Below are 57671 nucleotides of genomic sequence, written 5' to 3'. Positions count from 1 at the left end.
ACGTGATGTTCTCCCGGCTCGAATGGATCAACACGTTCCTGCCCCTGATCGTGCCCAAACTGCTGGCCACGGACGCCTTCTTCATCTTCCTCATGGTCCAGTTCTTCCGCGGGATCCCGCGTGAGCTGGACGAGGCCGCACGGATCGACGGCGCGGGGCACCTGCGCATCTACTGGCAGATCATGATGCCGCTCGCGCTTCCCGCCCTGGCGACCACCGCGATCTTCACGTTCATCTGGGCCTGGAACGACTTCTTCAGCCAGCTGATCTTCCTCACCAAGCCGGACATGTACACCGTGCCGATCGCACTACGGACGTTCGTCGACTCCACGGGCGAGAGTTCGTGGGGCGCGTTGTTCGCGATGTCGATCGTCTCCCTGATCCCGGTGTTCCTCGTGTTCCTCTTCGGCCAGAAGTACCTGGTCAAGGGGATTGCCACGACGGGCATCAAATAGGCCGCCGCACCCACGGGCGCGGCTGCCGCGAGCCTTTGTACCTACTAGCCACCGAACCTCCGAGCGACTGAAACGACGACGTCTCGTCATCGAGAAGGAGAGAAATGCGTACCTCAATCAACCAGCGTGGCCGACGCGGCGCCGCGGTGGCGGCGGGAGCCGCCGCCACCGCCCTGATCCTGTCCGCGTGCGGCGGCGGCGACTCCGGCGTCGGCGGCACCGGCGAGGTCGAGGCCCAGGACTGCCCGTGCGAGATCCGTTTCTCGTGGTGGGGGTCGGACGAGCGCCACGCCGCGACGCAGGAGATCATCGACGCGTTCGAGGCGGAGAACCCGGACATCACCGTGGTCCCGGACTTCACCGACTGGGACGGCTACTGGAACAAGCTCTCCACGACCGTGGCGGCGGGTGACACCCCCGACGTGATGACGCAGGAGGAGCGCTACGTCTCCGACTACGCCACGCGCGGCGTGCTCGCGGACCTCGGCGAGCTCGACATCGACACGTCGAAGATCGACGAGAGCATCCTCGCGGGTGGTCGGATCGACGGCACGCAGTACGCGCTGCCCACGGGGATCAACGCCTACGCGATCGTGGCGAACCCCGGAGTCTTCGAGGAGGCCGGGGTCGAGATCCCCGACGACACGTCGTGGACCTGGGAGGAGTACGTCGAGGTCGCGAACGCGGTGTCCGAGGGGGCCGGCGAAGGCGTCTGGGGCGCTCAGGACTACGGCTTCAACGAGGCCGGCCTGAACATCCTCGCCCGGCAGAAGGGCGAGAGCCTGTGGACGCCGGACGGTGAGATCGGGGTGTCGGAGGAGACCGTCGCCCAGTTCTTCCAGACGTCGCTCGACCTGATGGCCGACGGCGGCCAGCCCGACGCCTCGCGCACGATCGAGTACCAGCACGCCGGGCCCGAGGGGTCGCTCGTGGGCACCAACGTGGGCGGCATGGCGTCCTTCTGGTCCAACCAGCTCGGCGCGCTGTCGGAGGCGTCGGGCGAGGACATCCAGCTGCTGCGGTACCCGGGTGAGACCGAGTTCGAGCGCACGGGCATGTACTACAAGCCGGCCATGTTCTACTCGGTGTCCGCGACGACGGAGTACCCGGACGCCGCGGCGAAGTTCGTGGACTTCCTCCTCAACTCCGAAGAGGCCGCGAAGATCAACCTGACGGACCGCGGCCTGCCCGCGAACACGGACATGCGCGAGGTCATCGCCGACGACCTGACGGACGCCGACAAGCAGGTGGCCGACTTCATGGCCGACCTCGGCGACGAGATCGTCGACGCCTCGCCCGTGCCGCCGAACGGGTCGGCCGAGATGCAGGACATCATGGAGCGCATCAACACCGAGGTGGTCTTCGAACGCATCACGCCGGAGGAGGCCGCGACGATGTTCATGGAAGAGGTCAACGCGGCGATCGCGGACTGACCTCACCGAACCGCCTGAACCGCGGTCCGGTCCGGAAGCCACGGTCCCGGACCGGACCGCGGTCGGCGGGGGCCCGCGGGGGTCGCGGTGCGGGTGCGGTGGTGCGGCCGGGAGCGGGCGGGAAATGCTGGGACGGTCGGCCGCGAGACGCGGCACGGTGGAAGGGAGTCGTCGTGGGCGTCGATGTACTGGTGCTGAACGGTGAGGACGACGTCGGGATCGCCCTGCGGGATCTCGCGCCGGGCGAGGCCGTGAGCGGTGGCCGCGACGTCGTCACCGTCGGCCCGCGGCCCGTGCCGCGCGGACACAAGATCGCGCTGTCCGACGTCGGCCGCCGGGCCCCCGTGCGCAAGTACGGACAGGTCATCGGTGTGGCGACGGCGGACATCGTCCCCGGCGACCACGTGCACGCGCACAACCTCGCCTTCGACGACGAGGCCGCTCGTGCCCTCCGCCGCACCGGCCCGACGACATCGGACGACGGCGGGAACGGGCCGGATCGGCCGGCCGCGTCGGGCCAGGGCGGTCGACGGTCCGCCGCAGGCATCGCCACGACGAGCGTCACCGATTCCGACGACGCCGCCCGGCCGACCTTCCGCGGTTACCGCCGGGCCGACGGCCGCGTCGGGACCCGGAACTACCTCGCGATCCTGACCAGCGTCAACTGCTCGGCGACGACGGCGAGGATGATCGCCGACCAGTTCCGCGGCGCCGCCCTGGACGAGTTCCCGAACGTGGACGGGGTCATCGCGCTCACCCACACCAGCGGCTGCGGAATGGTGCCCGAGTCCGAGGGCGGACGCATGCTGCTGCGCACCCTGCGAGGGCACGCGGCCCACCCGAACGTGTCCGGGTTGCTGGTCCTCGGCCTCGGGTGCGAGATGGTCCCCGGTGCGGCCCTGTCGGCGCGGTCGGGCCGGAGCGTCGATCTCGGGATGCCCGCGATCGGCGCACCCGGCCTCACGTCGGGGCCGACCGGGGAGCCTGCCGGTGCCGACGAGACCGCCGGGCCGGCGCCGTCGTCGGACACGAGCCGGCCGCCGTCGTCGGACGCCGGGGCGGACACGAACGGGACACCGTCGTCGGGTACCGATGCGGTCGCCGGCTCCGTGACGGGTGTCGACCCCGGGCTCCTGGCCTCCATCCCGGCCGACACGGTGGTCCGGTCGCTCACCATCCAGGAGTCCGGCGGCGTCCGCGCGACGGTCCGCGCGGGCGTGGCCGCGGTACGCGAGATGCTGCCGCGGGTCAACGCGCGCCAGCGTGAGGAGTGCGACGTGTCGGAGCTGGTGCTCGGCCTGGAGTGCGGCGGCTCCGACGGCTACTCCGGCGTGACGGCGAATCCGGCGCTGGGCTGGGCGTCGGACCGGCTGGTGGCCCTGGGGGGCGCGTCCGTCCTGGCGGAGACGCCCGAGGTGTACGGGGCGGAGCACCTGCTCACCGCGCGCGCCACGGAGCCCGCCGTTGCACGGAAGCTGCTCGACCGGATCGACTGGTGGCGCGATTACGTCGCGGCGGGCGGCGGCACGCTCGACAACAACCCGTCGCCGGGCAACAAGGCCGGTGGGCTCACCACGATCCTGGAGAAGTCGCTCGGGGCCGTGGCCAAGGGTGGCACCGCTCCTCTGTCCGCGGTCTACGAGTACGCCGAACCCGTCGCGCCGAGGGCCGGTCTCACGTTCATGGACACGCCGGGCTACGACCCCGTGTCGGTGACCGGCATGGTCGCGGGCGGGGCGAACGTCGTCGTCTTCACGACAGGCCGCGGATCGGTGTTCGGCTGCCGCCCGACACCCTCGATCAAGGTGGCCACGAACACGCCGATGTACTCGGCGATGGCCGAGGACATGGACGTCAACGCGGGAGTGATCGTGGACGGCACGGCGTCGCTGGAGGACGTCGGGCGGCAGATCTTCGACCTCGTCCTCGCGGTCGCGTCAGGAGAACACACGGTGAGCGAGGACCTGGAGATCGGCGCCGAGGAGTTCATCCCCTGGCACGTCGGCGCCGTGACGTGAGGCCGGCCCGCGCTCGTGGTCGGGAGCGCCCTGCACGAGCTCCCGACCACGGCGCGAGCGTGTTCCGGGACCGCGTACTACTCCCGCGTGACGGGCTGCTGGAGCTCCGTGACCCAGTCCGACTGGTCCTCGCGCTCCGCCCGGATGTACAGCTCCCGGCAGGGGGCCGACGGCGACCAGCCACGCTCCGCCATCTCCGCGTGCAGGGCCAGCCACGTGTCCTTGACCCCCTTCATCGGTCCCAGGTGCACCGTGCAGGCGGCGTCGGGCACGGCGGGCAGCTCGACGATGTCGAAGCCGTCGAGCGCGTCGCCGTCGTAGGCGTAGCCGACGACGGCCTTGGTCCCGTCCTCGACCTCCTCGTAGATGGCGATCGGCCGCTCGAGCTTCCCCCGGCCGTGCTCCGCGGTCAGGATCTTGCCGATCTCCTCGAAGGCCGGCCCCACGACGCCGGGCAGCTCCGTCTGCTGCACGGGCACCGTGATGGTGCGCGCCGCCAGGCGGACCGCCGGCAGGTCCTTGGTGATGATCTCGATGCTGGACATGGTCTTCTCCTTCTCGATGAAGCGGAGCCGCCGTTCCACGTCGGAGAGTCGGACGGTGGCCAGCGCGTGCTCCCGGTCCAGCTCCGCCCGGCGTCGCCGGAGCAGCGTGGCGAGCCGGTCCGTCTCGATACCTTCGGCGAGGATCGCCGAGATGTCCTCGAGACCGAACCCGAGCTGGCGCAGGGCCACGATCCGGTGCAGGCGGGGGAGCTGGGACGGGTCGTACGACCGGCTTCCGTTGAACTCGTCGATGTGTGCGGGCGTGAGCAGACCGGACTGGTCCCAGTGCCGCAGCATGCGGTGGGTCACCTGACCGATCTGCGCGAACGCTCCGATGGACATCACAGATCCAGTTCTCCCGCCTGACATTGTGTGAGGGCCAAGCCATAGTGCCGCCGGTGCCGCCGGTGCGCATGGCAAGGCAGGTCAGGGCGTGCGGGAGTCAGCGGAGTACCGTCCCGCGGACCGCGGCGCGCAGCACCTGGCTCAGGCTGACGGAGCCCTCGTCGAACATCATCGACGTCACCGTCGCCATGGCCGACTGGTCCCGCCCGACCGAGCCGATGGTGAACCGCGCCCACTTCCGTGACCGCATCAGCCGCTGCCCGAGGCCGCACGTGCGGTGGTGGTGGGCGAAGCGCCGCGTGAAGGTGTGCTCGAAGCTGCGCAGCGTCCGCGCCGCCTCGGCTCCTCGCAGTACCGCGTCCCCGCCGGCGGCCCGGGCCGCGGCCAGGTGCTCGGCGAGCTGCACGCCCGCGGCCATCGCGTAGAAGATGCCCTCCCCGGAGAGGCTGTTGATCGTGGCCGCCGCGTCGCCGATCAGCACGGCGGGATACGGGCGGGCCGTCATGGCCTGCCGGGCGCCGGCATGCGGCAACTGGTGGGTCGCCACCTCGCCCACGTCCGACAGGTCGAACCCGCGTCGCCGCAGGTCCGCGAGATAGACCTCGAACAGCTCGCCCAGCTTCCGGTCGCGCGCCGCCAGCAGGTCCACGGGAATGCCGATCCCGATGTTGGCCCGGTCGTCCGGCAGCGGGAACAGCCACCCGTACGCCGGCAGCAGCTCGTCGATGAAGTCGAAGCGCAGCGTGTCGGACAGCGGGAGATCCGGGTGCTTCACCGTGGCGTAGGCGCGCATGGCGAGGATCGTGTGCTTCTTGGCCGGCCGGCCGATCCCGAGCGCGCGCCGCACCGCGGAGTACGCTCCGTCGGCACCGACCACGAGATCGAACGGTTCGGCGGTGGTCCTGCCTGCCTGCCCGAGGTGGACGACGGCGGTCGTGGCGCCGTCGGGAGCGGCCGGGCCCCGGGAGCCCGGGCCGTCGTCTCGTGCCGTGCCGCCCACGACGCCTTCCCCCACGTGACCGCCGTCGAGCAGCTCGATGCCCTTGAACGACACGCCTTCGCGGAACCGTGCCCCGGCGGCGACGGCCGCGTTCTTGAGCGCCTCGTCCAGGTCGAGGCGCGGGACGACGTAGCCGCGGAAGTCGCCGTGAGCGATCGTGGAGTCCTCGATCGACGCGGTCGCTCCGCCCGGGCCGGTGATGGTGACGCCGGTCGGCGTGTGGAACGGCGCGAAGACGTCCCGCAGCCCGAGATCCTCCAGGATGCGCCGGGCGCCCGGCCCCATGCCGTCGCCGCAGGTCTTGTCCCGCGGGAAGGTCGCCTTGTCGACGAGGGTGACCTCGGCGTCGGGCAGTTCGCGGCGCAGCGCGATCGCGGTGACGGATCCGGCGGGCCCGGCGCCGACGACCAGGATGCGCGCAGGCTGCTGCTCAACGAGTTCGCTGCTCATCGCCAGTGACACTAGTGGCTGTCGAGGACGGTCGCGAGGCTTCACACGCGTGGTGGGCGGGCTGTGAAAGCACGGCGGAGCATGGGATCATCGAGGCACTCGACGACGAGGGGCCCCGCCGTCGCCGAATCGTTCCGAGGAGTACCCGTGCACGTACCCGCCCCGCCCGAGTCCGCGATCATCGTCGGCGCCGGGATGGTCGGCCTTGCCACCGCCTGGCACCTGCAGGAACGCGGTGTGGAGGTGACCGTTCTGGATCGCACCGGGGTCGCCGGCGGGTCCTCCTGGGGCAACGCCGGCTGGCTCACCCCGGGCATGGCGATGCCGCTGGCCGACCCCTCGCTCTGGACCTACGGCCCGCGTGCCCTGCTCGACCCGGATGCCGCGTTGTCCGTCCCGTTCCGCTGGGACGCCGGCCTGTGGGCGTTCCTCGCCAGGTTCATGCGGCACGCCACGCCGGGTGCCTGGCGGCGGGCGATGGACGCGCTCACGCCGATCGACAGGCTCGCCCTCGACGCGTACGACGAGCTGGTCGCCGAGGGCGTCCACGCCGACACCCATCCGTCGCGCTGGGTGGTCGGCTTCGAGAAGGAGAGCCAGGTCGGTCCGTTCGTCCACGAGCTCGACGGCGTCGCGGCCGCGGGCCAGGAGGTTCCGTTGCGCAGGGTGCCGGACGGCGGACCGCACCTCTCCTCGGCGGTCACCTCCGTCTGGGAACTGGGCGGGCAGCGGTTCATCGAGCCGGGACCGTTCGTGCAGGCATTGGCCGGTGCCGTGATCGCCCGGGGTGCGAAGATCGTCGCGGACGCGCCGGTGACCGGCGTGCGGCCGGTACGGCCGGGCGGGCGTGGCCGGGCGGGCGTGACCGTCGCCGGCCATGACGAGCTGACCGCAGACGTCGTCGTCCTCGCCACCGGTGCATGGTTGCCGCAGCTCGCCCGGCCCTTCGGCGTGCGAACCCGGGTGCGGGCGGGACGTGGCTACTCGTTCACGGTTCCGGTCGAGGGCGCCCCCATCGACCATCCCCTCTACTTCCCGGCACGGCGTGTGGCCTGCACCCCGTACCAGGGCCGCCTGCGGGTGGCGGGCACCATGGAGTTCCGCGGCCCGGACGAGCCGCTCCGGCAGCGCCGGGTCGACGCGATCGCCAACTCGGTCCGCGGACTGCTCCAGGGTGTCGACCTGGACGACCGTGCCGACGTCTGGGTGGGCTCGCGCCCCGTCACCCCCGACGGGCTGCCTCTGGTCGGGGCGACGGCCGCCCCCGGCGTGTACGTGGCGGGCGGCCACGGGATGTGGGGCATGGTGCTGGGCCCGGCGACCGGACGCGCGCTGGCGGCCAGGATCATGACGGGCAGGACCCCGGAGGAGATCAGGGCGTTCGACCCGCTGCGTTGAGTGCGGCGCCGTGAGCGGCGCGCCGCCGGGCACGTGCTCGGGCACCCTGGTCGACGGGTCACCCGACGCCGGGACACACTGTCGGTGGCCCTCCCTACGATGGCGTCAGGCGCCCCTGGACCGCGCCGGAACCGGGACCTGATGGCGAAGTACTCCGACAGCCGGTCCGGGCCGTCCGACCAGCCTCCGAGGGGGACGTCGCGGACGCCGTGCGTCCGGCGTCGCCGGCGCGCCTAGGATCGGCGTCGTGACGACGCGCATTCTTGTCCTGGCCGGTCGCGGGCGGTACGAGGACCCCTGGCACGACCATGCCGCCACCTCGCACGAGGTCGCGCGCATCCTCGGCGAACCCGGGGCGGTGGAGCGGGACGACGTCGCCGTGCAGGTCCGCTCGACGTGGCGGGACGCGCTGGGCGACCTGGACGGCGCCGGTCTGCTGGTCCTGAACTCCGGCCGCGGCCGCACCGATCCGGAGTTCGACGGGGCCGACGGGGACTGGACGGCGTTCCACGAGCGTCTCGCCGGTTGGGCGCGCTCGGGCGGGGCGATCCTCGCGCTGCACCAGGCGGCGAACACGTTCGCCGACGCGCCGGGATTCGAGGCGATCCTCGGTGGGCGGTGGATTCCCGGCGTCTCCATGCATCCGCCGATCGGCGACGCGGTGTTCGACGTCGTTCCCGGGCATCCGGTCACCGACGGACGCGCCGACGCCCGGGACGGCGCCGGCGTGGTCGACGCGTACGACGAGCGGTACTGCCATCTCGTGGTGGCGGAGTCCTCGCGGGTCCTCCTGACGACGCGCGGTCCGGCCGAGTCCGGCTTCGGCGCCGCCGACGGCACCCGTGTGCACGGCGTGGCCTGGGCCAACGAGGCCCACGGCGGACGCACGGTCTACTCCGGCCTGGGCCACGACGTCCGCTCCTACGCGTCGCGGTCGCATCGCGCGTTCCTGCGCGCGGCGGCTGCCTGGCTCCTCGCCTGAGCGCTCCGGGTTCGCTACGCCTGCTCGGCGGGCGCGGCGTCCGTCGTCTCCTCCGGCGCCGCCCGCTTGCGGCGCGGCAGCAGATGCATGACACCGACGACGACGCCGCCCACCACCAGGCCCAGGATGGCCGAGCAGAGGGTGTTGAACAGCCACGCGAGGACCGCGCCCATGCCCGGGACGGCGCCGTGGATGGCCTCCTCGATGCCGTGCACCCAGCCGTACAGGGCGTGCCACCCGAGTTCGTCCAGGCCCACCAGCAGGATGTGACCGCCGACCCACAGCATCGCGATCGTGCCGATCACGGAGATGGCGCCGAGCAGCTTCGGCATGCCTTCGACCAGAGCGCGGCCGACCCGTCGGCTCCCCGATGACTCGCGTTGCGCCAGGAGGAGTCCGACGTCGTCCATCTTCACGATGAGCCCGACCACGCCGTAGACGACGACGGTGATGATGATCGCCACCACGATCAGGGCCCCGAGCCGGAACCAGAAGGACGAGTCCGCGACCTCGTTGAGGGCGATCACCATGATCTCGGCCGAGAGGATCAGGTCGGTGCGGATGGCACCGGAGATCACCGACTTCTCGGACTGCTCGCCCTTGACGACGGCCGGTACCTCGTGGTCCTCGTGCTTGTGGAACCAGCCGAGGATCTTGTGCGTGCCCTCGAACGCGAGATACGCGCCGCCGACCATGAGGATCGGTGTGAGCGCCCAGGGCGCCCACTCCGACAGGATCAGTGCGATCGGCAGGATGATCAGCAGCTTGTTGCGGATCGAGCCCCAGGCGATCTTCTTGACGATCGGGAGCTCGCGCTCGGCGGTGACGCCGTGCACGTACTGCGGGGTCACGGCGGTGTCGTCGATGACGACGCCCGCGGCCTTGGCGGTGGCCCTGCCGGCGGCGGCACCGACGTCGTCGATGGACGCTGCGGCGAGGCGGGCGAGCGCGGCGACGTCGTCCAGCAGTCCGAGAAGACCGGCGCTCATCGGCTCGTCTCCGAGGAGCGGGGGGCGGTGTTCGCAACGTGCATGGCGGCAGCCTACGGGAAACGCCAGGGCGGACTCCGCTCGGGCCGGTCGCAGGAGCTGACTACCCTCAGGTGACGTCTGGCGATGCGGCGAAGTCGCGCTGGCGCCAGGCCTCGTAGACGGCGATCGATGCCGCGTTCGTCAGGTTCAGGGAGCGGCGGCCCGCCAGCATCGGGATCTTGAGCCGGGCCGTGACCCGGGGGTGGGCGAGCACGTCGTCGGGCAGGCCCGTGGGTTCGGGACCGAACAGGAGGACGTCGTCGGACCGGTACTCGACGTCCGTGTAGCGGGTGGCAGCGCGCGTGGTGAAGGCGAAGACGCGGGACGACGGCAGGGCGCCGAGCGCGGCGTCGAAGGACGCGTGCACGTCCGTCACGGCGAGATCGTGGTAGTCGAGTCCCGCCCGCTTCAGCTTCGCCTCGGACAGCTCGAAGCCGAGCGGTTCCACCAGATGCAGGCGTGCGCCGGTGACCGCCGCGAGCCGGATCGCAGAACCGGTATTGCCCGGAATGCGTGGCTCGTGGTACATGACGTGGATGAGGGCGGGCTCGGGCGGCGGAGAGACATCGGCGAGGTGTGGCACGACTCCATTCTCTCCATCCGGAAGACATCGTCAGGAGAGGCCCGGCCAGCGGTTCGTACCGAGCACGCCGCGTGCTCGAAGCGGGTGTACCCAGGAAAGGGGAGAGACATGATCACGGAACTGCGGAGGCGGGTGGGCCGGGGCGGCGTCGCGATGTTGGCGACGCTCGCGCTCACCTTGCCGGCGGCCGGAGCCGCCACGGCGGCACCCTCGGGCGCCACGACCTCGTCCGAGAGCGCTGCGCTCGCCGACGTCGCCGCGCCTGCCGCGGAGTCCGCCTGGTCCGTCCGGACCGTCGAGAGGTGCGACGGCAACCGGATACGGCACAAGGCGATCAAGGCGGGCAGCCACACCATCGGGTGGGTGAACGTCTTCAGCGAGGGCGGGAAGAAGAAGTGTGCCCGAGTCGCCCACGCGGGGGCGAGCTGGGGCAAGTACCGGTACACCGTCATCAAGGTCTGGAACCCGAACTACGGCGGTGTGACGGACGGCAGCACGGTCCGCTACAAGTCTCAGGCCGTTCGTGCCACGGGCCTCCGCTGTGTCAACGTGCGAGGCAAGATCTTCTGGAACGGTGCGACCCGAACCAGCACTCTGAAGAACGTCTGCACGGGCTGATCTCTCCGGCCGGTCGGGCGGTCGCGCGACGTGGCCGTGCGGTCCCGCGGATCTACGCCGCCGAAAGTATGCCGGTGCGGGAGGCCCTGTGGGACCTCCCGCACCGGCGCCCCTCAGAAGGGGTGTTCCCGGCCGGTCTGCCTCAATTTCCCGGCCGGGGGTCTGTGGCGCTCCGGTCAGCCGTCCAGGCGGTCGCGGAGATTGGCGAGCTGCTTGTACAGCGCCGCCGGCACGTGGTCGCCGAACTGTGCGAAGAACTCCTCGGTCAGGTCGGTCTCCGTGAGCCACGGGCCGGCCGGTACGTCGAACAACGCCTCGAGGTCCTCGGCCGGCAGGTCGAGACCCTCGATGTCCAGGGACCCTGCCGCCGGCACCCGGCCGACCGCGGACGCCACGGAACGGTCCTCGCCCTCGCCGCGGGCTGCCTCGATCTGCCCGGCGATCCACTCGACGACTCGTGAGTTCTCGCCGAAGCCCGGCCAGAGGAACGAGCCGTCGCCGCCCTTGCGGAACCAGTTGACCTGGAAGATCAGGGGCCGCTTGGCGGTGTCCACCGAGTCGCCCACGGACAGCCAGTGTGCCCAGTGGTCCGCCATGTTGTAGCCGCAGAACGGCATCATGGCGAAGGGGTCGCGGCGCAGTTCGCCGACCGTGCCCTCGGCGGCCGCGGTGCGCTCCGACGAGATCGTGGCGCCCATGAACACGCCGTGCTCCCAGCCGAGCGACTGGGTCACGAGCGGCACGTTGCTCGCGCGGCGACCACCGAAGACGATCGCGTCCACGGGGACACCTGCCGGGTCCTCCCAGGTGTCGGCGATGGTGGGGCACTGCGCCGCCGACACCGTGAAGCGCGAGTTGGGGTGGGCCGCGGGCTCCTCCGAGTCGGGGGTCCAGTCGCGGCCCTGCCAGTCGATCAGGTGGTCGGGCGGGGTGTCGGTGAGGCCCTCCCACCACACGTCGCCGTCGTCGGTCAGGGCGACGTTGGTGAAGATCGTGTCGTGGTCGAACGTGCGGACGGCGACCGGGTTCGTCCCCTCGCCCGTGCCGGGCGCGACGCCGAAGAAGCCCGCCTCCGGGTTGATGGCGCGCAGCGAGCCGTCGGGGCCGGGCCGCATCCACACGATGTCGTCGCCGAGCGTCTCGACCTTCCAGCCCGGGATCGTGGGCCGCAGCATGGCGAGGTTCGTCTTGCCGCAGGCGCTCGGGAACGCCGCGGCCAGGTGGAACCGCTTGCCCGCGGGCGACGTCGCGCGGATCAGCAGCATGTGCTCCGCGAGCCAGCCCTCGTCGCGCGCCATCACGGAGGCGATCCGCAGCGCGAAGCACTTCTTGCCCAGCAGCGCGTTGCCGCCGTATCCGGACCCGTACGACCAGATCTCGCGGGTCTCCGGGAAGTGCACGATGTACTTGGTGTCGTTGCAGGGCCAGGGGACGTCCGCCGCTCGTGCTCCGTCGTCGCCGACCAGCGGCGCGCCGACCGAGTGGACGGCGGGGACCCACTGCTGCCCGTCGTCGATCAGGTCCAGGACACGCGCCGAGACGCGCGTCATGACGTGCATGGACACGACGACGTAGGGCGAGTCGGTGATCTCGACGCCGACCTGGGAGATCGGCCCGCCGACGGGTCCCATCGAGAACGGCACCACGTACATGGTGCGACCTCTCATGGAGCCCGCGAAGACGCCGTTCAGCTCGGAGCGCATGGCGTCGGGAGCGACCCAGTTGTTGGTCGGGCCGGCGTCCTCCTCCTTCTGCGAGCAGATGAACGTGCGCGACTCGACCCGGGCGACGTCCGCCGGGTTCGAGCGGGCGAGATAGGAGCCGGGGCGCTTGTCGGGGTTCAGCGGGGTCAGGGTGCCGGCGGCGACCATCTCGTCGATCAGGCGCTGCTTCTCCGCGTCCGAGCCGTCGCACCAGACGATCTCGTCGGGCTGGGTCAGCTCGGCGACGTCGTTCACCCAGGTGCGGACGTCGAGTGTGGTGTCCGTGCCGACCGTGTCCTCGGGACGGGAGGTCTGGGGAGACGCGCCGGCACCGAAGGACGCACCGGCCTCGGAGGTCTCCGAGACGAGCTCGGCGACGAGTCTTGTCCTACGGGGGTTGGCGAGGAACGACATGCTGTCTCCCATCTGCAACAAGTGGCTGGGTTTCCACTGTCACTCGGATGGGGCCACTTTTCCACGCCACAGGCTGTGAAGATCGGCCGATCTTTACATATACTGAATCGGCGAGCTGCTGTGCTCGTGATCTGGCGCACACTGCGCGCGCACGGACGGGAGGACGACATGGCGGAGCACCGGCCGCGGCGGTCACCGGCCGCAGGTTCGCCGGACGCGCCCGGCACGACCGACGGCACCGACCTCATCACCCTCGGCCGGCGCGTTCGGCACGCCAGGACCTCCGCCGGACTCACGCTGGACCGGCTCGGCGAACAGGTGGACACCGCACCGAGTCTGCTGAGTCTCATCGAGAACGGTCGCCGTGAGCCCAAGCTCTCGTTGCTGCGCTCGATCGCCACCGTGCTCGGCCTGCCCTTGAACGACCTCCTCGATCCCGAGCCGCCGTCGCGGCGTGCGGCCCTGGAGATCGCACTGGACCGCGCACAGCGCGGGCCGCTCTTCGCGGGACTGGGGCTTCCGTCGGTCAGGCCGTCGCAGAAGCTGCCGACGCCGGTGCTGGAACAGCTCGTCGGTCTGCACGACGAGCTCGCCCGGCGCGCCGAGGAGGCGATCGCCACGCCCGAGGAGGCTCGGCGGGCCAACACGGAGCTGCGGCTCGAGCGCCAGGCGCGGGACAACTACTATCCCCAGTTCGAACACCTCGCCGAGGACCTGGTGCGAGACGCCGGCTACACGGGCGGGGCGCTCACGCACCGCACCGTCGCCGTCCTGGCCGAGCGTCTCGGATTCACGATCCTCCACGTGAACGACCTGCCCCGGTCGGCGCGCAGCGTGACCGACCTGCACAACGGCCGGATCTACCTGCCCCCCGCCTCCGTGCCCGGCGGGCACGGCCTGCGTTCGCTGGCGCTGCAGGCGATCGCCCACCGGGTGCTGGAGCACGAGCGGCCGCGTTCCTATGCGGAGTTCCTGCGGCAGCGGGTCGAGATCACCTACTTCGCCGCGGCCTGCCTGGTGCCGCAGTTCGCCGCCGTGCCCTTCCTGGAGGACCGCAAGCGTGAGCGGGACCTGGCGGTCGAGGACTTCCGGGACGCGTTCGGGGTGACGCACGAGGCCGCGGCCATGCGCTTGACGAACCTGGCCACGGTGAGGCTCGGAATCCCGCTCCACTTCTTGCGTGTCGGTGACGACGGCGCCCTCTTCCGCGGCTACGAGAACGACGGCCTCCGCTTCCCGCAGGACCCGACGGGCGCGATCGAGGGGCAGCTCGTCTGCCGCCGCTGGGCGTCGCGCGAGGCGTTCGACCGGCGCGACGTGGCGACCGAGTACTACCAGTACACCGATACGCCGACCGGGACGTACTGGTGCTCCACGCAGACCGGGTCGGGCGACACGGGAGCCTTCTCCATCACCGTGGGCGTGCCGTACGCCCACGCGAAGTGGTTCCGTGGCCGGGACACGCGGGTGCGGAAGATGTCGACGTGCCCGGACCCGGCATGCTGCGCGCGCCCGGCGCCGGAACTGGCGCGGCGGTGGTCCGGCGCGGCCTGGCCGTCGGCGCGGATGCATCAGCAGGTGCTGGCGGCCCTGCCGCGAGGCGCGTTCCCCGGGGTCGACGACGCCGAGGTGTACGCGTTCCTGGACCGGCACGCGCCCGGCTGAGGCCGTGACGACGGCGCCGGGGCGGCGCGGGCACCGGTCGCCTTCGAGCGTTCCGGCGGGTCGTGCCATGACCGGTCCGTATACGAGTTCACAGCACCGGCAGGTAGTTTCTGGGCCCGTGGCTACCAATCTCGCGTGTGTCGGACTGGACGTGAAGACCCGGAGCGGGTTCCGGGAACTTGTTCACGGGGTGCTCCCCGAAGCGAAGGTGATCGCCGAGGAGCGCGACGCGACACTCTACGTCTGGACGGACGCCACCGGGGCGCGGCTGATCATCACCACCGAAGGGGACCTGGTGCGGGCGGTGACGACGTCGTACGCGGGACCGCTCGGCGCGCGGCTCGCGGACGTGCGTGCCGCCGACGGCGGCCTCGCCATCGCCGAGATCGTGGACGCGGACGACGGCATTCTGGCGGGCGTGGCCTGTGAGCTCGAGGAACTCCAGCTGCTGGGTGACGCCGAGGACGTGCCCGCCGCGGACGCCTGCATCGTGGGGCTCGGGCGCTCCGTCGAGGTGTTCGACGGGTCTGAGGAGTTCCTGGCGTCCGACGCCAGCCGGATGACCTTCGCCGGCGAGGACGCCGCGGACGAGGCCGGCGAGCCGATGCGGTTCGAGCCGGAGTCGTTCAGCCCGGACGGCGCGTTCACCATGCAGGTCGACGCCGTGGCCCGGGTGAACGGCACGGTACTCGACGTGACCCGGCACCAGGTCGAACGCACCGGCCAGGCGTTCACGGCGGCGCAGGTCCGCACCGGCGGCTTCGAGGTGACCCTCTGCGTACCCACGGGCGAGCCCGACCTGGCCCCGGGCCAGGTCGTCGCGGCGAACACCTACCTGGTGGCTTCGGTGCCGAGTCTGCTGGTCGGGTGACGGATCGCCGGCCGGGCACGGCGCGACGACCACCGACCGGTGCGGCGACGTCCACGTCGTCCCCACCGGCCGGCCCGGTGCGGGAGCTCAGACGAGGACCGTGACGACCAGCGTGTACACCGTCGCCATGATCAGCACGATGCCGGCGACGTTGAGCAGCACGCCGCCCTTGACCATCTCGCCGATCGTGATCTGGCCCGAGCCGAACACGATCGCGTTCGGCGGCGTCGCCACGGGCAGCATGAACGCCATCGTGGCGGCGAGGGCCGTCGGGACCAGGAGCAGCAGCGGCTCGATCGCGAGGCCGCTCGCCACACCTGCCATGACGGGGAGGAAGGTCGCCGTCGTCGCCGTGTTCGACGTCAGCTCGGTCAGGAAGATGACGAGCACGATCACCGCCAGCACGACGACCCAGACGGGGATTCCCGCCATCCCCGCGACCTGCTCGCCGATCCACGCCGACAGTCCTGTCTGCCCGAACTGGGCCGAGAGCGCCAGGCCGCCACCGAACAGCAGGAGGATCCCCCAGGGGAGCTCCCGGGTGGCGGACCAGTCGAGGGTGCGCTGCCCGTCCCGCGTCGCGGGGATGAGGAAGAGCGCGAGGGCGGCGGCCACGGCGACCATGGCGTCGTCGTAGGTGTCGATCCACGGGTTGGCGGCGACGAAGGACTCCGACTGACCGAGTGCGCCGAACACGATCCAGGCGACGGCGGCCGCCGCGAACACGGCGCTCACGGTCCACTCCCCACGGCTCATCCGGCCGAGACCGGCGACCTCGTCCCGGAGCAGCTGGCGCTCCTCCCCGATGTCCCGCGACGACGGAGGAAAGGCCACGCGCGTCAGGACGAGCCACGCCACGACGAGGAACACCGCGGCCAGCGGAACACCGACCAGCATCCACTCCGCGAACCCGATCGACACCCCGTACTCCTCCTGCACGAAGCCTCGCAGCAAGGTGTTGGGCGGGGTGCCGATGAGGGTCGAGACGGAACCGATCGACGCGGCGTAGGCGATACCGAGCAGGAGCGCGGTGGTGAGGTTCCGGTCCGGTTCGCGGGCGTTGACCAGCGCGAGCACCGCCAGGCCGACCGGGAACATCATGACCGCGGTCGCGGTGTTGCTGACCCACATCGAGACCAGGGCGGTCGCCAGCATGAAGCCGCCCACCAGTGCGACGGGGTTGGTCCCCACCCGCGAGACGATGTTCAGGGCGAAGCGGCGATGGAGATTCCAGCGCTGCATCCCGAGACCGATCACGAAGCCGCCCATGAACAGCCAGATGATCGGGTTGGCGTACGGGGCGACGGCGGCGGCCATCCCGATGGGCCCGCCGTCGTCGGACTCCAGGTTCTCCACGAAGGGGAACGCGACCATCGGGACGAGCGCCGTGGCCGCGAGCGGGATGGCCTCCGTCATCCACCACGCGGCCATGAGGACGGCGACCGCCGCCACGAAGCGCGCCGACGGGTTCAGGCCGTCGGGCAGGACCAGGTAGACGAGTGCACCGAGCAGGACGCCGGCGGCCAGGCCGATGACGCGTCGCCGCCGTGTCGCGGGCGTGGGCGGTGCTTCGCTGGGAATCGTGACAGTGGTGGTCATGCGGACCTCCCGTGGTGGACCCGCCATTGGGTCAGGAACAAATCGCGCTATTGGCACCATAACGGTGTGAGCCACATCACACCAGAGGCGAAGTCGCCGCGGACCGGCTCGCCGCTCGCCGCCGTGGCGGACACCGGCCCGATCATGGACGGCGCAGCGGCCCGCCGCGGGCGTCGAGGCGGTCCAGAAGGGTGGCGAACGTATTGCCGACGCGCAGCCCGTCGTGCTCGAACTCGTTCGTCACCCAGGCTTCCGTGTTGCCGACGTGGCCGGCTGTCGCCAGGGAGAGGTCCGCGTCCACGAACATGTCGTCGTGATAGACGGCGGCCTCGACGGGGATCTCGTTCGAGGCCAGCCGGTCGAGGTCGTACAGGTCGTCCCAGTTTTCCTTGGCGGCGAGGGCGTCGGCCGCGGCGGCGAACGGCCGGAGCGCCGCGATCTCCTCGAACATCCAGGGATAGATCATCTCGCCCGTCAGCAGCAACGGGCGGGCGTCCTGCGCGAACGCGGGGTCCGTGTCACGGACCGACTGCGCCGCCCAGGCCGTCGCGCCCGTGTGGGACTGGGCGTAGATGGACTCGTGCAGCACGGCGTAGAGGGGTCGGCCCACGAAGTCCGTCGCCGTGGCGACGGACGACAGGAACGTCTCGGTGAGGTCCGCGTCGTGGGTGCGTCCGTCGAAGGCCTCGTCGAGCATCCAGTGGACGCGCTCGAAGCCCGGGCCCATGCCGAAGTCCATGCCCAGGCTCTGCAGGCGGCGGACGCCGAGCGGGGTGCCGTCGGGCAGCGTGGTGTCGCCGGCGGCGAGCCGGTCGGCGATCCGCCCGAGCAGCCCCGCGGCGTGCGGGTAGCGTGCGCGGAACCGGGCGTTCTTGCCGGCGACGCGCGGCTGTGTGCGCTCGTACACCTCGCGGGCCGACGCCGTGAGGCTGGGCAGTCCGCCCGTCACCAGGCTCGCGTTCACGCCCTCGGGTGCCAGCGACAGGTACGTCATCGTGATGAACCCGCCGTACGACTGGCCGAGGGTCGTCCAGCGCCTGCCCTCGTAGACGGAGTCGCGGATGTACTCGGCGTCGCGGACGATGGCGTCCCCACGGAAGTGCGTGAGGTACTCGGCCTGGGCGCCCGCGTCGCCGAGGGCGTTCAGCGCCTCCGCGCGGACCGCCGTCGAACGGCCCGTCCCGCGCTGGTCGAGCAGTACCACGCGGAAACGCTCGAGCGCCGAGCCGACCCAGCCGTCCGGGCCTGTGGGGCGGGGTCCCTTGCCGCCGGGGCCGCCCTGCAGGAAGACGAGCAGCGGAAGGTCGTCCCGCCGCTTCGTGGGGTCGACGAGTTCGCGGAAGAAGACGGTCAGCGTGCGCCCGTCGTCGGGATCCGACCAGTCGAGCGGGACCTCGACGGTGCGATCGGTGACATGGACGCCGGGCAGGGTGTAGCTGATGGACACGCCCCCACCCTAAGAGCCGTCGACCTCGTGGTCGACGCGCGTCACAGCTCGAGGAGCATGCGGGAGTTGCCCAGGGTGTTGGGCTTCACGCGGGCCAGGTCGAGGAACTCGGCGACGCCGTCGTCGTGGGAACGCAGCAGTTCGGTGTAGACGTCGAGGCTGACCGGTGTGCTGTCGATCTCCTCGAAGCCGTGCTTGCGGAAGAACTCCACCTCGAACGTCAGGCAGAAGACCCGGCGCAGGCCGAGGTCACGGGCCCGGTCGAGCAGGCCTTCCACGAGCTGGTGTCCAACACGCCGCCCGCGCGAGGCCGGGTCGACGGCCAGCGTGCGGATCTCCGCGAGGTCCTCCCACATGACGTGCAGCGCGCCGCAGCCGACGACGGCGGGCGTCGCGGGGTCTGCCGGCCCGGCCGCAGGGCCGTCGTCGTCCGCGGAGACCTCGGCGACCAGGAACTCCTGGACCGCCTCGTAGTACCCCACCCACTCCTTGGCCAGCAGGATCCGCTGCTGGGCGTACGGCTCCACGAGAGCGCGGATCGCCCGTACGTCCGCCGGCCGGGCGGGCCTGATGTTCACGGTCACGCCGCCCACAGTACGCGCGCTCCTCTTGCCACAGTCCCCGTCCCGTGGTGGGTTGTCGATATGGCATCGACCCGGCTGACCGCGGATTCCCGAGCGCAGACCCTGGCCACCCTCGAAGCGAGCACGGACATCGCCGCCGAGCTCGACGTGCTGGTCGTCGGCGGCGGCGTGACCGGCGCGGGCATCGCGCTCGACGCGGTGACCCGCGGTCTGTCGACCGCCCTCGTCGAGGCGCAGGACTGGGCCCAGGGCACCTCCAGCCGCAGCAGCAAGCTGGTCCACGGCGGCCTGCGCTACCTGCAGATGCTCGACTTCGAGCTCGTGCACGAGGCTCTCACCGAGCGGGACCTGCTGTTGCGCGAGCTGGCGCCGCACCTGGTCCGGCCGGTGCCGTTCCTCTACCCGCTGGAGCACCGCGTCTGGGAGCGCGCGTACGTCGGGACCGGTATCGCCCTGTACGACATCCTCGCGACCCTGACGCCCGGCCGCCGTCCGATGCCCTTCCACCGCCACCTGACCAGGGCTCAGATGGAGGCGAAGTTCCCCGACCTCGCGCACGACGCCGCCGTCGGAGCCGTGCAGTACTGGGATGCCTCGGTCGACGACGCGCGCCTCGTGACCACGCTGGTGCGGACCGCGGCGTCCTACGGTGCGCACGTCGCGAGCCGTACCCAGGTGGTGGAGCTGACGCAGGGAAGCACGGGCGCCGTGAACGGTGCCGTCGTCGTCGACCTGGAGACGGGCCGTGAGATCACGGTCCGTGCGCGGGCGGTGATCAACGCGACCGGCGTCTGGACCGAGGAGACGCAGGAACTGGCCGGCCAGCCGGACGGTCCGGCGGGCGGTCTTCACGTGCTCGCCTCGAAGGGCATCCATCTCGTGGTGCCCCGTGACCGCATCCAGGGCCGTGCCGGGCTGATCCTGCAGACGGAGAAGTCGGTGCTGTTCGTGATCCCGTGGTCGCGGTACTGGATCATCGGCACCACGGACACGCCGTGGCACCTCGACCCCGTGAACCCGGTCGCGACCAGCGCCGACGTGGACTACGTGCTCGACCGTGCCAATTCCGTCCTCGCGCATCCGCTCACGCGCGAAGACGTCATCGGCACCTACGCGGGGCTGCGGCCCCTGCTCCAGCCGGGTACGAAGGCCGGCACGTCGAGCGCCAAGGTGTCGCGCGAGCACACTGTCGCGTCACCCACGGCGGGGCTCACCGTGATCGCGGGCGGCAAGCTCACCACGTACCGGGTGATGGCGAAGGACGCCGTCGACTTCGCCATCGGGCAGCGAGCGGCCGCACTGCCGAGCATCACCCACCAGATCCCGCTCACGGGTGCGGTCGGCCTCAGGGCGGTCCAGCGTCAGGCCCGGGCATGGGCGAAGCGGTTCGGCTGGAATCCGCCGATGGTCGACCACCTGCTGCACCGCTACGGGTCCAACCTCACCGACCTCGTGGAGCTGTGCGAGGCCGACCCCGCTCTCGCGCGCCCGCTGGAGCACGCGCCCGCCTACCTGCGCGCGGAGGTCCACCACGCCGTGACGCACGAGGGCGCGCTGCACCTGGAGGACGTGCTCGCGCACCGCACGCGGCTCGTCTACGAGGTCCCGGACCGCGGCCTCGATGCCGCCACCGAGGTGGCCGACGTCGTCGCGCCGCTTCTGGGCTGGGACGACACCGCGCGGCAGCGGGAGATCGACGCCTGGCGCAGCCGGATCGACGCGGAGCTGGCGGCGCTGCGCGCCCCCGACGACGAGACCGCGGAGGAGGCGGTGCGCGGAGCCGACCGGGTCGCGCCGTGGCAGCCGCTGCGGCTGTCGTAGGTGTCTACCGCGGGAGGTGGAGGCGGCCCGTGGAGTCCTGTTCCGCCAGCCCGTCCTCGATGAGGCCCGCGACGGCACGGTCCAGCTGAGCCAGACGAGCGGCGGCATCGCCGCCGGTCATCGACCCGGCTCCGGGAACCCACGCCGCGACGACGACGGCGCGGTCCACGGGCCCGTCCGCGGCGCGAAGCGTCGCCATGACACGGCCGCGGCACTGCCGGTCGGTCCCGTGCCATGCCTGGGTACGACGGCGGCCCGCGTGCTCGTCGGGTGGTGAGCCTGCGGCCCGCCAGGCGCAGAGGCCGGCCACCGGGCAGTCGTCGCACCGCGGGGAGCGGGCGGTGCAGACGAGGGCGCCGAGCTCCATGGACGCGGCGGCCCAGCGGGCGGCCTCGGCGTCGTCGGCCGGCGCGATCGCCGTCGCGAGGGCGCGCTCGGCCGCCGTGTACGACGGCGCGGGCAGGGCCGTGCCGCCGACGGTACGTGCCAGGACGCGACGCACGTTGGTGTCGACGACGACGGCGCGCCGTCCGAACGCGAACGCGAGCACGGCCGCGGCGGTGTACTCACCGACGCCCGGCAGCGCGCGCAGCTCCTCCTCCGTGTTCGGGACGACGCCGGCGTGCCGCTCGACCACGGCGACGGCACACTCCTGCAGCCGCAGGGCACGCCGGGGATAACCCAGCCGGCCCCAGGCGCGCAGCACGTCGGCGGTGTCGGCGCGGGCGAGGTCGGCGGGCTCGGGCCACCGTTCCATCCACGACCGCCAGGCGGGCTCGACGCGCACCACGGGGGTCTGCTGCAGCATCACCTCGCTCACGAGGACGCCCCAGGGAGTGCGGTCCGGGGCACGCCACGGCAGGTCGCGGGCGGCGCGGGCGAACCAGTCGGTGACAGCGGCACGCAGGACGGCGTGCCCGGTGGGGGAGGAGGTCACGGGCACCCATTCTCTCCTCTCGGAGATGCCGTGCTCGCCGGGTCGCGCGGCGGAGCGAGGAAGTACCTCCGGGCGGCGCGGCCTCCGCGGGGGCACGGAGGTAGTTGCCTACTGTGGATACCGTCGATCGTGGTCGGGACCGTGGGGAGAGCCGGTGCAGGCAAGGGAGGCGGGGGTCGGCGGGCGTCGCCGGGCCCTGGTGGTCGTGGTGGTCCTCGCGGTGGTGGTCGTGGCGGGGGCTCTGGTGGTGCCCGCGCTGTGGCCGCAGGAGCCGGCACCGATCGTGAGCGAGGCCAAGGTCCATCCGCCGGCGCCGGCGGATCCGGACGGGAACGGCAGGACCTGCGATGCGGACGATCTGGACGTGCGGCTCGCGGCGGACCGCACCACCTTCACCGCGGGGGAGCCGGTGGTGTTCACCGTGACGCTCAGGAACGACGGCGCGACGCCGTGTCTCGTCGACGGGGGCGACACCAACCGCGCCGTGACGGTGTGGGCCGGTGAGACGGGGCCGGACGCCGAGCGGGTGTGGTCGTCCGCGGACTGCGACGACACGGGCGAGCGCATGCTGCTGCTCGGTTCCGGGTCCGTCGACACGCAGGAGGTGCGGTGGTCCGACGTCCGTTCCGCACCCGGGTGCGAGCGCGTGGACAAGCCCATCGAGCCCGGCGTCTACAGCGCACGGGTGACGGTGGCCGACGTCCAGGGCGCGGCCAGCCAGGTGGTGCAGCTGACCAGGCCCGAACCGCCGGAGCCGAGCCCGTCCCCGTCGAAGTCGTCGGACCAGAAGGGGACGAAGCGCGGCGAGCCGTCGGCGACGCCGAGCCCGTCGCCGTCGGGCACGGACCGGTAGGACCGTCAGACGTAGCGCTCGAGGATGCTGGACTCCGCCATGCGGGACAGGCCCTCCCGGATCGCGCGAGCACGCTGGTCGCCGACACCGTCGACCGACATGAGGTCGTCGACGCTCGCCGCCAGGAGCTTCTGCAGGCTGCTGAAGTGCGCCACGAGTCGTTCGATCGTGACGTTCGGCAGCCGGGGGACCTTGGACAGGAGGCGGTAGCCGTGCGGTGCGACGGCGGCGTCGAGGGCGTCGCCCCCGCCGGGCATGTCCAGCACCCGCCCGATCTGCGACAGGTCCAGGAGCTGCTGGAACGACAGCGTGGCGAGGGCCTGCTGCACCTGGTCGAGCGTTCGTCCCTTGCGCCCGAGCACGTAGTCCCGGATCACGAACTCCCGGTCGGAGCCGACGTCGCCGATGAGCTCGTCGAGCTGCAGCGCGAGCAGGCGGCCGTCGACGCCGAGTTCGATGACGTAGCCCTTGATCTCGTCGGAGATGCGCCCGACCATCTCGAGGCGCTGCACGACCGAGCACACGTCGCGCACGGTCACGAGGTCCTCGATCTCCAGTGCCGACAGGGTTCCGGACACCTCGTCGAGGCGGGCCCGGTAGCGCTCGAGCGTGGCGAGAGCCTGGTTCGCGCGGCCGAGGATGGTGTCCGAGTCCTCGAGCACGTGCCGCTTGCCGCCCACGTAGAGGGCGACGATGCGCATCGACTGGCTCACCGAGATGACGGGGAAGCCGGTCTGCTTGGAGACGCGCTGGGCGGTGCGGTGCCGCGTGCCGGACTCCGAGGTCTCGATGGTGGGATCCGGCAGGAGCTGGACGGCGGCGCGGCGGATGCGGCCCGCCGTACGGTCGAGGACCACCGCGCCGTCCATCTTGGACAGCTCGCGCAGACGGGTCGCGGAGAACTCGACGTCGAGCTCGAAACCGCCGGAGCACATCTCCTCGACGGACTCGTCGAGGCCGAACACGATGAGGGCGCCGGTGCGGCCCCGCAGAATGCGCTCGAGCCCGTCACGCAGTTCCGTTCCGGGCGCTACGGCGGCCAGGGTCTCGCGGAGGAGTTCGTCTGCTTCCGTCGGTGTCGTGGCCACGGAGAAATCCTACGTCGTGTGTTGCCTCGGCAGCCGTTTGTTTCAAAGCCGTGACGTGAACGGCTGTGGGAAGCCGCTGACCGGCCGGATGAACGCGCTGTTCACGCTACCGGCCCCGGGTGGCCTGTGCCAGTGCCATCGCTTCCCGGATGTGCTGTGCCTCCAGCAGCTCCATCCCCTCCGGCGCGGTGACGCCGGTTCCCGCCGGCACGACGGCGCGCCGGTACCCCAGCCGCGCGACCTCGCCGAGCCGGCGTTCCAGTCCGGTGACCGGCCGGATGTCGCCCGCGAGCCCGACCTCGCCGACGGCGATCGTGGCGGGCGGCAGCGGTTCCTCCGTCCGCGCCGAGACCAGGGCGAGGGCAGCGGCGAGGTCCGCCGCGGGCTCTGCGACCCGCGCGCCGCCCACCGTCGAGACGTAGACGTCCTGATCGGCGACCCGGAGCCCCGCGTGCCGGTGCAGCACCGCGAGGATCATCGCGAGCCGGCTGGAGTCGACGCCGCTGGTGGCGCGACGGGGGTTGGACAGCGGGCTCGGAGCCACCAACGACTGCAGTTCGACGGCGAGCGGCCGGCGTCCTTCGAGCGTCACGGTGACGCAGCTGCCCGGCGCGGCCGCACCCGTGTGCGAGAGGAACAGGCCGGACGGGTCCGGCAGCCCCTCGATGCCGTTCTCCGACAGGTCGAAGCAGCCGACCTCGTCGGTCGGGCCGTACCGGTTCTTGACCGCGCGCACCATGCGGAGCCGTGAGTGCCGGTCCCCCTCGAACTGGCAGACCACGTCGACCAGATGCTCCAGCGTGCGCGGGCCCGCGATGGTGCCGTCCTTGGTCACGTGTCCCACGAGCACGACGGGCACGCCGCGTTCCTTGGCGGCGGCGATGAGGGCTGCCGCCACCTCACGTACCTGGGTGGTACCGCCCGGGGCGCCGTCCACCTCCGCCGAGGCGATCGTCTGGACGCTGTCGACGATGAGCAGGTCGGGCGCGGCCGCCTCGACGTGTCCGAGCACGGTGGCCAGATCGGTCTCGGAGGCCAGGAGGAGGCTGGGGGCGAGCGCGCCGATCCGCTCGGCGCGCAGGCGGACCTGTCCCGCCGACTCCTCGCCGGTGACGTACAGGACGGTACGGGGCCCGCTGCTCCGGCCCCGCGAGGAGCCGCGACCGGCGCCGGCGGTTCCGGCGGCGTGGGCCGTGGCTCCCGCTGGTGGGGCGTCCGTGGCGGCCGTCGCGAAGTTGCTGGCGACGGCGAGCAGCAGCGTGGACTTGCCGACGCCCGGCTCGCCGGCGAGCAGGACGACCGCGCCGGGGACGAGACCGCCGCCCAGTACCCGGTCGAGCTCGCCGACGCCCGTCGGCATGGCGCGCGCGGCCTCGACGTCGATCTCGGCGATGGGCCGGGCGGCGGACCGCGTCGGTGCCACCGCGACGGTCCGGGGGCCCGCCGAGGCCGGGGTGGAGTCGCTCACCGTGCCCCAGGCCTGGCACTCCCCGCAGCGGCCGACCCATTTCACGGTGGTCCAGCCGCACTCGGTGCACGTGTACGCGGGTCTGGCCCGCTTGGTCGTCGTCGCCACGGTGGGGACGGTACCCGGGGTGGCCGACATCGACGACCGTGCGGTGGCCGGTCACCCGGAGACCGGGCGCGGTGCGCGCCGGCGCGCACCCCGTGGAGGTCACGTGGGGCGGGACGGTCCTCCAGACCGCGCGCCTGCGAGCGCGTGTCGGCCACGCGTCATAGGGTTCGTAGCGCCGCCGTCGACCGGCGGGACGTCTCACTCGAGGAGAGGACAATGACCCACGAGCGCGCGGGATCGGGCGGCCGGGCGCAGCAGCCGCGGCCCCGGGTCCGTAGGTCCCCGACGGTGTACCGTCGTCGGCGCCTCGTGGTGGGCGTGCTGGCGCTGCTGGTGCTCGTGTCCCTGCTGGCCTTCGCGGGGCTGGTGTGGCCGGGCTTCCTGCACGCCGAGGAGCCCGATCCGGTGCCGACCGTCACGGTGACGGCGTCGCCCCCGACGCCGTCGGTCAAGCCGATGCAGCGGCCCGACGGCGAGACCGCCTTCCAGGAGGCGCTTCCGTCCGCGGTCCTGCAGTTCGCGTTGTCGGAACTGACGGAGACCGACGCCGCCGAGGAGTCGGAGGCCACCGAGGGCTGGAAGGCGACGTACACCGACGGCGCGGACCTTCGTGTCGTGGTCACAGCGGTCCAGTGGCCGAGCGCCGACGAGGCGACGACGTCCGCGGAGGCGCTCGTGAAGGCGGCCGGGGAGGCCAGGAAGTCGGGCGACGTCAAGGTGGGCGACGACGTGGTCGGCCAGTACGCACTCACCCCCGCCGACGGCGGCCGACGCACCATGACGTGGCGCAACGGTACGGCGGTGCTTCAGGCGAAGGGTCCCGCCGAGGTGGTCGAGGAGTTCTACCGCGCGTTCCCGCTCTGAGCGGCGCGCGGCCTCAGGGCAGGTCGAGCGTGACGTAGTGCGGGCTGCCGAAGGAGAGCCACACCTCGTCGGGCGTGTCACCGGCGCGGGTGAGCACCACGGTCGACGTCTGCCAGGTCCCGTCCTCCGGTGCGACCGAGTCGAGCGAGTCCGGCGGCATGCAGGGGTTGCCCTGGCCCAGGGGATCGCTGCCGGTGCCGCGCTCGCCGTAGCGCGTGCCGTCGGCGGTCAGGAGGATCACCTGGCACGAACCCAGGTCGGTACCCGGCTCGGCGGTGAGTTCGAGCTCGACGCGCCAGGCCGTCGAACCGTCGGGGACCCGGTCGATCTGCGCCACCACCGACCGGGGCAGCCCTTCGGCCGTCCTCACGTCGAGCACCCGGACGTCGACCTCCCGGGTCACCCAGGTGTTGGCGAGCCCCGGGTCCACCAGTCCGAGGTCGTAGTACTCACCGACGAAACGGGCGGTCTCGCCGACGTCGGCCCGGTCGACCTCGTCGACCAGCTCGGTCGGCCACCAGAGGTTCACGAGGCGAAAGGACCACGCGGCGGCAGCCGCCGCGATCAGGAGCGGCAGAACCGCGAGCCACACACCGTTCCGTCGCCACCAGCCGCGTCCGTTCCGGTCGGTCGAGACCGTCATGCGTCCCCCTCCGTGCCCGGGCGCGCGTCGACCACGGGGGCCGGTCCCTCGACCCGCAGGGCCTCGCCCGCGCCTGCCTCGTCGAGAGCTGCCTCGTCGAGGCCCAGGTCCACGACGGCGACCGCGTCCCGCCGCTGGAACGCGCCGCTCTCGCCCTCGCCGCCGCGCCCGAGCCGGACGTGTGCACCCTCCAGGGCGTCAGGCGCCACGTCGAAACAGTACGTGATGCGCTGCCCGTAGGCCGGGGCGGCGCTCGTCGCGGTCGCGCAGCCGGATCGGTCCGTCGCGGCGTGCGTGCGTTCCTCGGCGTCCACGAGTTCGGCACCGCCGATGGACAGTGTGCGTGCGGCGGCTTCCCAGACGGCGTCGACCACCACGAACACACCGCCGGCCTGCGCCACCCCCTCACCGTCGATCCGCTGTGCGACGCGGACGTCCGTCACGGTCAGGTCGGCGTATCCGAGACGCACGGTCTCGCCGACGGCGCCCTCCACCTCGAACGGCTGGTCGACGCCGGCGTCCTGGGGCACCTGTGTGACGAACCAGGTCGCGGCACCGATGGCAACCGGCACGAAGAGGATGGTGCGCCACCGAGACCGGCGGCCGCTCACGCGTCCGTCCCCGTGGACCCGGAGCCGCCGTCCGCACCACCGGCCTCGCCGTCATCACCCGCGGACCCGGGCGGTTCGACGTCGAACCTGCCGCTGTGGGTGATCTCGTCCGTCGGGAGCCAGTACTCGTCGTCGAGACCCGCGAATCCCTCGTCGATCCAGTCCAGGCCGGCGAGGTCCACCCGTGCCGTCGCGGGAGCAGCGTCCCCGTCCTGGTTCCACACGAGCGCGACCCGGTAGGTCACACCGGGGTTGACGACGTCGAGATCCCCCGCGTCGGCGATGTTGTACCGATCCGGAAGCGGACGGTCCCCGGTCGCGACGTCGTCGGCCACGGGCCGGCCCTCGCGGTCCACCACCCCGGCTCCGACCGGCGCGGGAACGATGTCGGCGAGCTGGTACGCATGTGCCGGGAGATCGGAGGTGTTCGTGACCTCCGCGACCACGACGAGCAGCTTGTCGGCCGGGTCGAGCGGCCGGACGTCGCCGAGCGTCCTGGTCGACACGACCTTCTCGATCAGCACCTCGTACGGCCCCACCTCGACGGGAGTCCCGGCCGAGAGCGGGACCGCGTCGTCCGCCACCGCGTTCCAGGCCCCGAAGGGTGTCGCGGCGAGCACCGCGGCGACGGCCCCGGTGACCACCTTGCCGGTGGTGCCGAGTGACGCGAAGAGATTCCGGGCCACCCCCGAGAGGCCGGGCGCGGCATTGCGGGCGTGCTTCATGGCCCCAGATCGTACCGAGACACAACGGACTTATTGGCAACGGTCCGGCGCCGTGGTGACCAGCGGCGTCAGGCGCCCAGTTCCAGCGAGCGGGCGCGAGCCGCCTCGACCGCCGCCAGGAAGGCCGCACGGACGGCACGCTCCTCGAGGACGCGGAGCCCCGCGGCGGTCGTCCCCGCGGGAGAGGTGACCCGCTCACGCAGGATCGCCGGGTGCTCGCCGGTCTCGACGGCGAGCCGTGCGGCACCGAGCACCGTCTGCCGGGCGAGGCGGGACGCGACGTCGCGCTTGAGGCCCGCGTGCACGCCCGCCTCGGCGAGCGCGTCGATCACGGTGAACACGTAGGCCGGACCGCCACCGGACAGCGCGGTCACCGCGTCCAGGTCCTTCTCCGCGACCCGGACGACGTCTCCCGTCCCGGCCAGGAAGCGTTCGACGAGCGCGAGATGGGTCTCGTCCGCCGCGGCTCCGGGTGCCACGGCGGTGATCCCGGCACCGATCTGCGCCGGCGTGTTGGGCATCGTGCGCACCACCGGCGTACCGGGCCGCAGGGACCGCTCCATCGCCGCCGTCGTGACACCCGCCGCGACGCTGACCACCACGGCGCCCGCCGTGAGAACGGGCGCGATCTCGTCGAGCACCGCAGGGACGTCCTTCGGCTTGACCGCGACGACGGCGAGTTCCGCCCCCGTGACCGCCGCCGCGTTGTCCGTGGTGGTGGCGACACCGTGGCGCTCGCGGAGCGACGCCGCGCGGGCCGTGCCGTGCTCGGTGGCGCGCACGGTCGCGGTGACGTCGCCCGGCGACCAGCCCGCCCCGATCGCACCCGCGAGGACCGCCTCGCCCATGTTGCCCGTACCCAGGATCGCCACGCGTTCGGTCATGCCGACATCCTCGCAGGAACCTGCGGGTGCCTCACCGCGCCACTCGCGCGTCCGCCCCGGCTCGCGCTCAGGGTGCGACGAACGTTCCCGGGATCGCGCCTTCCTCGTCGCCGTCCCCGTCCGGGCCGCTCGCGACCGTCATGCCCCGCCCGACCATGGTGTCCACCGCGGCGGCGATCAGCGCGCCGGCCAGGGCGAGCGAGATCGCCGTCCCGGCCGCCTCTTCCCAGGGCGAGATGACCAGCAGCCACAGGTCGGTGTCGACCGGCCCCGTGATCGCCCGGACGATCCAGGCCACCGCCACCGGCGCGCGCATCACCACGAGGTAGGCCAGGCAGAAGACGAGCATCGCGCCGATACCGCCCCTCGTGATCATCCTCAGGCCCTGCACGAGTGCCGAGAAGCGGTCCCGCAGCTCCTGCGTGACGGCGGCGAGAACCTTGCGCAGCCATGCGGGCATGGCCGTCTGGTCCAGCCACGCGTGCTCCGTGGACGGTGGTGCCATGAGCCGGCGCCCCAGCACGACCGTTCCGATCGCGAGCCAGGCGAGGGGCGCGACGATCACCACGTCGAGCGACTCGACGACCGTGACGAGTCCTTCGGCGGTGGCGGCCCCTGCCTCCGCCACGGCCTCACCCTGTGCCGATTCCGTCGCCGAGGTGTACGTCCCGACGGACCAGTGCACGAGCGCCCGGTCCTGCAGCATGAACAGCATTCCCCGGCCGAGGGATTCCAGGTCGTAGGCGGCCTGGACGCTCCAGAACACCTCCACCGCCGCGCCGAGCAGCGTCAGTCCCAGGAAGTGCACCTTGCGGTCGAGCACGCCGAGGAGCCAGCGCAGCACCACCGCGCCGACCACCACGCCCACGAGCGTCCACCCGGTCCACAGGCCGAGGCGTCCGGAGAAGTCGATGCCCTCGTCGGTGAACATGGCGGTGCCGAACAACTCGTCGGCGGCGACGTCGTTCAGGTACCGGGCGTGGTCGGCGTCCATCGTTCCCTCGATCGCGTACACGGCGAGGAAGGGGATCAGCACGGCCAGCGCCACGTCGGCCAGGGGTTGTTCACGGCGTTCCGGGGCCGCTGCGGTCCGCGGTCGCGTCAGGTTGCCCAGCGACGGGTAACAGACGCGGAGCATCGCGATGACCGGCAGGAGCAGTCCGAGCGGCAGCGCCAGCAGCACGATCTGCGCGACGAGCGCGTTCCACCTGCTGACCTCGAGGGCTCCCCAGAAGGCCGCGCCCCGCAGCGCGACGCCGGCGAAGCCGAGGGCGAGCAACGCCGGCCAGTGGGCGACGAGCAACCTTCCGGCGGTCAGCAGGATCCTCATGGGGCTACATAATGACGCAAACCGGACGCCATGCATGCATCGCTCCGGAAATCGGTCATGATCGGGTGCGTGACAGTCGAACCACCCGCGCCGGACGGCCGTGCCATGGAACCCTCCGCGAACGGATCCGGAGGCGGACGGTCCCCGCGCCGGCCCGCCATGGCCGATGTCGCCGCCCGGGCCGGCGTCTCCCATCAGACGGTGTCCCGCGTGCTCAACGGCAGCCCGCGGGTCGCGCCGGAGACGCGCGAGCGGGTGGTCCAGGCGATCCGGGAGCTCGGGTACCGCCGCAACGTCGCCGCGCGCGCCCTCGTCACGGCGCGTTCCGCCACGCTCGGTGTGATCACGACCTCCTCCGCCCTCTACGGGCCGACCAGCACGCTGGTCGCCGTCGAGGAGGCCGCCCGGGAGCAGGGATGGTTCACCTCGGTGGCCACCATCGGCTCGTACGACGCCGAGTCCGTGGACCACGTGCTGGAGCACTTCATGAGCCAGGCCGTCGAAGGGGTCGTGGTCATCGCCCCGCAGGACGACGTCGGGCGAGCCGTCGCGGCCTTCGACGCGGCCATCCCGGTGGTGCTCATCGCGGCGCGGGAGTCGGCGGTGGAGCGCACCATCCCCCTGGCCGTCGACCAGGGTGTCGGTGCCGGGCTCGCCGTCGGGCACCTGCTCGACCTGGGTCACGAGACGGTCCTGCACGTGGCCGGTCCGCAGGACTTCTTCGACGCGCGCCAGCGCGTCGCGGGGTGGCGCGCGGCACTGACGGAGCGCGGCGCTCCCGTGCCGGAGCCCGTCGTGGCCGACTGGTCGGCCGGACGCGGGTACGAGGTCGGCCGTGGCCTCGCCGAGCGGATCCTGGCCGGCGACGGCCCGACGGCGGTCTTCGCCGCCAACGACGAACTCGCCCTCGGCCTGGCGCGAGCCTTCTGGGAGGCGGGTCTCCGCGTCCCGGAGGAGGTCTCGCTCGTCGGGTTCGACGACATCCAGGGCGCCGACCAGTTCATCCCGCCGCTCACCACGGTCCGCCAGCCGTTCGCCGCACTGGGCAGGCGCAGTGTCGAGCTGCTCTTCGAGGCGGTGGCCGGCAAGTCGCCGTCCGGTGCGCTGATCACGCCGGAACTCGTGGTCCGCGCGTCCACGGCCCCGCCGCGAAAGGGCGCGTGAGCGGACCGCCGCGCGGTCGGCGCCGGCCACGACGGCGGGTACGCGCCGGTCACCGTGCGGCGGCGGGCTCACCAGCCCGTCTGCTCCGTCGGCCGCGGCCGCCCGTGGCCGGCGCGGGACCTCGCGGGACAGAGTTTCGTCGTCCGGCCGTGTGAGCGTTAACATCTTCCCATGGCGCAGGAGCACGATGTGGTGACACGGCGTCCGGACAGGGTCCGGGACGCGATCGAACAGGGCCGGACCAGCCTCGGGATCGAACTGGGCTCCACCCGTATCAAGGCGGTGCTGATCGGGCCGGAGCACGCTCCGATCGCCGGCGGCGGCCACGACTGGGAGAACCGGTTGGTCGACGGGCACTGGACGTACCCGCTCGACGCGGTGTGGGACGGCCTCCGGGACTGCTTCGCGGATCTCGTGGCCGACGTCGAGCGGCAGTACGGGATCCGCCCCCGGACGTTCGGCGCGATCGGCGTCTCGGCGATGATGCACGGTTACCTCGCCTTCGACGGCGACGAACTGCTCGTCCCGTTCCGCACGTGGCGCGACACCACGACGGAGGTCGCGGCTCGCGAGCTCACCGACCTGTTCGGGTACAACATCCCGCTGCGCTGGTCGGTCGCCCATCACTACCAGGCCGTGCTCGACGCCGAGCCCCACGTCGCCCGCACCACGTACCTCACCACGCTGGCCGGCTACGTGCACTGGCGCCTCACCGGCCGCAAGGTGCTCGGCGTCGGCGACGCCTCGGGCATGTTCCCCGTGGACCCCGTGACGGGGCGGTACGACGCCGGGATGCTCGCGAAGCTGGACGAGTTCGTCGCCGCAAGGGTGCCGGGGGACACCGGCTCGCGCCTGGCCGACCTGCTTCCCGAGATCCTTCCCGCCGGGGCGGACGCCGGCGCGCTCACGCCCGAGGGCGCGGCGCTGCTGGACCCGAGCGGTGCCCTGCGTCCCGGTGTTCCCCTGTGCCCGCCCGAGGGCGACGCCGGCACGGGCATGGTCGCGACCAACGCCGTCGAGCCCCGCACGGGCAACATCAGTGCCGGCACGAGCATCTTCGCGATGGTGGTGCTGGAGGGCGCCCTGCGCGGGCACCACCCCGAGCTCGACCTCGTCACCACCCCCGCCGGCGACCTCGTGGCCATGGTGCACTGCAACAACGGCGCGAGCGAGCTCGGCGCGTGGGCCGAGGTGTTCCGCGAGCTCTCGGCGGCCGTCGGCGGTCCGTCCGACGCCGACACCGTCTTCGAGGCGCTGTTCCGGGCGGCCCTCGACGGCGAGCCGGACGGCGGCGGCCTGCTCGCGTACAACCAGCTGTCCGGCGAGCCGATCGCCGGGCTGGCCGAGGGGCGCCCGATGATCGTGCGCACCCCGGACAGCCGGCTGACCCTGGCCAACCTGGCGCGTACCCAGATCTACGGCGTGTTCGCCACACTGAGCCTCGGCATGCGGGTTCTCGCGGACGAAGGCGTCGAGATCGACGCGATGTTCGGCCACGGTGGTCTGTTCCGGACCGCGGGTGTCGCCCAGCGCATGCTGGCCGCCGCCATCGGCGCACCGGTGGGCGTCGGGCAGGCGGCCGGTGAGGGCGGCGCGTGGGGCATGGCCGTCCTGGCCGCCTACCTGCGCTCCGGTGAGGGCCGGAGCCTCGGTGACTACCTCGCGGCCGAGGTGTTCGCCGACGCCGCGGTCGACGTCGTGACGCCCGAGGCCGAGGACACCGCCGGCTTCGCCACGTACCTCGAGCGGTACACGGCCGGTCTCGCCGCGGAGCGGGCAGCCGTGGAGGCCGTGAAACCTCTGACCACCACCGAGGAGAACGCCGGATGAGCATCGCCGAAGAGTTCAGCGACTACGCGCCCGAGGTGCGTGAGGAGATCGCCCGCACCCGCCAGGTCGTGTCCGACCTGCACGCCGAGCTGCCGCGCAACGGTCTCGTCGTCTGGACGGCCGGTAACGTTTCCCAACGCGTGCGGATCCCGGCGGAGCTCGGCGGGGCCGCCGACGGCAGCGCCGATCTGCTCGTCATCAAGCCGTCCGGGGTCTCCTACGACGAGCTGGCGCCCGAACTGATGGTGGTCTGCGACCTCGAGGGCGCGATGGTGCACGACGCGGCGCACAAGCCGTCGTCGGACACCGCCGCCCACGCCTACACCTACAAGCACCTGCCGCACGTCGGCGGCGTCGTGCACACGCACTCGACGTACGCGACCGCCTGGGCGGCGCGCGGCGAGGCCGTGCCGTGCGTGCTGACGATGATGGCCGACGAGTTCGGCGGACCCATCCCGGTGGGGCCGTTCGCGATCATCGGTGACGACTCGATCGGCCGCGGCATCGTCGAGACCCTCCGCGACTCGCGCAGCCCGGCCGTGCTCATGGCGAACCACGGCCCCTTCACGATCGGCAAGGACGCCCGCGCCGCGGTGAAGGCCGCGGTGATGTGCGAGGAGGTCGCCCGCGCGGTGCACCTCTCCCGCCAGCTCGGCGACCCGCTTCCGATCGAGCAGAAGCACATCGACTCCCTCTACGACCGTTATCAGAACGTCTACGGCCAGAAGTGACCGCTCGGTGCCGGGTGAGGTCGGTCACGGAGTGACCGTCCACCTGCGTGAGCGGTCGGCCCGTGGACGGCCGGCAGGCTTGCCGGTCCCACGGCCGACCGTGCCCGGCCGCCGTCGGACGACGAAAGGAAATCTCACGATGTCGAAGCCCTACGCCGACCGCGAGGTCTGGTTCTTCACCGGCAGCCAGGACCTCTACGGCGAGGAAACCCTGCGTCAGGTCGCCGAGCAGTCGCAGGAGGTGGCGAGCGCGCTCGATGCGTCGGACGACGTGCCGGCGCGCGTCGTGTGGAAGCCGGTGCTCAAGGACGCCGGATCGATCCGCCGCGCCATGCTGGACGCGAACTCCGACGACCGCGTGCTGGGTGTCATCACCTGGATGCACACCTTCAGCCCGGCGAAGATGTGGATCACCGGCTTGTCCGCCCTGGCCAAGCCGCTGCTCCACCTGCACACGCAGGCGAACGTCGAACTGCCGTGGGACACCATCGACTTCGACTTCATGAACCTCAACCAGGCCGCGCACGGTGACCGGGAGTACGCCTACCTGGCCACCCGGATCGGTGCGGCGCGCACCACGGTGGTGGGGCACGTGTCGAACCCGCGTGTGACGGCGCGCGTGGGGACCTGGGTGCGCGGCGCCGCCGGCGCCGCCGCCGTGCGCGAGCTGACGCTGGCGCGGTTCGGCGACAACATGCGCAACGTGGCGGTGACCGAGGGCGACAAGACCGAGGCGGAGCTGCGGTTCGGCGTGTCGGTGAACACGTGGGCCGTCAACGACCTCGTCGAGGCCGTCGACGCCGTGGCCGACGACGCCGTGGGCGCCCTCGTGGCCGAGTACGAGGACCTGTACGACGTCGCCGAGGAACTGCGAGCCGGTGGCGCGCGCCACGAGTCGCTGCGCTACGCGGCCCGGCAGGAGATCGCCCTCCGGACCTTCCTGGACGGTCTGGGCGCGAAGGCGTTCACCACGAACTTCGAGGACCTGGGCGGTCTCAGGCAGCTGCCCGGTCTGGCCGTGCAGCGCCTCATGGGCGCGGGCTACGGCTTCGGTGCGGAGGGCGACTGGAAGACGGCCGTCCTGGTACGTGCGGCGAAGGTCATGGGTGAAGGGCTGCCCGGCGGGGCGTCGCTCATGGAGGACTACACCTACGACCTCACCCCGGGGTCGGAGCTCATCCTCGGCGCGCACATGCTGGAGATCTGCCCGTCGCTCACGACCGCGAAGCCGCGCGTGGAGATCCACCCGCTGGGCATCGGCGGGCGGGAGGACCCCGTCCGCATGGTGTTCGACGCCGACGCGGTGGAGGGGGCCGTCGTCGTCTCTCTCGCGGACATGCGGGACCGCTTCCGGCTGACGGCGAACGTGGTCGACACGGTGAAGCCTCCCGCCGATCTGCCGCACCTCCCGGTGGCGCGGGCCGTGTGGAAGCCACGGCCGTCGTTCGAGCTGTCGGCCGAGTCGTGGCTGACGGCCGGCGGGGCGCACCACACGGTGATGTCCACGGCGGCCGGGATCGAGGCGTTCGAGGTGTTCGCGTCGATCACGGACACGGAGCTGCTCGTGATCGACGAGTCGACGACCCGCCGCGGGTTCGCGGACCAGGTCCGGTTCAACCAGGCGTACTACCGGTTCGCCCGGGGGCTGTGACGGATCGCCGGACGCGGGCGGCCCGACGGTCGGCTGGTTCCCCTCGGGTCGAGGGGAACCAGCCGACATTTCTGTCAGCGGGTCATGGTGCTGTCGTTACTCGAACGTGACGGAGCTGCCTTCCGCTCGATGCCATGTGAGCGCTAACATGGGTGCAGGCGGGCGAAATGCCCGCGAGTGCACCATCCCTGGTCGACGCCGACCGGGTTCTCGAGGAGGAGACATGGCACGACACACCTTCGCTCGCACCACCCTGGCCGCGTTGTCGGCGGTGACACTGCTCGCGCTCGGCGCGTGCAGCTCCGAGCCGCCGAGCTCGGGCGGCGACACCGGAAGCGGTGACAGCGGCGACGAGCTGATCAGCGTCGGCTTCTCGCAGGTCGGCGCGGAGTCCGGCTGGCGCAGCGCGAACACGATGTCCATCAAGGACGCGCTCACGGAGGAGAACGGCTTCGAGCTCAGCTTCTCCGACGCCCAGCAGAAGCAGGAGAACCAGATCTCCGCGATCCGCAACTACATCGCGCAGGGCGTGGACGTCATCGCGTTCTCCCCGGTGGTCGAGACGGGCTGGGACGCCGTGCTCGAGGAGGCCAAGGCCGCCGACATCCCGGTGGTCCTGACCGACCGCGCGGTGGAGACCACCGTCGAGGACGCGTACGTGACCTTCATCGGCTCGGACTTCGTCGAGGAGGGCGCCCGGTCCGGCGAGTGGGCCGTCGAGCAGTACGACGGCGAGGGCTACAAGGTCGTCGAGCTGCAGGGCACCACCGGTTCGGCGCCGGCGATCGACCGCCAGCAGGGCTTCGCGGAGGCGATCGAGGGCAGCGACCTGGAGATCATCGACTCCCAGACCGGCGACTTCACCCGCGACGGCGGCAAGAAGGTCATGGAGGGCTTCCTGACGGCCCACGACGACATCGACCTGGTCTTCGCGCACAACGACGACATGGGCCTGGGCGCCGTGGAGGCCATCGAGGCCGCGGGCCTGACGCCCGGCGAGGACATCAAGATCATCACGATCGACGGTGTCAAGGACGGCATGCAGGCCCTGGCCGACGGCAAGTTCAACTACATCGTCGAGTGCAACCCGCTGCTCGGCCCGGACCTGGCCGAGATCATCAAGGCGACCGTGGCCGGTGAACCCGTCGAGGAGCGCATCGTCACGCACGACGAGGCCTTCGACCAGGAAGCCGCGAAGGAAGCCCTTCCGGACCGCCAGTACTGATCCACAGGTCGATCCGGCCGGCCACCCAGCCGCCGAGGCGGTGCGTCCCCCTGCGGCGCGCTGCCTCGGCCGGACCGGACGCCGGGGCATCCCTCCCGTGGGGAGCCGCTGCCCCGGCGTCCGGGGCAGGCCCACATGCCGGCAAGCCGGGGTGCCGACCCCGGCGGGATCACACGGCGCTCGAGAAAGGGTTCAACGTGACGACGCAACCAGTCGTGGAACTGACCGGGATCACGGTCGAGTTCCCGCCGGTCACCGCGCTCGCAGGGGTGGACTTCCGCCTGTATCCGGGCGAGATCCACGCTCTCATGGGTGAGAACGGGGCAGGCAAGTCCACGCTCATCAAGGCGCTCACCGGCGTCTACCAGACCTCCTCCGGGACCATCGCCGTCGACGGTACCGAGCGCAGGTTCACCGGGCCGGGCGACGCCCGCGCCCACGGCATCAGCACCGTGTACCAGGAGGTCAACCTCTGCGGGAACCTCACGGTCGCGGAGAACATCATGCTCGGTGCCGCGGAACCCCGCCTGCTCGGCGCGCTGCACTGGCGGTCGATGCGCAGGCAGGCGGCGCGGCACCTGGAGCGCATGGGGCTGGACATCGACCCCGGCTCCAGTCTCGACTCCCACTCTCTCGCCGTGCAGCAGCTCGTCGCGATCTGCCGTGCCACCGTCGGCGACTGCAAGGTGCTGATCCTCGACGAACCCACGTCCAGCCTGGACGCGGACGAGGTCGAGAGCCTGTTCGCCGTGATGCGGCGCCTGCGGGACGACGGTGTGGCGATCCTCTTCGTCTCGCACTTCCTGGACCAGATCTACGCGGTCTCCGACCGCATGACCGTCCTGCGCAACGGCGGTCTGGTGGGCGAGTGGGCCACTTCCGACCTGCCGGCGGGTGAGCTGGTCAAGCACATGATCGGCCGCTCCGCGCAGGTCCTGGAGTCCGTCGGGCGGAAGCAGGGGGCGACCGCTCGCCCCGCGGGGACGGTGCCCCGGCTCCAGGCGGTCGGCCTGGGCCGCAAGGGCTCCATCCAGCCGTACGACCTCGACGTGTACCCCGGCGAGGTGGTCGGCCTGGCGGGTCTCCTGGGCTCCGGCCGCACGGAGCTCGCCCGCCTCCTGACGGGTGCGGACCGCGCCGACTCGGGAAGCACCCGGATCGAGGGCGTACCGCGCAGGCTGCACACCCCCCGCGCCGCGATGGCTCGCGGCATCGCCTACACGTCGGAGGACCGCAAGGGCGAGGGGATCGTCGACGGCCTGACCGTCCGCGAGAACATCGTCCTCGCCATGCAGGCCGAGCGCGGCTGGGTGCGCCCGCTGCCTCGCCGCCAGGTCGACGAGATCGTCGCGAAGTACATCGAGCAGCTCGGCATCCGCCCGGCGAACCCCGAGGCGCTCCTGCGCAACCTGTCCGGCGGGAACCAGCAGAAGGTGCTCCTGGCCCGCTGGCTGGCGACCGCACCTCGGCTGCTCGTCCTCGACGAGCCCACCCGCGGCATCGACGTGGGCGCCAAGGCCGAGATCCAGAAGCTCGTCGCGGAGCTCGCCGGCGAGGGCATGTCCGTCGTGTTCATCTCGGCCGAACTGGAGGAGGTCCTGCGCCTCAGCCACCGCATCGCGGTGCTGCGTGACCGGAGGGTCGTCGCCACCGTCGACGCCGAGGAGACGACGACGGACCAGGTCGTCGAACTGATCGCCAGAGGGAACGTCGCCGAGGGGGACGCGGCATGAGACAGGCTCTGAGACATCATCTCTTCTGGCCGGTGGCGGCACTCGTGGTGCTCGTGGTGGCGAACACCGTCGCCAAGCCGTCGTTCCTCCAGGTGACGGTCACCGACGGCCACCTGTTCGGCGCGCCCGTCGACATCCTGCGCGCCGCCGCCCCGCTGCTGCTCATCGCGCTCGGCATGACGCTGGTCATCGCGACGCGCGGGATCGACCTGTCCGTGGGGGCCGTCGTCGCCGTCTCCGGTGCCGTCGCCCTGGAGTACATCAGTGCGAGCCCCGACCCGGGAAGCCCGGTGACGGTACTCGTCGCGGTCGCCATCGCCCTGGGGCTCTCCCTGCTGCTCGGGCTGTGGAACGGCTTCCTGGTCACGGTCCTCGGCATCCAGCCGATCATCGCGACCCTGATCCTCATGACCGCCGGCCGCGGTGTCGCGATGCTGATCACCGGCGGCTTCATCACCACGGTCACCAGTGAGCCGTACAAGGGCCTCAACTCCGGGTTCTTCCTCGGGCTGCCCACCGCGATCTGGATCGCCGTCGGCCTGTTCGCGGTGGTGGCGGTGGTCGTCCGGCGTACCGCGCTCGGCATGCTGCTGGAGGCCACGGGCATCAACCCGGCGGCGAGCCGTCTCGCCGGCGTCCGCTCCCGCACCCTCACCTGGACCGTCTACGCCGCGGCCGGCCTGCTCGCGGGTCTGGCCGGGATCCTCGTCAGCGCGGACACGATGGCCGCCGACGCCAACAATGCCGGCATCTTCATCGAGCTCGACGCGATCCTCGCCGTCGTGATCGGCGGAACCGCGCTGAGCGGTGGCAAGTTCAACCTGTCCGGCACGTTCGCCGGGGTCCTCGTGATCGCCACGCTCGAGCGCACCGTCACGGTGCTCGGCATCTCCCCGCACGTGACGCCGCTGTTCATGGCGTTGGTGGTCGTGACGGTCACCCTCCTGCAGTCGCCTCGGGTGCGCGAGCGGTTCGCGGTGGCGGCGCTCCGCCGTCGTCCCGCCGGGCCGGACGGTGCGGCGGCCGACGACGGCGGAGCGGTCGAGCCGCCGTCCGGTGACGGCTCCGGTGCCGGGACGGAACCGGCGTCCGACGCCGTCGCGGGGCCGGAAGCGCACGAGGGCGCGACGCTCCAGGCGCCGACCGACGAGAGGGAGGTCACCCGATGACCACGACCACACCCGAGAGGGCGACCCGGCCGCTGCTGCGAGCCGTCCGGATCGACCGCCGGTACCTGCCCGTCCTCGGCACGTTGGCCGTCCTCGCGCTGATGCTCGTGATCGGCGGCACGCGATACGACAACTTCCTCACGCCGATCGTCTACTCGAACCTGTTCATCAACAACGCGCATCTGATCGCACTGGCCGTGGGCATGACGTTCGTCATCCTCACCGGCGGGATCGACCTGTCGGTGGGGTCCGTGCTGGCGCTGTCCACGGTGATCATCGCGGCGTTGCTGCAGGCCGGCTGGCCGGTCGCCGTCGTGCTCCCGGTCGCCGTGCTCACCGGTTCGCTGATCGGACTGGCGCACGGGGTGATGATCCAGGTGTTCGGGGTGCAGCCGTTCGTGGCGACCCTGGCGGGGATGTTCTTCGCACGGGGGCTCTGCTTCGTCATCGCGCCGGAGTCCATCCCGATCGACGACCCGGCGTTCACGGCGCTCGCCGGCTGGGACTCGTGGCTGGGACACTTCCGGACGACGGCGGCCGTGGTGATCGCGCTGGCCGTGGTCGCGATCGGGTTCGTCGTGCTGCATTACACCCGGTTCGGTCGCACGGTCTACGCGGTCGGGGGTGGCGAGCACTCGGCGATGCTGATGGGGCTGGCCGTCTCGCGGACGAAGGTGCTGGCGTACGTCGTCAGCGGGACCTGCGCCGCGCTGGGCGGCCTGCTGTTCGCGATGGGCAACCGGTCCGGCTACGCCCTGAACGGCGTGGCGATGGAGCTGGACGCGATCGCGGCGGTGGTGATCGGCGGCACGCTGCTGACCGGCGGCACCGGGTTCGTCCTGGGCTCGCTGCTCGGCGTGCTCACCCTCGGCACCATCCAGACCGTCATCCAGTTCGAGGGCAACCTCAGCTCGTGGTGGACCAAGATCGTGATCGGGGTGCTGCTGCTCGTCTTCGTGGTGCTCCAGAGGGCGCTCTCCCTCCGCAAGACGTAACACCCGCCGGGCTGTCGCCGTCGCCTCGTGCGGGACGACGGCGACAGCCCGGCGGCCGGTGATCCTCGCGTGCCTGAGGGCCGCCCATCCGGGCGGCGTCTGGTTCTCCGGCCCGCAGGCGCGACAGGGGCGCCGTCCGGATGGTGTTAACGCTCACACCACAGGGCGGTGGTTCTGGCGGGCCACAGGGGCGCCGGCAAGTTGAAAGAAGACAGCGAAATCCCTTACAACGATGTGAAGGATGGAACATGACGACGAACGTACGACACGTGCGCCGCCGGGCGGGACTCTCGTTCGCGGTGCTGCTCACGGCCGTCGCGATGGTGGCCGCCGCTCTGGTGGTGGTGCCCAGGACCCCGGCACGGGCCGCCGTCGACACCGGGCAGTGGTACATCATCCAGTCACCCGTCTCGGGCATGGTGCTCGACATCACGGACATCTCGACCGAGGCCGGAGCCGGCCTCCAGCAGTGGGACCGACTCGACGGCCAGAACCAGCAGTTCCGGTTCCTGGACTCGGGTGACGGCTACTACCGCATCCAGGCGCGACACTCGTCCATGGTGCTCGACGTGTACGGCTGGGACGCCGACAACGGCGCGGAGATCGTCCAGTGGGAGGACCTGGACGCCACCAACCAGCAGTGGCAGGTCCGCGAGAACTCGGACGGGACCGTCACCTTCCTCAACCGGTTCTCCGGCAAGGCGCTCGACCTGTGGGAGTGGTCGACCGAGCGCGGCGCCCGTATCTCGCAGTACGACGACAACGGCCTCGACGCGCAGCGGTGGCAACTCATCCCCGTCGGTGCCGAAGGGCTGAGCAACCCGATCCGCAGCAACGGCGCCGACCCCTGGATCCAGTACTGGGACGGCTACTACTACCTGTCCACCACCACGTGGGACTCCACGGTCATCATGCGCCGTTCGCCGACGCTCGCCGGCCTGAAGACCGCACAGGACCAGGTGGTGTGGGACGACGCCGGCGCCGCCGACCGCTGCTGCAGCCACTGGGCACCCGAGTTCCACCGGATCGGCGGCACCTGGTACCTGACCTACACCTCGGGCAACTCGCAGACCAACTTCGACGGGCAGAAGATCCGCGTGCTGCGCTCCACCGGCGACACCCCGATGGGGCCGTACGAGTTCATGGGTACGCCGATGCCGAACCGGTGGAACATCGACAGCTCCTACCTGGAGCACGACGGCAACCTGTACCTGCTCTTCTCGGAGTGGATCGGCGCGGACCAGACCAACCGCATCGTCCGGATGAGCAACCCGTGGACCACCACAGGATCGCCCGCCACCATCTCCACGCCCACGTACTCCTGGGAGACCCAGGGCGCGCGCGTCAACGAGGGCGCGGCGGTGCTCAAGCGCAACGGGCGCACGTTCGTGTCGTTCTCGGCGTCGTCGTGCAACACGCCGGACTACAAGCTGGGGCTGCTCGAGCTCACGGGCTCCGACCCGATGAACCCGTCCGCCTGGACCAAGCAGTCCACGCCCGCGCTGCAGCGCGGGAACGGTGTGTACGGGCCCGGGCACAACGGGTTCTTCAAGAGCCCCGACGGTACGGAGGACTGGCTCGTCTACCACGGCAACCCGTCGGCGGAGGACGGCTGCGGCGCCACCCGGCAGACCCGTGTCCAGAAGATCACCTGGAACGGCGACGGAACGCCGAACTTCGGTACCCCGGTCCCCTCGGGCCAGGTCCTGACGCCGCCGTCGGGCGAGTAGCCGGCCCGGCCGGGTCCGGTCCGGCATGGGGCCGGTTCATGCGGTCGGTCCTTTGTCGGGCACGGTCGGTCCTTTGTCGAGCACGGTCGGTCCTTTGTCGAGCGGTCGGNNNNGGTCCCCCGGGCGACCGACCGCTCGACAAAGGACCGACCAGATCCGACAAAGGACCGACCACACCCGGCGTCGGCCGGCACCACCGGACGGAGGGCCCGGATCTCGTCCTCCGAGCAGCCACGCCGACTCGGCCGGACCCGGAACCCGTCGGCGCATCACGCCCACGTACCACCGAACCCCGAACGGATGGAGCAACGATGCACATCTCCCTGAGACGAGCCCTCGCGGGCGTCGCCGCCGCGGCCGTGGCCGGCACGCTCGGCCTCACCGCGGCCACCACCTCCGCCGTCGTCACGGCTCCGGCGGCCGCGGCGTCACCCGGCGACGGCGACGCCTACTTCCTTCCCTACTTCACCGGTGAGTCCACCGCGGACGGCGAGACGATCAGCTTCGCCGTCTCCACGGGCGACGACCCGACCTCCTGGCAGACCCTCAACGGCGGAGAGCCGGTCCTCACCTCCACCCTGGGCACCCGGGGCCTGCGGGACCCGTTCGTCATCCGGTCCGGTGACGGACGGACGTTCTACCTGCTCGCCACCGACCTGAGGATCCACGGCGGTGGCAGCTTCGGCGACGCGCAGGAGACCGGCTCCCGCTCGATGATGGTGTGGGAGTCGGACGACCTGGTGAACTGGTCGGCCCAGCGTGAGGTCGTGCTCGCCCCGGAGAACGCCGGCAACCTGTGGGCGCCCGAGGCGTTCTGGGACGAGGCGAACCAGGAGTACGTCGTCTACTGGGCCTCGGCGCTCTACCCCGAGAGCCTGCCACCCGAGCAGCGGGACATCGGCGACTCGTACCAGCGCATGATGTACGCGACCACGACGGACTTCCGAACCTTCTCCGAGCCGCGCGTCTGGATCGACGAACGGCAGGGTGCCGGGCTGGGCATGATCGACTCCACGGTGGTGCAGCTCGACGGGGTCTACCACCGGTTCACCAAGGACGAGTCCGACATGACCGTGCGTCAGGAGTCGTCCACCGACCTGCGCCGCACCCAGGGGGTCACGTCCGGCGACGGCTGGAACCTCGTCGCCGAGCGGGTCGGCGTCGGGCAGCCCAACCCGTGGGGCGGCACCTTCACCGCGGGAGAGGGGCCCTCGGTCTTCCCCTCGCTCACCGACGACCGCTGGTACATGATCCAGGACCAGCCCACCTACCACGGCGGCCAGGGCTACATGCTGTTCGAGACCACGGACCTCGCCTCCGGGCAGTGGACCTCCGTGCCCGACGCCGCCCTGCCGCCCAGCCCTCGGCACGGGACCGTCCTGCCGATCACCGCGGCCGAGCACGCCGCGCTCCTCGACGCCTACGGCGGCAGCGGCCCGGGTGCCGGATGGCACGTGATCGAGTCCGCCCACTCGGGGCTGGTGCTGGACATCGCGGACCGGTCCACCGCATCTGGCGCCCTCCTCACCCAGTACACCCGGTGGGACGGCACCAACCAGCAGTTCCGCTTCCTCGACTCGGGCAACGGCTACCACCGCATCCAGGCCCGGCACTCCGGCCTCGTCCTGGACGTGTACGGCTGGGACGCCGACAACGGCGCCGACATCGCCCAGTGGGACGACCTGAACGGCACCAACCAGCAGTGGCGGATCCGGCAGAACGCCGACGGGACGGTCACGTTCCTCAACCGGTTCTCCGGCAAGGCCCTCGACGTCTGGGAGTGGTCGACCACGCCGGGCAGCCGCATCTCCCAGTACACCGACAACGGCAACGCCACCCAGAAGTGGCACCTGCACCCCGTGTCCTGACCGGGCACGGGCACCCGGGCGCCGGGCGATCGGTCACGTGATGACCGGCCGGCCCGGCGGCCGGTGGATCGGTGAGCGATCGGCGGTTCATCCGCGGGCCGTTCACGAAAGGGCCGGTCCGCCACGAGGCGGTCGGCGACCCCGACAGCACGACGACGTGACGGAGGAGCGATCATGAGAAGGACACGTTCGAGATGGTGGGCGGCAGTCACGGCCGGGCTCGCCCTCGCGGGAGCGGCTGTGACCACCGCCGCGACCGCCCCGGCGGCCACCGCGGCCGACGAGCCGTACGCCGGCTACCTGTTCTCCTACTTCACCGGCGAGGGGACGGCCGACGGCGAACAGGTCTACTTCGGCCTGAGCCAGGGCAACGACCCGCTGCACTACGTCGACCTCAACGCCAACCAGCCGGTGCTCACGTCGGACGTGGGAACCGGCGGCGTGCGGGACCCGTTCATCATCCGCGATCCGGGTTCCGGGCGGTTCTACCAGATCGCCACCGACCTGAAGATCAACGGCAACGGTGACTGGGACGGTGCGCAGCGCCACGGCTCGCGCAGCATCGTGGTGTGGGAGTCGGACGACCTGGTGAACTGGTCGGAGCCGCGGCTGGAGCTGGTGTCACCGCCCACCGCCGGCAACACCTGGGCGCCCGAGGCGTACTGGGACGAGGCTCGTGGCGAGTTCGTCGTGTTCTGGGCCTCCAAGCTCTACGCGGAGGACGACCCCGACCACACCGGTTCGTCGTACAACCGCATGATGTACGCCACGACCAGCGACTTCGACACGTTCAGCGAGGCGCAGGTCTGGATCGACCCCGGCTACTCGGTGATCGACTCGACCGTGACGCGGCACGACGGCACGTACTACCGCTTCACCAAGGACGAGCGTTCCAACTCCGGCAGCTCCCCGTGCGGCAAGTTCATCACCGCCGAGCGGGCGACCGACCTGCGGGACACGAGCTGGGACCTCGTCGCGGACTGCATCGGCCAGGGGGACATCGGTGCGGGCGAGGGCCCGACCATCTTCAAGTCCAACACCGAGGACCGCTGGTACCTGTTCATCGACGAGTTCGGCGGCCGGGGCTACGTCCCGTTCGAGACGACGAACCTGGCCTCGGGCACCTGGACGCCGGTGTCGAACTACGACATGCCCACCGACCCGCGACACGGCACCGTGCTGCCGGTCACACAAGCCGAGTACGACCGTCTGCTCGCGGCCTACGGTGGCACCGACACCGTGTCGCCCGGCACCTGGTACTCGGTCGAGTCCGCGCACTCGGGCCTCGTGTGGGACATCGCGGGCCAGTCCACCGAGCCGGGCGCGCTGCTGACGCAGTGGAGCTCGTGGGGCGGCACGAACCAGCAGTTCCGCTTCGCCGACCTCGGCAACGGCTACCACACGATCGAGGCACGGCACTCGGGCCTGGTGCTCGACGTGTCGGGCGCGAGTACGGCCAACGGGGCCGACGTCGTGCAATGGACCGCCACGGGAGCGACGAACCAGCAGTTCCGGGTACGCGCCAACGGCGACGGGACGGTGACCTTCCTCAACCGCAACTCGGGCAAGGCGCTGGACCTCTACGACTTCGCGACCGACCCGGGCGCCCGCATCTCGCAGTACACCGACAACGGCAACGCCGTCCAGAAGTGGACCCTGCACCCGGCGTCGTGAGCTGATCCCGGGCGCCGGTCGGTCACGCACCGGCCGACCGGCGCCGCGGTCGGCTGCCGGTGGGTGCCCGGTCGAGCTGCCGGGCACCCACCGCAGGACCGACCACACGCTCTCCTCGGCGAGCGCCCTTCCGGGCGATCGCCTGCCTCCCCGAACCTCAGCCCGGTGAATCCACCAGGCACCGACGAGAAGGAGTACATCGATGTACAGACAACCACCCGGGCGATCACGGCGGGTCGTGCTCGCCGCCGCCCTCACCCTGGGGCTCGTCGCCCCGGCCGCGGCGGTGGCCGTCGCGGCACCCGACGGTGCGGCGGGGACGGCTCCGGCCGCGGCCGACGGCGACCACGCCGGCTACTTCTTCCCGTACTTCACCGGGGAGTCCACCGCCGACGGCGAGACCGTCTCCTTCGCGGTGAGCAACGGGCCCGACCCGCTCGACTGGACCACGCTCAACGACGACGCCCCCGTGCTCACCAGCGACCTCGGCACCGAGGGCCTGCGCGACCCGTTCGTGATCCGCAAGGCCGACGGCTCCGGGTTCGTGGTGCTCGCCACCGACCTGAAGATCCACGGCGGCGGCAACTTCGGCGACGCCCAGGAGACCGGGAGCCGGTCGATCATGATTTGGGAGTCGCCGGACCTGGTGAACTGGTCCGAGCAGCGCGAGGTCGTGCTCGCGCCCGAGAACGCCGGCAACCTCTGGGCTCCCGAGGCCTTCTACGACGCGGACGCCGGCGAGTACGTCGTGTACTGGGCCTCGGCGCTCTACCCGGACGACGTCGCCCCCTCCGACCGCGACATCCGCACGTCCTACCAGCGCATGCTGTACGCGACCACCACGGACTTCGTGACCTTCTCCGAGCCGCGGGTGTGGATCGACGAGCGGCGCGGCGACGGCCTCGGCATGATCGACTCGACCATCGCGGAGGAGGACGGCGTCTACCACCGCCTCACCAAGGACGAGTCGTACATGGGGATGCGGCAGGAGTCGTCCACGGACCTGCGGCTCACGCAGGGCGTGTCCGACGGCGACGGCTGGGACCTCACCGCCGAGCGCATCGGCTTCGGCGAGCCCAACCCCTGGGGCGGCGAGTTCACCGGCGGTGAGGGCCCCACGATGTTCCCGTCGCTCACGGACGACCGCTGGTTCCTGCTCCAGGACCAGCCCTCGTACCACGGCGGCCAGGGCTACATGCTGTTCGAGACGGACGACCTGGGCAGCGGCGAGTGGAGGGCCAACCTGGACGCCGAACTGCCCGCGAGCCCGCGGCACGGCAGCGTCATCCCGATCACCGCCGAGGAGCGCGACGGGCTGCTCGCCGCCTACCCGCCGGCCTCCCCGGCGGTCACCGAGCACACGCTGACGATCGACGCCGACGCCCCGCGCACCGAGATGAGCGACGACCTCTACGGCGTCTTCTACGAGGACATCAACTACGCGGCCGACGGCGGCCTGTACGCCGAGCTGGTCCGCAACCGGTCGTTCGAGTTCGCCCCCACGGACAACGCGAGCTTCACCGGCATGACGGCCTGGGACGTGGTCGAGGGCGCCGGCGGCACGGTCGAGGTCGCGTCCGAGCGGGACGAGTGGCTCAACGACTCCAACCGGGCCTACCTGCAGATCGAGGCCGACGGGCCCGGCGTGGGGGTGCGCAACGAGGGGTACAACTCCGGGTTCGCGATCGAGAAGGGCGGCAGGTACGACTTCTCGATGTTCGTGCGGTCCGACGCGCGCCAGCGGCTGACGGTGAGCCTGGAGTCGGCCGACGGCACGACGACGTACGCCGAGAAGACCATCCGGGTGAACGACCGGGACAGGTGGCGCGAGGTCCGGACGAAGCTGCGCGCGAACGCGACGGTGGACGACGCCCGCCTGGTCGTGACCGGCGGCGCCGCCGGGACGCTCCGGCTCGACATGGTCTCCCTGTTCCCGCGTGACACCTGGGTGGGCCCGGTGAACGGCCGGTCCGTGCTGCGCGAGGACCTGGCGCAGCTCGTCGCCGACCTGGAGCCGTCGTTCCTGCGCTTCCCGGGCGGGTGCGTCACCAACGTCGGCACCTTCGACACGTACCTCGAGTCCGACGGCCAGGACCGCCGTCGTACCTATCAGTGGAAGGAGACGATCGGGCCGGTCGAGGAGCGGCCGACCAACTGGAACTTCTGGGGCTACAACCAGTCCTACGGCCTGGGCTACCTCGAGTACTTCGAGTTCGCCGAGGACCTCGGCGCGACGCCGCTGCCCGTGCTGTCCGTGGGCGCCAACGGCTGCGGCTCGCAGATCCCGGAGATGACCGACGACGAGCGCATCGACCGCTGGGTCCAGGACACGGTGGACCTCATCGAGTTCGCCAACGGCGACGTCGACACCGAGTGGGGCGCCGTGCGCGCCGAGCTCGGGCACCCGGAGCCGTTCGGGCTGGAGTACATCGGCCTGGGCAACGAGGAGAACACCCGCACGTTCGAGGCGAACTTCCCGCGCTTCCGCGACGCGATCGAGGAGCGCTACCCGGACGTCACCGTCATCTCGAACTCGGGACCGGACGACGCCGGCGCGCGCTTCGACGAGCTCTGGGCGTTCAACCGGGAGCAGGGCGTCGAGATGGTCGACGAGCACTACTACAACGACCCGGCCTGGTTCCTCGCCAACGACGACCGGTACGACTCCTACGACCGCAACGGCCCGCACGTGTTCCTGGGCGAGTACGCCTCGCGGGGCAACCAGTGGCGCAACGCGCTGGCCGAGGCGGCGTACATGACGGGTATCGAGCGCAACTCCGATCTGGTGGAGCTGGCGTCGTACGCGCCGATGTTCGCCAACGAGGACTACGTGCAGTGGTCGCCGGACATGATGTGGTTCGACAACGACGAGTCGTGGGGCTCGACGTCGTACTGGACACAGCAGATGTTCATGACGAACACCGGTGACGAGGTGGTCGCCTCCGAGCACACGGGTCCCGAGGCGACGCCGCCGCCCCTGTCGGGTGGGGTCTTCCTGTCCACGTGGCTCACGCAGGCCGCGTACGACGACGTCGTGGTGACCGACAACGAGACCGGCGACGTCCTGTTCTGGGACGACTTCTCCGGCGAGGAGACCTGGGACGGCCAGGCCGGTACCTGGGACGTCGTCGACGGCGAGTACGTGCAGTCCGCGGCCGGCGTCGAGGATGCCCGCTCGATCATCCCCGACGCCTACGGGCAGGACTGGAGCGACTACACCCTGGAGCTGAGCGCCCGGAAGCTCGGGGGCGGCGAGGGCTTCCTCGTCGGCTTCGCGGCCGGGGCGCCCGACCGCTTCTACTGGTGGAACCTCGGGGGCTGGGGCAACTCGCGCCAGGCGCTCGAACGGGCCGACGGCGGCCGGCAGGGCGAGGTCGCGGCCGTCGAGGGCCACTCGCTGGAGACCGGGCGCGACTACGACCTCAAGGTCGTCGTGAGCGGCCGCACCATCGAGATGTACCTCGACGGCGAGCTCCAGATGACGTACACCGAGCCGGTGACGCAGTCCCTGTACCAGGTGGTCACCACCGACGACGAGACCGGCGACCTGCTGGTCAAGGTCGTCAACCCGGGCGGCGACATCGCGCGGACGGACGTGGCCGTGGCCGGGTTCGAGGTGGCCGGCCAGGCCGAGGTGATCGAGATGTCGGGCGACCCGGCGGCGGTCAACACGAAGACGCGGCCGGAACGCGTGGTCCCGACGGAACGGACGTGGACGCTGCCCGACGACGCCGGACCGGGCGGGTTCACGTACGACTTCCCGCCGCACTCGATCACGTTCCTCCGCCTGACGGAGAACTGACCTCGCCGGGGGCAGCCGGTTGACTCCGCTGCCCCCGGCCGAGCCTCGTCGGACCGCCGCGCGGTGGGCGCCGACCAGCACCGGGCAGACCGGCCCGGGATCCGAGGTGACATGGTCGCGGGCCGGTGCGGTGCTGTGTCGGCGGTGGCTGTTGCCCGGCGGGGTTCTGTCAGGTCAGGGCCAGGCGGACGGTCGCGAAGGACGCCGGCGGGAGCGTGGCCTCCAGGGTGCTCTGGGCGCCCGTCGTCGTGAGCGAGACCGTGGTGAGCTCTCTGGGGGCCACCGCGTCCGGCGCGTCGAACGTGTTGTGCGCCCGGACGGCGTCGTCGGACCCCGCACCCTCCGGGGCGGCCAGCACCGTCGCGCCGTCGGGCATGACCGAGCCGCCGCGGAGCGCGACACGGACGCGCGCCGGCGCGGCCGGGTCCAGGTTGGTCAGCGACACCAGCACGGAACCGTCCTTGACGGAGGCCGACGTCGACACCGTCGGCAGGTCCGTGCCGTCCACCGCGCGCGTGCCGCGGGAGGCGACGTCGTGCACGGCCAGCGCCGACGCGTCCTGGTGGCCCGCCGACATCGCGAACGCGTGGAACGTGGGCGTGCGCAGCATGCAGGCGCCCTCCGTGAGCACCATCGCCTGCAGCACGTTGACCACCTGGGCGACGTTGGCGAGACGCAGGCGGCGCGCGTTGTCGTGGAACGCGTCGAAGTGCACGGCCGCGACCAGGGCGTCGCGCATCGTGTTCTGCTGGTACAGGAAGCCGGGCTCGGTGCCGGGCTCGACGTCGAACCACGTGCCCCACTCGTCGAGGGCGAGCGCGACCCGGGCGTTCGGGTCGTAGGCGTCCATGACGGCCGAGTGGCCGCGGATCAGGGCCCGTACGCGGTGGGCCTTGCGCATGGTGGTCCAGTACGTGTCGTGGTCGAAGTCCGTGGCGGAGCCCTTGGCTCCCCAGGTGCCCGGGATCGTGTAGTAGTGGAAGGAGACGGCCTGGAAGAGCGGTGCCGGTTCCTCGTCCCCGAGGCGCTGGCTGACCTGCTTCATCAGTGTCTCGGTCCAGGCGTAGTCGTCCTCGTTCGCCCCGGCGGCCACGCGCTGGAGCGTGTTCCCGGACAGGTCACGTGCGTACGTGGAGTGCAGGCGGGCGAGCGAGGCGTACTGGTCGGCGCGCAGGTTGCCGCCGCAGCCCCACGGCTCGTTCCCGAGACCGAAGAACGTCACGGGCCACGGCTCGCCGCGCCCGTGCTCCCGGCGCAGGCGGGCCATCGGGGCGTCGTCGTCGCGGGTGAGGTACTCGACCCAGTCCGCCGTCTCCTGCACGGTGCCCGAGCCGACGTTCGCCGAGACGTACGGCTCGGTGCGGAGCAGCTCGCACAGGGCGAGGAACTCGTGGGTGCCGAAGGCGTTGTCCTCGACGACGTCGCCCCAGTGCACGTTCGCGATCCGCGGCCGGTCCTCGCGCGGGCCGACGCCGTCGCGCCAGTGGTAGGAGTCCGCGAAGCAGCCTCCCGGCCAGCGCAGGTTCGGGACCCTGAGCTCCCGGAGCGCCTCGACCACGTCGAGGCGGATACCGCCCTCGTGCGGGACGGGAGAGTCCTCGCCGACCCAGAACCCTTCGTAGACGCAGCGGCCGAGGTGCTCGGCGAACTGGCCGTAGAGGTGCCGGTTGATGGTCGGGCCGGGAACGTCGAGGTCGACGACGGCGTCGAGTGCGAGGTCAGACATGCGGGGCTCCTTCGCGCGTTGCTTTCCAACGTTGTAGGCTAACCGACGCGCGGCCCGGGCCGAGGGCGTGCTCCAGGGCTGGACGCCGTGGCATACGCTGTTGGGCACGCCGGCGCGGAAGTCGGCGCCGGGAGGAGTATTTCGTGGCTGTGACCATGCAGGACGTTGCGGCTCGGGCCGGCGTCTCGATCAAGACGGTGTCGAACGTGGTCAACGGCTACCCGCACATCCGCCCGGCGACACGGGAGCGCGTCGAGGAGGCCATCGACCACCTCGGTTACCGGATCAACGAGACCGCGCGCAGCCTGCGCACGCGCCGTACCGACATGATCACGCTCGCCGTTCCCGAACTGTCCCTGCCGTACTTCGCCGAGCTCGCCGACTCCGTGATCCAGGCGGCCGACGACCGAGGGCTCACCGTGCTGATCGAGCAGACCAGCCACGGACGGGAGCGCGAGGTGGACGTCCTCACCGGGAAGCGCCGGAACATGACGGACGGTCTCATCTTCTCGCCGCTCGAGCTCGGCCCCGAGGACCTGGCGCTGTTCGACGTCGACTTCCCGCTCGTGGTGCTCGGCGAGCGCGTCTTCGGGGCGCCCGCGGACCACGTCACGATGAACAACGTGGCCGCAGCGAAGGCGGCCACGGTGCATCTGGCGTCGCTCGGGCGGAAGCGGATCGCGGTCGTCGGCGGGCACGAGGGCGAGCAGGTGGGTTCCGCCGCGCTGCGGACCACCGGCTACCGGCAGGGCCTGGACGAGGCGGGGCTGCCCTACGATCCGGCGCTGGTCGCCGAGGCGGGGCTCTGGCACCGCTCCACGGGCGCCGAGGCCATGGGCAGGTTGCTCGACGACGGCGTCGAGGTGGACGGCGTCTTCGCCCTCAACGACGCCCTCGCCCTCGGCGCGCTGCACGCGCTCCACACCCGGCGGCTCGATGTTCCCGGCGACGTCGCCGTGATCGGCTTCGACGACATCGACGACGCCCGCTACTCCGTCCCCACGCTCTCCTCCGTGGACCCGGGCCGGGAGCAGATCGCACAGACCGCCGTGGACCTCCTCGTCGCACGGATCACCGGGACGGAGACGGGCCCGTTCCGCCGCGTGGTCCCCGACTCCCGCATCATCGGCCGCGAGTCCACGGGCGACGTCCCGGAGGGCGGCGAGGGCAGGCCCGTGGCGGTCCAGGAGGGCGGTACCGAACCGGCCCAGCCGCTGACCGAGCCCGTGGCGATCTGAACTCAGGACGCCGAAGGCCGGTGCGCGGAGTCGGCGGAGCCGGCGGGATCGCCGCGGCGCCGCGTGCCGGCGACCACCTTGCCCGTGGCCCAGAGGGGGAACGAGGCGCCCGCGACGAGAGCGGCCAGGGGCACGCCCAGGACCACGGCCGCCGTCGCGGCGAGCGTGACCAGGATCGCCAGGGCCGCGCCCGGCGCCATCAGCGGCGTCAGGAGCAGGTAGCGCCAGACGGCGGGCGCCGCGTCGTCGTACCCGAGCACGATGCGCGGCCACCACGCGAGGACGACGGCGGTCCAGGCGGACGCGAGCGTGAGGCCCGCCAGCAGGGCCGCGTGGACCGGGCCGGACGCCTGTCCGACGACGGCCGCGTCCGCTGCGAGCAGCACGCCCACCGGCCAGAAGGGCGCGAACAGGAGGTTCGACCGGCGCCAGTCGGTGCGCCACTCGCGCCAGAACCCGCGCCACGGCTCCGTCGCGAGCTCGGGATCGTGCAGCACGGCGGATCCTGCCTTGAGCGCCGGCCCGAGGCCGAGCAGGATGCCACCCGCCAGGGCCCCGGCGAGCACCAGCAGATTGACCTCGACCATCCGGGTGAGAAACCGCAGTACGGCCATGACGCCCCCGGTCCACCCGGGAGCCTCGTCGCCCCGCCACCCCGGCCCATCCGCTCCGCCGTCGGCCCCGCTGTCGGCATTGACGGTCCCGCCGCTGCCGCCCGCGGGCCCCAGGCCCGCCGCGACCACGCCATCTTGCGCGACCACGCCACCTTGCGCGACCACGTCACCTTGCGCGACCACGCCATTCGGAGCGACCACGCCATTCTGGGTGGTGGTCGCGTTCCCACCACCCCAAGATGGCGTGGTCGCGCGAAATGGCGTGGTCGGCACGGGCCGGGATACTTCCGGCCTGCCGCGGGCCGGCGGGCTCGCGTGTGGCGGGCTGGACATGTCAGCCCTTCGTGCCCGTCAGGGCGACCGACTCGATGATCTGCCGCTGGAAGACCAGGAACACGGCCAGGATCGGCAGCAGCGCCACGAACGACGCCGCCATGATCAGCGGGTAGTCGCGCTGGGTCGCGTACTGGACGTTCATGTTGGCGATCACCACCTGCAGGGTCTGCCGCTCCGGGGTGTTGAGGTACAGGATCGGGGCGAGGTAGTCGTTCCAGACCATCATGAACCAGAGGATGAACTGTGCCGACACGGCCGGACGGATGATCGGGAAGATCAGTCGCCAGAAGATCTGCCAGTAGCTGGCACCGTCGATCTTCGCGGCCTCGATGATCGAGTTCGGCACGTTCTCGAGGTACTGCTTGAGGAAGAAGATCACGATGACGTTGCCGAAGATCGCGGGAACGATGAGCGGGAGCAGCGTGTCCACCCAGCCGATCCGCGAGAACATCACGAACTGGGGGATCATCAGCGTCGGGAAGGGGATCATGATGCCGGTCAGGAGTCCGACGAAGATCGCGTTCCGGCCCGGCAGGCGCATCTTGGCCAGCGCGAACGCCGCCAGCGAGCACGTGATCGTACCGAGCACCGTGACGGACGTGGCGACGACGAGGCTGTTCTGGAAGCCCGTGAGGACGTAGGAGTTCTCCCACATGCGCACGTACGTCTCCCACTGCGGAACCTCCGGGATCCAGACCGGCGGCAGGGCGAAAACCTCGGTCTTGGTCTTCAGCGACGTCGAGAACATCCAGACCAGGGGCGCGACCATCGCGACCCCGCCGACCGCCAGGACGGCAAAGGTGATCCAGTCCGCGATGCGGCCCTGCGCCTTGCGGCCCAGCCGTCGTGCCACGGGCAGTCCGACGGCGCGCGTCGGTCCGCCGTTCAACGGGGATGTTTCCGTCGGTGAACCGCCCGGCGTGGTGTCCGCCACGCGTTCGCCGGTCCGGACCGGTGTCGTCCGGGTGCTCGGTGTCGTCTCGGTGCTCGCTGTCGTCTCGGTGCTCGGTGTCGCCTCGGTGTTCGGTGCCGTCTCGGCCCGGGCCGGTGCCGTGCCTGTCCGGGCGCGTGCCGTGCCTGCCTGCGGCGGTGCCGCGCCGGCCCGGTTCGATGTGGTCCCGGTCGTGTCCGGCGTCGTGCCGGTGCCTGGCGTCGTGCCGGTCGTGTCCGACGACGCCGTGGAGCTGGCCGATTTCTCAGTCATGGATTCTCCAGGTTCTCAGTCGAGCACGAAGCTGTTCCGCTGGTTCAGGCGGAACTGCACGAGCGTGATGATCAGGATGAGGATGCCGAGCATGATCGCCATGGCGGTGCCGTAACCCATGTCCTGGTAGCGGAACGCCTGGCGCCAGATGTGGAACACGGACGATGCCGTGCTGTACTCCGGGCCGCCCGTGGGCGTCATGATGTTGATCTCAGTGAAGATCTGCGATCCGGCGATGACCTGGGTGACCACCAGGAAGAACGTCACCGGGCGGACCATCGGCAGGGTGATGGTCCGGAACTTCTGCCAGCCGTTCGCGCCGTCGAGTTCGGCCGCCTCGTACAGGGAGCGCGGCACCGACTGGATCGCGGCCAGGTACAGGATCATCGAGTACCCGAGGCCCTTCCAGATCAGCATGATGACGATGGCGGGCTTGGCCCAGGCCGTGCTCGCCAGCCAGTTGGGACCCTCGATGCCGAACCAGGCGAGGAACTGGTTCACGAGGCCGAAGTCACCGTTGTACGCCCACTGCCAGAGGATGGCGATCGCCGCGAGCGACGAGATCACCGGCACGTAGTAGACCGTGCGGAGCATGGAGCGCAGCGGGATGGCGCGGTTCATGCCGATCGCCAGCGCGAGGGAGAGTGCCAGGCCGATCGGGATGCCGATCATGTAGAAGACGGTGTTGCCCATCGACTGCCAGAAGTACTGGTCCCCGAAGAGGCGGACGTAGTTGTCCAGGCCGATGAAGCGCATCGCGCCCAGCCCGTTCCACTGCGTCATCGAGGTGTAGAGGGCGAAGCCGACGGGATAGGCGGTGAAGAGCACGTAGCCGAGCACCGGCGCGGCGACGAACGCCAGCGCCCACCGGTGCTCGGCCTGGTGCAGCCGCGAGGAACGCGCCATCACTCGCTCGCGTTCGCCGCCGCGGCCTGCTCGGCCTGCATGTTCGACTCGTCGAGGAGCTGCTGCATCCGCGGCTGCACCTCCGCGAGGTATTCCGCCGCGGTCTGCTCGCCGTCGAGAACGGGCTGGATGTTGGTCCACATCTCGTCGTACCACGCGGCGCCGTAGGTGACCGCGGCCGGCATGGGACGGCCGTAGTCCTCGACGATGTCCAGGAACTCCTGACGGTTGGCCGGCTGGGCGTTCTCCTCGCCGGCCCACTCGGCCGCCATGTCCTTGAGGTTCGGGACCTGGATGCCGGCGTCGACCAGCGTCTGCTGCGCCGTCTCGTCGGCGGACAGGTAGGTGACGAGCTCGACGGCCTCCTCAGGCATCGCCGTGGTGGCCGAGACGCCGATGCCGAGCGAGCCGATCCACGTGGCGGGCTCACCGGTGGAGCCGGCGGGGTAGGGGATGAGGTCGTACTCGAAGTCGAGCTCGTTGTAGACGCTCACGTCCCACGGGCCCACGGGGAAGAAGGCGAGCTCACCCTCCATCCAGCGCTGGTAGGTGTCGAGCGTGGCCTGCTGCTCGGAGGACGGGGTGACCTCCTCGACGGTGGTCATGTCGGCGATGTACTGGAGCGCCTCGGCCATCTCCGGCGTGTCGACGGTGACCTCGGTCTTGTCCTCGTTGGTCCAGTCGGCGCCGTTGGACCAGGCCAGGGCCTGCAGGTTCCACTGGACGTTCAGGCCGGTGCCCCACTGGTCGACCTCGCCGTCGCCATCGGTGTCCTTGGTGACCTGCTTCATGATGTCGAGCCACTCGTCCCAGGCCAGCGGCTCGTCCTCGTCGGGGAGGTCGATGCCCTCCTCCTCGAGCATGGTCTTGTTGTAGCCCATGGCGAACGGGCCCACGTCCTTGGGCAGGCCGTAGAGGGCGCCGTCGGGTGTGCCCTGGAGCTCGCCGTCGTACCGGTAGGAGTCGACGCCGTACTCCCAGATGTTGTCGAGGTCGACGCCGGACTCGTCGACGAGGTCCGTGATGTCGAGGAGCACGCCGGACGTCACGTACGACTGCAGGCTCTGCTGCTCGATGTAGAAGACATCGGGGACGTTGTTGCCCGAGATCGCGGCCTGGAGCTTGGTGGCGTACTGGTCGGCGTCGGTCACGATGACCTCGACCTCGACACCGGTGTCCGCGCTGAACCGGTCGATCGCCTCCTGGTACGCGGCCTTCTCGTCCTCACCGCCGCGGAACATGAAGGTGAGCTTGCCGTCGTCGTCGGTGCTGGAGCCGGCGCTGCACGCGGCGGTTCCGGCCAGGACCAACGCGGCCACCATGCCGCTGGTCAGTCGTGACTTCCTCATCACGGTTTCCTCTCGGGTCTGCCTGGTACGCCGTCGAGGCGTGGGGTGGGACGAGTGTCCCCGCGTCCGCCTCGACGCGCTTTACATCGATGGAAAGAGATCGACGGTGAAACGGTGGCACGAAGGGCGCCGAATGGTCAAGTGCGGGTGATCACGGCCTCGCAACGATGGCGTGCGACGCCCGGGCCGGTCGCGGACGACCCGGCCGGGTGCGGCCGGCCCGCCGTCGAGCGGTCGGTCTGTCGTCGAGCGG

At 71.3% G+C, this 57671-nt stretch carries 45 protein-coding genes (1 of these 45 running past the window's edge); 24 read left to right on the top strand and 21 right to left on the bottom strand.

Annotated elements, in window-relative coordinates; translation table 11 throughout:
* The 3 genes from J0911_RS08050 to J0911_RS08040 all read left to right on the top strand — a co-directional run.
* Positions 1-455, top strand: partial view of a carbohydrate ABC transporter permease gene (locus tag J0911_RS08050; protein ID WP_207274938.1) — the final stretch only. Its footprint begins 472 nt before the window's first position; 455 of the gene's 927 nt are visible here — the last part of the coding sequence; the start codon falls outside the window, past its left edge; it ends in the stop codon at positions 453-455.
* Between the two features lie 104 nt (positions 456-559).
* A complete protein-coding gene (locus J0911_RS08045; protein WP_207274937.1) occupies positions 560-1888 on the top strand; it encodes an ABC transporter substrate-binding protein in 1329 nt (442 codons plus the stop codon).
* Between the two features lie 173 nt (positions 1889-2061).
* Entirely contained in the window at positions 2062-3906 is a 1845-nt protein-coding gene (locus tag J0911_RS08040; protein ID WP_207274936.1) for a UxaA family hydrolase, read from the top strand.
* 77 nt (positions 3907-3983) lie between these two features.
* On the opposite strand, the gene J0911_RS08035 is transcribed toward J0911_RS08040, so the two are convergent.
* Together J0911_RS08035 and J0911_RS08030 are read right to left on the bottom strand one after the other, a co-directional pair.
* Positions 3984-4793, bottom strand: a complete 810-nt coding sequence (locus tag J0911_RS08035; RefSeq protein ID WP_242636453.1) for a MerR family transcriptional regulator — start codon at positions 4791-4793, stop codon at positions 3984-3986.
* 100 nt (positions 4794-4893) lie between these two features.
* Positions 4894-6246, bottom strand: a complete 1353-nt coding sequence (locus J0911_RS08030) for an NAD(P)/FAD-dependent oxidoreductase (RefSeq protein ID WP_207274934.1) — start codon at positions 6244-6246, stop codon at positions 4894-4896.
* A 147-nt stretch (positions 6247-6393) separates the two neighbouring features.
* On the opposite strand from J0911_RS08030, the gene J0911_RS08025 reads away from it, so the two are divergent.
* Positions 6394-7644, top strand: a complete 1251-nt coding sequence (locus tag J0911_RS08025) for an NAD(P)/FAD-dependent oxidoreductase (RefSeq protein ID WP_307864980.1) — start codon at positions 6394-6396, stop codon at positions 7642-7644.
* A gap of 247 nt (positions 7645-7891) precedes the next feature.
* Positions 7892-8626: a ThuA domain-containing protein gene (locus J0911_RS08020; RefSeq protein ID WP_207274932.1), complete on the top strand. Its 735-nt coding sequence runs from the start codon at positions 7892-7894 to the stop codon at positions 8624-8626.
* A 14-nt stretch (positions 8627-8640) separates the two neighbouring features.
* Here the strand turns inward: J0911_RS08020 and J0911_RS08015 are convergent, their stop codons facing one another.
* Complete coding sequence (locus J0911_RS08015) at positions 8641-9615, bottom strand: DUF808 domain-containing protein (RefSeq protein ID WP_207274931.1); 975 nt, start codon at positions 9613-9615, stop codon at positions 8641-8643.
* A gap of 109 nt (positions 9616-9724) precedes the next feature.
* The gene (locus tag J0911_RS08010; protein ID WP_207274948.1) at positions 9725-10186 is read right to left on the bottom strand and encodes a tRNA (cytidine(34)-2'-O)-methyltransferase; all 462 of its coding nucleotides are present in this window, start codon (positions 10184-10186) and stop codon (positions 9725-9727) included.
* 162 nt (positions 10187-10348) lie between these two features.
* Between J0911_RS08010 and J0911_RS08005 the strand changes: the two genes are divergently transcribed.
* The gene (locus J0911_RS08005; RefSeq protein ID WP_207274930.1) at positions 10349-10858 is read left to right on the top strand and encodes a hypothetical protein; all 510 of its coding nucleotides are present in this window, start codon (positions 10349-10351) and stop codon (positions 10856-10858) included.
* A 176-nt stretch (positions 10859-11034) separates the two neighbouring features.
* Here the strand turns inward: J0911_RS08005 and J0911_RS08000 are convergent, their stop codons facing one another.
* Positions 11035-12975 carry a phosphoenolpyruvate carboxykinase (GTP) gene (locus J0911_RS08000; protein ID WP_207274929.1) on the bottom strand — a complete coding sequence of 647 codons (1941 nt, stop codon included), beginning with the start codon at positions 12973-12975 and terminating at the stop codon, positions 11035-11037.
* Positions 12976-13143: 168 nt separating this feature from the next.
* Between J0911_RS08000 and J0911_RS07995 the strand changes: the two genes are divergently transcribed.
* The gene (locus tag J0911_RS07995) at positions 13144-14640 is read left to right on the top strand and encodes a helix-turn-helix domain-containing protein (RefSeq protein WP_207274947.1); all 1497 of its coding nucleotides are present in this window, start codon (positions 13144-13146) and stop codon (positions 14638-14640) included.
* A gap of 118 nt (positions 14641-14758) precedes the next feature.
* Positions 14759-15511 (top strand): hypothetical protein, encoded by a 753-nt coding sequence (locus tag J0911_RS07990; RefSeq protein WP_207274928.1) that lies wholly within the window; start codon positions 14759-14761, stop codon positions 15509-15511.
* A gap of 87 nt (positions 15512-15598) precedes the next feature.
* Here J0911_RS07990 and J0911_RS07985 read toward each other — a convergent pair whose 3' ends face one another.
* From J0911_RS07985 to J0911_RS07975, 3 genes are all read right to left on the bottom strand, one after another.
* Positions 15599-17110 (bottom strand): SLC13 family permease, encoded by a 1512-nt coding sequence (locus J0911_RS07985; protein WP_242636452.1) that lies wholly within the window; start codon positions 17108-17110, stop codon positions 15599-15601.
* 142 nt (positions 17111-17252) lie between these two features.
* Positions 17253-18557, bottom strand: a complete 1305-nt coding sequence (locus J0911_RS07980) for an alpha/beta fold hydrolase (protein ID WP_207274927.1) — start codon at positions 18555-18557, stop codon at positions 17253-17255.
* Positions 18558-18598: 41 nt separating this feature from the next.
* Positions 18599-19141: an amino-acid N-acetyltransferase gene (locus tag J0911_RS07975; protein WP_207274926.1), complete on the bottom strand. Its 543-nt coding sequence runs from the start codon at positions 19139-19141 to the stop codon at positions 18599-18601.
* A 60-nt stretch (positions 19142-19201) separates the two neighbouring features.
* On the opposite strand from J0911_RS07975, the gene J0911_RS07970 reads away from it, so the two are divergent.
* Entirely contained in the window at positions 19202-20962 is a 1761-nt protein-coding gene (locus J0911_RS07970; RefSeq protein ID WP_207274925.1) for a glycerol-3-phosphate dehydrogenase/oxidase, read from the top strand.
* A gap of 4 nt (positions 20963-20966) precedes the next feature.
* Here J0911_RS07970 and J0911_RS07965 read toward each other — a convergent pair whose 3' ends face one another.
* Entirely contained in the window at positions 20967-21905 is a 939-nt protein-coding gene (locus J0911_RS07965) for an iron-sulfur binding domain-containing protein (protein ID WP_372434852.1), read from the bottom strand.
* A gap of 148 nt (positions 21906-22053) precedes the next feature.
* On the opposite strand from J0911_RS07965, the gene J0911_RS07960 reads away from it, so the two are divergent.
* The gene (locus tag J0911_RS07960; protein WP_207274924.1) at positions 22054-22752 is read left to right on the top strand and encodes a hypothetical protein; all 699 of its coding nucleotides are present in this window, start codon (positions 22054-22056) and stop codon (positions 22750-22752) included.
* A 5-nt stretch (positions 22753-22757) separates the two neighbouring features.
* Here J0911_RS07960 and disA read toward each other — a convergent pair whose 3' ends face one another.
* Positions 22758-23840, bottom strand: a complete 1083-nt coding sequence (gene disA, locus J0911_RS07955; protein WP_207274923.1) for a DNA integrity scanning diadenylate cyclase DisA — start codon at positions 23838-23840, stop codon at positions 22758-22760.
* 106 nt (positions 23841-23946) lie between these two features.
* The gene (locus J0911_RS07950; protein ID WP_207274922.1) at positions 23947-25446 is read right to left on the bottom strand and encodes a DNA repair protein RadA; all 1500 of its coding nucleotides are present in this window, start codon (positions 25444-25446) and stop codon (positions 23947-23949) included.
* 186 nt (positions 25447-25632) lie between these two features.
* Between J0911_RS07950 and J0911_RS07945 the strand changes: the two genes are divergently transcribed.
* Positions 25633-26280, top strand: coding sequence for a hypothetical protein (locus J0911_RS07945; protein ID WP_207274921.1), 648 nt, complete (start codon positions 25633-25635; stop codon positions 26278-26280).
* Between the two features lie 13 nt (positions 26281-26293).
* Here J0911_RS07945 and J0911_RS07940 read toward each other — a convergent pair whose 3' ends face one another.
* The 5 genes from J0911_RS07940 to J0911_RS07920 form a co-directional block, all read right to left on the bottom strand.
* Positions 26294-26923 carry a hypothetical protein gene (locus J0911_RS07940; RefSeq protein WP_207274920.1) on the bottom strand — a complete coding sequence of 210 codons (630 nt, stop codon included), beginning with the start codon at positions 26921-26923 and terminating at the stop codon, positions 26294-26296.
* Positions 26920-27495, bottom strand: coding sequence for a DUF4352 domain-containing protein (locus tag J0911_RS07935; RefSeq protein ID WP_207274919.1), 576 nt, complete (start codon positions 27493-27495; stop codon positions 26920-26922). The genes J0911_RS07940 and J0911_RS07935 overlap by 4 nt, the downstream gene beginning before the upstream one ends.
* Positions 27496-27530: 35 nt before the next feature.
* On the bottom strand, positions 27531-28259 hold the full coding sequence (locus tag J0911_RS07930) for a hypothetical protein (RefSeq protein ID WP_207274918.1): 729 nt from the start codon (positions 28257-28259) through the stop codon (positions 27531-27533).
* A gap of 68 nt (positions 28260-28327) precedes the next feature.
* A complete protein-coding gene (gene proC / locus J0911_RS07925; protein WP_207274917.1) occupies positions 28328-29143 on the bottom strand; it encodes a pyrroline-5-carboxylate reductase in 816 nt (271 codons plus the stop codon).
* A gap of 67 nt (positions 29144-29210) precedes the next feature.
* Entirely contained in the window at positions 29211-30473 is a 1263-nt protein-coding gene (locus tag J0911_RS07920; RefSeq protein WP_207274916.1) for a hypothetical protein, read from the bottom strand.
* 69 nt (positions 30474-30542) lie between these two features.
* On the opposite strand from J0911_RS07920, the gene J0911_RS07915 reads away from it, so the two are divergent.
* The 12 genes from J0911_RS07915 (at position 30543) to J0911_RS07860 (ending at position 50045) form a co-directional block, all read left to right on the top strand.
* The gene (locus tag J0911_RS07915; RefSeq protein ID WP_307864979.1) at positions 30543-31637 is read left to right on the top strand and encodes a LacI family DNA-binding transcriptional regulator; all 1095 of its coding nucleotides are present in this window, start codon (positions 30543-30545) and stop codon (positions 31635-31637) included.
* A 171-nt stretch (positions 31638-31808) separates the two neighbouring features.
* Positions 31809-33467 carry a xylulokinase gene (locus tag J0911_RS07910; RefSeq protein WP_207274915.1) on the top strand — a complete coding sequence of 553 codons (1659 nt, stop codon included), beginning with the start codon at positions 31809-31811 and terminating at the stop codon, positions 33465-33467.
* Positions 33464-34198: an L-ribulose-5-phosphate 4-epimerase gene (locus J0911_RS07905; protein WP_207274914.1), complete on the top strand. Its 735-nt coding sequence runs from the start codon at positions 33464-33466 to the stop codon at positions 34196-34198. The genes J0911_RS07910 and J0911_RS07905 overlap by 4 nt, the downstream gene beginning before the upstream one ends.
* 139 nt (positions 34199-34337) lie before the next feature.
* Positions 34338-35849 (top strand): L-arabinose isomerase, encoded by a 1512-nt coding sequence (araA, locus tag J0911_RS07900; RefSeq protein ID WP_207274913.1) that lies wholly within the window; start codon positions 34338-34340, stop codon positions 35847-35849.
* Positions 35850-36072: 223 nt separating this feature from the next.
* Positions 36073-37074: an ABC transporter substrate-binding protein gene (locus tag J0911_RS07895; protein ID WP_207274912.1), complete on the top strand. Its 1002-nt coding sequence runs from the start codon at positions 36073-36075 to the stop codon at positions 37072-37074.
* A gap of 197 nt (positions 37075-37271) precedes the next feature.
* Positions 37272-38807 (top strand): sugar ABC transporter ATP-binding protein, encoded by a 1536-nt coding sequence (locus tag J0911_RS07890; protein WP_207274911.1) that lies wholly within the window; start codon positions 37272-37274, stop codon positions 38805-38807.
* Positions 38804-39976 carry an ABC transporter permease gene (locus tag J0911_RS07885; protein WP_207274910.1) on the top strand — a complete coding sequence of 391 codons (1173 nt, stop codon included), beginning with the start codon at positions 38804-38806 and terminating at the stop codon, positions 39974-39976. The genes J0911_RS07890 and J0911_RS07885 overlap by 4 nt, the downstream gene beginning before the upstream one ends.
* Complete coding sequence (gene yjfF, locus J0911_RS07880) at positions 39973-40971, top strand: galactofuranose ABC transporter, permease protein YjfF (RefSeq protein ID WP_207274909.1); 999 nt, start codon at positions 39973-39975, stop codon at positions 40969-40971. Before J0911_RS07885 ends, yjfF begins: the two co-directional genes overlap by 4 nt.
* Positions 40972-41219: 248 nt before the next feature.
* The gene (locus J0911_RS07875; RefSeq protein WP_207274908.1) at positions 41220-42701 is read left to right on the top strand and encodes a family 43 glycosylhydrolase; all 1482 of its coding nucleotides are present in this window, start codon (positions 41220-41222) and stop codon (positions 42699-42701) included.
* Between the two features lie 311 nt (positions 42702-43012).
* Positions 43013-44569 carry an RICIN domain-containing protein gene (locus J0911_RS07870; protein WP_207274907.1) on the top strand — a complete coding sequence of 519 codons (1557 nt, stop codon included), beginning with the start codon at positions 43013-43015 and terminating at the stop codon, positions 44567-44569.
* 174 nt (positions 44570-44743) lie between these two features.
* Complete coding sequence (locus J0911_RS07865; protein ID WP_207274906.1) at positions 44744-46243, top strand: RICIN domain-containing protein; 1500 nt, start codon at positions 44744-44746, stop codon at positions 46241-46243.
* 202 nt (positions 46244-46445) lie between these two features.
* Complete coding sequence (locus J0911_RS07860) at positions 46446-50045, top strand: alpha-L-arabinofuranosidase family protein (RefSeq protein ID WP_207274905.1); 3600 nt, start codon at positions 46446-46448, stop codon at positions 50043-50045.
* A 169-nt stretch (positions 50046-50214) separates the two neighbouring features.
* Here J0911_RS07860 and J0911_RS07855 read toward each other — a convergent pair whose 3' ends face one another.
* The gene (locus J0911_RS07855; RefSeq protein ID WP_207274904.1) at positions 50215-51771 is read right to left on the bottom strand and encodes an alpha-N-arabinofuranosidase; all 1557 of its coding nucleotides are present in this window, start codon (positions 51769-51771) and stop codon (positions 50215-50217) included.
* Between the two features lie 143 nt (positions 51772-51914).
* Here J0911_RS07855 and J0911_RS07850 point away from each other — a divergent pair, with 143 nt between their 5' ends.
* Positions 51915-53009, top strand: a complete 1095-nt coding sequence (locus tag J0911_RS07850) for a LacI family DNA-binding transcriptional regulator (RefSeq protein ID WP_307864978.1) — start codon at positions 51915-51917, stop codon at positions 53007-53009.
* A gap of 2 nt (positions 53010-53011) precedes the next feature.
* Here the strand turns inward: J0911_RS07850 and J0911_RS07845 are convergent, their stop codons facing one another.
* From J0911_RS07845 to J0911_RS07830, 4 genes are all read right to left on the bottom strand, one after another.
* Positions 53012-53824, bottom strand: a complete 813-nt coding sequence (locus J0911_RS07845; RefSeq protein ID WP_207274903.1) for a DUF624 domain-containing protein — start codon at positions 53822-53824, stop codon at positions 53012-53014.
* A 133-nt stretch (positions 53825-53957) separates the two neighbouring features.
* The gene (locus tag J0911_RS20220; protein WP_242636451.1) at positions 53958-55163 is read right to left on the bottom strand and encodes a carbohydrate ABC transporter permease; all 1206 of its coding nucleotides are present in this window, start codon (positions 55161-55163) and stop codon (positions 53958-53960) included.
* A 15-nt stretch (positions 55164-55178) separates the two neighbouring features.
* Complete coding sequence (locus J0911_RS07835; protein ID WP_192865200.1) at positions 55179-56069, bottom strand: carbohydrate ABC transporter permease; 891 nt, start codon at positions 56067-56069, stop codon at positions 55179-55181.
* Entirely contained in the window at positions 56069-57418 is a 1350-nt protein-coding gene (locus J0911_RS07830; protein ID WP_207274902.1) for an ABC transporter substrate-binding protein, read from the bottom strand. Before J0911_RS07830 ends, J0911_RS07835 begins: the two co-directional genes overlap by 1 nt.
* Between the last annotated feature and the right edge of the window lie 253 nt (positions 57419-57671).

Source organism: Myceligenerans salitolerans, assembly GCF_017349295.1.
Lineage (GTDB): Bacteria > Actinomycetota > Actinomycetes > Actinomycetales > Cellulomonadaceae > Myceligenerans > Myceligenerans salitolerans.
Note: the sequence above shows the minus strand (reverse complement) of the source record. Positions and strands in the feature narration are given on the sequence as shown.

Excerpts from the sequence above, each read along its gene's own strand:
- J0911_RS07905 (WP_207274914.1), top strand. The coding sequence starts at position 33,464 with ATGAGCATCGCCGAAGAGTTCAGCGACTACGCGCCCGAGGTGCGTGAG.
- J0911_RS07945 (WP_207274921.1), top strand. The coding sequence starts at position 25,633 with ATGACCCACGAGCGCGCGGGATCGGGCGGCCGGGCGCAGCAGCCGCGG.
- J0911_RS07950 (WP_207274922.1), bottom strand. The coding sequence starts at position 25,446 with ATGTCGGCCACCCCGGGTACCGTCCCCACCGTGGCGACGACGACCAAG.
- J0911_RS08010 (WP_207274948.1), bottom strand. The coding sequence starts at position 10,186 with ATGTACCACGAGCCACGCATTCCGGGCAATACCGGTTCTGCGATCCGG.
- J0911_RS08015 (WP_207274931.1), bottom strand. The coding sequence starts at position 9,615 with ATGAGCGCCGGTCTTCTCGGACTGCTGGACGACGTCGCCGCGCTCGCC.
- proC (WP_207274917.1), bottom strand. The coding sequence starts at position 29,143 with ATGACCGAACGCGTGGCGATCCTGGGTACGGGCAACATGGGCGAGGCG.
- J0911_RS08005 (WP_207274930.1), top strand. The coding sequence starts at position 10,349 with ATGATCACGGAACTGCGGAGGCGGGTGGGCCGGGGCGGCGTCGCGATG.
- J0911_RS07835 (WP_192865200.1), bottom strand. The coding sequence starts at position 56,069 with ATGGCGCGTTCCTCGCGGCTGCACCAGGCCGAGCACCGGTGGGCGCTG.
- araA (WP_207274913.1), top strand. The coding sequence starts at position 34,338 with ATGTCGAAGCCCTACGCCGACCGCGAGGTCTGGTTCTTCACCGGCAGC.
- J0911_RS07860 (WP_207274905.1), top strand. The coding sequence starts at position 46,446 with ATGTACAGACAACCACCCGGGCGATCACGGCGGGTCGTGCTCGCCGCC.
- J0911_RS07910 (WP_207274915.1), top strand. The coding sequence starts at position 31,809 with ATGGCGCAGGAGCACGATGTGGTGACACGGCGTCCGGACAGGGTCCGG.
- J0911_RS07920 (WP_207274916.1), bottom strand. The coding sequence starts at position 30,473 with ATGAGGATCCTGCTGACCGCCGGAAGGTTGCTCGTCGCCCACTGGCCG.
- J0911_RS08000 (WP_207274929.1), bottom strand. The coding sequence starts at position 12,975 with ATGTCGTTCCTCGCCAACCCCCGTAGGACAAGACTCGTCGCCGAGCTC.
- J0911_RS07995 (WP_207274947.1), top strand. The coding sequence starts at position 13,144 with ATGGCGGAGCACCGGCCGCGGCGGTCACCGGCCGCAGGTTCGCCGGAC.
- J0911_RS08045 (WP_207274937.1), top strand. The coding sequence starts at position 560 with ATGCGTACCTCAATCAACCAGCGTGGCCGACGCGGCGCCGCGGTGGCG.
- J0911_RS07895 (WP_207274912.1), top strand. The coding sequence starts at position 36,073 with ATGGCACGACACACCTTCGCTCGCACCACCCTGGCCGCGTTGTCGGCG.
- J0911_RS07970 (WP_207274925.1), top strand. The coding sequence starts at position 19,202 with ATGGCATCGACCCGGCTGACCGCGGATTCCCGAGCGCAGACCCTGGCC.
- J0911_RS07830 (WP_207274902.1), bottom strand. The coding sequence starts at position 57,418 with ATGAGGAAGTCACGACTGACCAGCGGCATGGTGGCCGCGTTGGTCCTG.
- J0911_RS07865 (WP_207274906.1), top strand. The coding sequence starts at position 44,744 with ATGAGAAGGACACGTTCGAGATGGTGGGCGGCAGTCACGGCCGGGCTC.
- yjfF (WP_207274909.1), top strand. The coding sequence starts at position 39,973 with ATGACCACGACCACACCCGAGAGGGCGACCCGGCCGCTGCTGCGAGCC.
- J0911_RS07940 (WP_207274920.1), bottom strand. The coding sequence starts at position 26,923 with ATGACGGTCTCGACCGACCGGAACGGACGCGGCTGGTGGCGACGGAAC.
- J0911_RS07875 (WP_207274908.1), top strand. The coding sequence starts at position 41,220 with ATGACGACGAACGTACGACACGTGCGCCGCCGGGCGGGACTCTCGTTC.
- J0911_RS20220 (WP_242636451.1), bottom strand. The coding sequence starts at position 55,163 with ATGACTGAGAAATCGGCCAGCTCCACGGCGTCGTCGGACACGACCGGC.
- J0911_RS07885 (WP_207274910.1), top strand. The coding sequence starts at position 38,804 with ATGAGACAGGCTCTGAGACATCATCTCTTCTGGCCGGTGGCGGCACTC.
- J0911_RS07930 (WP_207274918.1), bottom strand. The coding sequence starts at position 28,259 with ATGAAGCACGCCCGCAATGCCGCGCCCGGCCTCTCGGGGGTGGCCCGG.
- J0911_RS08030 (WP_207274934.1), bottom strand. The coding sequence starts at position 6,246 with ATGAGCAGCGAACTCGTTGAGCAGCAGCCTGCGCGCATCCTGGTCGTC.
- J0911_RS07985 (WP_242636452.1), bottom strand. The coding sequence starts at position 17,110 with ATGACCACCACTGTCACGATTCCCAGCGAAGCACCGCCCACGCCCGCG.
- J0911_RS07870 (WP_207274907.1), top strand. The coding sequence starts at position 43,013 with ATGCACATCTCCCTGAGACGAGCCCTCGCGGGCGTCGCCGCCGCGGCC.
- J0911_RS07855 (WP_207274904.1), bottom strand. The coding sequence starts at position 51,771 with ATGTCTGACCTCGCACTCGACGCCGTCGTCGACCTCGACGTTCCCGGC.
- J0911_RS08035 (WP_242636453.1), bottom strand. The coding sequence starts at position 4,793 with ATGTCCATCGGAGCGTTCGCGCAGATCGGTCAGGTGACCCACCGCATG.